General features: G+C 66.1%; 51 protein-coding genes and 1 pseudogene. 28 read left to right on the forward strand and 24 right to left on the reverse strand.

The window, feature by feature from the left end:
• The 3 genes and pseudogenes from WA983_RS14960 to WA983_RS14970 form a co-directional block, all read right to left on the reverse strand.
• Positions 1-360, reverse strand: a pseudogene (locus tag WA983_RS14960) (hypothetical protein); the annotation flags it as partial.
• Between the two features lie 23 nt (positions 361-383).
• On the reverse strand, positions 384-854 hold the full coding sequence (locus tag WA983_RS14965) for a peroxiredoxin (protein ID WP_424250513.1): 471 nt from the start codon (positions 852-854) through the stop codon (positions 384-386).
• Positions 851-1300, reverse strand: a complete 450-nt coding sequence (locus tag WA983_RS14970; RefSeq protein WP_424250515.1) for an Mth938-like domain-containing protein — start codon at positions 1298-1300, stop codon at positions 851-853. The genes WA983_RS14965 and WA983_RS14970 overlap by 4 nt, the downstream gene beginning before the upstream one ends.
• 229 nt (positions 1301-1529) lie before the next feature.
• Here WA983_RS14970 and alaC point away from each other — a divergent pair, with 229 nt between their 5' ends.
• Genes alaC through thrC form a run of 3 tightly spaced genes read left to right on the forward strand, consistent with a single transcriptional unit; the run spans position 1530 to position 5415 of the window.
• Positions 1530-2717 carry an alanine transaminase gene (gene alaC, locus WA983_RS14975; protein ID WP_424250517.1) on the forward strand — a complete coding sequence of 396 codons (1188 nt, stop codon included), beginning with the start codon at positions 1530-1532 and terminating at the stop codon, positions 2715-2717.
• The gene (locus tag WA983_RS14980; protein WP_424250519.1) at positions 2714-4018 is read left to right on the forward strand and encodes a homoserine dehydrogenase; all 1305 of its coding nucleotides are present in this window, start codon (positions 2714-2716) and stop codon (positions 4016-4018) included. The genes alaC and WA983_RS14980 overlap by 4 nt, the downstream gene beginning before the upstream one ends.
• On the forward strand, positions 4015-5415 hold the full coding sequence (gene thrC, locus WA983_RS14985) for a threonine synthase (RefSeq protein ID WP_424250521.1): 1401 nt from the start codon (positions 4015-4017) through the stop codon (positions 5413-5415). Before WA983_RS14980 ends, thrC begins: the two co-directional genes overlap by 4 nt.
• A gap of 3 nt (positions 5416-5418) precedes the next feature.
• Here the strand turns inward: thrC and WA983_RS14990 are convergent, their stop codons facing one another.
• The gene (locus WA983_RS14990; RefSeq protein ID WP_424250530.1) at positions 5419-5844 is read right to left on the reverse strand and encodes an Lrp/AsnC family transcriptional regulator; all 426 of its coding nucleotides are present in this window, start codon (positions 5842-5844) and stop codon (positions 5419-5421) included.
• Positions 5845-5982: 138 nt separating this feature from the next.
• Between WA983_RS14990 and WA983_RS14995 the strand changes: the two genes are divergently transcribed.
• Both WA983_RS14995 and rocF read left to right on the forward strand, forming a co-directional pair.
• Entirely contained in the window at positions 5983-7068 is a 1086-nt protein-coding gene (locus WA983_RS14995) for an ornithine cyclodeaminase (protein ID WP_424250523.1), read from the forward strand.
• 52 nt (positions 7069-7120) lie between these two features.
• Positions 7121-8041 carry an arginase gene (rocF, locus tag WA983_RS15000; RefSeq protein ID WP_424250525.1) on the forward strand — a complete coding sequence of 307 codons (921 nt, stop codon included), beginning with the start codon at positions 7121-7123 and terminating at the stop codon, positions 8039-8041.
• Positions 8042-8047: 6 nt separating this feature from the next.
• On the opposite strand, the gene hpnE is transcribed toward rocF, so the two are convergent.
• From hpnE to hpnC, 3 genes are read right to left on the reverse strand one after another with little or no spacing between them, the layout of a single operon-like run.
• Entirely contained in the window at positions 8048-9355 is a 1308-nt protein-coding gene (gene hpnE, locus WA983_RS15005) for a hydroxysqualene dehydroxylase HpnE (protein WP_424250527.1), read from the reverse strand.
• Positions 9356-9359: 4 nt separating this feature from the next.
• Entirely contained in the window at positions 9360-10223 is an 864-nt protein-coding gene (hpnD, locus tag WA983_RS15010; protein ID WP_424250529.1) for a presqualene diphosphate synthase HpnD, read from the reverse strand.
• Positions 10213-11106 (reverse strand): squalene synthase HpnC, encoded by an 894-nt coding sequence (hpnC, locus tag WA983_RS15015; protein WP_424312265.1) that lies wholly within the window; start codon positions 11104-11106, stop codon positions 10213-10215. Before hpnC ends, hpnD begins: the two co-directional genes overlap by 11 nt.
• A gap of 142 nt (positions 11107-11248) precedes the next feature.
• On the opposite strand from hpnC, the gene alr reads away from it, so the two are divergent.
• From alr to WA983_RS15060, 9 genes are read left to right on the forward strand one after another with little or no spacing between them, the layout of a single operon-like run.
• On the forward strand, positions 11249-12445 hold the full coding sequence (gene alr, locus WA983_RS15020; RefSeq protein WP_424312266.1) for an alanine racemase: 1197 nt from the start codon (positions 11249-11251) through the stop codon (positions 12443-12445).
• Positions 12446-12470: 25 nt separating this feature from the next.
• Positions 12471-13187: an SDR family oxidoreductase gene (locus tag WA983_RS15025; protein ID WP_424249720.1), complete on the forward strand. Its 717-nt coding sequence runs from the start codon at positions 12471-12473 to the stop codon at positions 13185-13187.
• Positions 13187-14545, forward strand: a complete 1359-nt coding sequence (gene radA / locus WA983_RS15030) for a DNA repair protein RadA (protein WP_424249719.1) — start codon at positions 13187-13189, stop codon at positions 14543-14545. The genes WA983_RS15025 and radA overlap by 1 nt, the downstream gene beginning before the upstream one ends.
• A gap of 10 nt (positions 14546-14555) precedes the next feature.
• Complete coding sequence (locus WA983_RS15035; RefSeq protein WP_424249717.1) at positions 14556-15338, forward strand: sulfite exporter TauE/SafE family protein; 783 nt, start codon at positions 14556-14558, stop codon at positions 15336-15338.
• The gene (locus tag WA983_RS15040) at positions 15335-16042 is read left to right on the forward strand and encodes a 3-deoxy-D-manno-octulosonic acid kinase (RefSeq protein ID WP_424249716.1); all 708 of its coding nucleotides are present in this window, start codon (positions 15335-15337) and stop codon (positions 16040-16042) included. Before WA983_RS15035 ends, WA983_RS15040 begins: the two co-directional genes overlap by 4 nt.
• A 14-nt stretch (positions 16043-16056) precedes the next feature.
• Positions 16057-17154, forward strand: a complete 1098-nt coding sequence (locus tag WA983_RS15045; RefSeq protein ID WP_424249714.1) for a polyamine ABC transporter substrate-binding protein — start codon at positions 16057-16059, stop codon at positions 17152-17154.
• 13 nt (positions 17155-17167) lie between these two features.
• Positions 17168-18292: an ABC transporter ATP-binding protein gene (locus WA983_RS15050; RefSeq protein WP_424249724.1), complete on the forward strand. Its 1125-nt coding sequence runs from the start codon at positions 17168-17170 to the stop codon at positions 18290-18292.
• A 41-nt stretch (positions 18293-18333) separates the two neighbouring features.
• Positions 18334-19239 (forward strand): ABC transporter permease subunit, encoded by a 906-nt coding sequence (locus WA983_RS15055; RefSeq protein WP_424249713.1) that lies wholly within the window; start codon positions 18334-18336, stop codon positions 19237-19239.
• The gene (locus WA983_RS15060; protein WP_424249711.1) at positions 19236-20045 is read left to right on the forward strand and encodes an ABC transporter permease subunit; all 810 of its coding nucleotides are present in this window, start codon (positions 19236-19238) and stop codon (positions 20043-20045) included. Before WA983_RS15055 ends, WA983_RS15060 begins: the two co-directional genes overlap by 4 nt.
• 21 nt (positions 20046-20066) lie before the next feature.
• On the opposite strand, the gene WA983_RS15065 is transcribed toward WA983_RS15060, so the two are convergent.
• The 4 genes from WA983_RS15065 to WA983_RS15080 form a co-directional block, all read right to left on the reverse strand.
• Positions 20067-21539, reverse strand: coding sequence for an inorganic phosphate transporter (locus WA983_RS15065; RefSeq protein ID WP_424249709.1), 1473 nt, complete (start codon positions 21537-21539; stop codon positions 20067-20069).
• Between the two features lie 114 nt (positions 21540-21653).
• Positions 21654-22463, reverse strand: a complete 810-nt coding sequence (locus WA983_RS15070) for an EcsC family protein (protein ID WP_424312267.1) — start codon at positions 22461-22463, stop codon at positions 21654-21656.
• Positions 22463-23437: a helix-turn-helix transcriptional regulator gene (locus WA983_RS15075; protein WP_424251250.1), complete on the reverse strand. Its 975-nt coding sequence runs from the start codon at positions 23435-23437 to the stop codon at positions 22463-22465. Before WA983_RS15075 ends, WA983_RS15070 begins: the two co-directional genes overlap by 1 nt.
• A gap of 36 nt (positions 23438-23473) precedes the next feature.
• Positions 23474-24298, reverse strand: coding sequence for an SIR2 family NAD-dependent protein deacylase (locus WA983_RS15080; protein WP_424251253.1), 825 nt, complete (start codon positions 24296-24298; stop codon positions 23474-23476).
• Positions 24299-24463: 165 nt separating this feature from the next.
• Between WA983_RS15080 and rpiA the strand changes: the two genes are divergently transcribed.
• Entirely contained in the window at positions 24464-25144 is a 681-nt protein-coding gene (gene rpiA, locus WA983_RS15085; protein ID WP_424251255.1) for a ribose-5-phosphate isomerase RpiA, read from the forward strand.
• A gap of 124 nt (positions 25145-25268) precedes the next feature.
• Positions 25269-26018: a phosphate signaling complex protein PhoU gene (phoU, locus tag WA983_RS15090; protein WP_424251257.1), complete on the forward strand. Its 750-nt coding sequence runs from the start codon at positions 25269-25271 to the stop codon at positions 26016-26018.
• A 102-nt stretch (positions 26019-26120) separates the two neighbouring features.
• On the opposite strand, the gene WA983_RS15095 is transcribed toward phoU, so the two are convergent.
• From WA983_RS15095 to argA, 4 genes are all read right to left on the reverse strand, one after another.
• Entirely contained in the window at positions 26121-26393 is a 273-nt protein-coding gene (locus WA983_RS15095; RefSeq protein ID WP_424251259.1) for an oxidative damage protection protein, read from the reverse strand.
• Between the two features lie 69 nt (positions 26394-26462).
• Entirely contained in the window at positions 26463-27371 is a 909-nt protein-coding gene (gene rfbD, locus WA983_RS15100; RefSeq protein WP_424312268.1) for a dTDP-4-dehydrorhamnose reductase, read from the reverse strand.
• Complete coding sequence (rfbB, locus tag WA983_RS15105; protein ID WP_424249220.1) at positions 27358-28431, reverse strand: dTDP-glucose 4,6-dehydratase; 1074 nt, start codon at positions 28429-28431, stop codon at positions 27358-27360. The genes rfbD and rfbB overlap by 14 nt, the downstream gene beginning before the upstream one ends.
• Complete coding sequence (argA, locus tag WA983_RS15110; protein WP_424249222.1) at positions 28428-29783, reverse strand: amino-acid N-acetyltransferase; 1356 nt, start codon at positions 29781-29783, stop codon at positions 28428-28430. Before argA ends, rfbB begins: the two co-directional genes overlap by 4 nt.
• Positions 29784-29896: 113 nt before the next feature.
• On the opposite strand from argA, the gene hrpA reads away from it, so the two are divergent.
• The 10 genes from hrpA to WA983_RS15160 all read left to right on the forward strand — a co-directional run bounded on the left by hrpA (position 29897) and on the right by WA983_RS15160 (position 45025).
• The gene (gene hrpA / locus WA983_RS15115) at positions 29897-33772 is read left to right on the forward strand and encodes an ATP-dependent RNA helicase HrpA (RefSeq protein WP_424312270.1); all 3876 of its coding nucleotides are present in this window, start codon (positions 29897-29899) and stop codon (positions 33770-33772) included.
• A 13-nt stretch (positions 33773-33785) separates the two neighbouring features.
• A complete protein-coding gene (gene dnaE / locus WA983_RS15120) occupies positions 33786-37265 on the forward strand; it encodes a DNA polymerase III subunit alpha (RefSeq protein WP_424249224.1) in 3480 nt (1159 codons plus the stop codon).
• Entirely contained in the window at positions 37262-38032 is a 771-nt protein-coding gene (locus WA983_RS15125) for a glycosyltransferase family 25 protein (protein ID WP_424249226.1), read from the forward strand. Before dnaE ends, WA983_RS15125 begins: the two co-directional genes overlap by 4 nt.
• A complete protein-coding gene (locus tag WA983_RS15130; RefSeq protein ID WP_424312271.1) occupies positions 38032-39129 on the forward strand; it encodes a glycosyltransferase family 4 protein in 1098 nt (365 codons plus the stop codon). Before WA983_RS15125 ends, WA983_RS15130 begins: the two co-directional genes overlap by 1 nt.
• The gene (locus tag WA983_RS15135; RefSeq protein WP_424249227.1) at positions 39129-39968 is read left to right on the forward strand and encodes a polysaccharide deacetylase family protein; all 840 of its coding nucleotides are present in this window, start codon (positions 39129-39131) and stop codon (positions 39966-39968) included. The genes WA983_RS15130 and WA983_RS15135 overlap by 1 nt, the downstream gene beginning before the upstream one ends.
• Before the next feature lie 71 nt (positions 39969-40039).
• The gene (locus tag WA983_RS15140; protein WP_424249230.1) at positions 40040-41143 is read left to right on the forward strand and encodes a glycosyltransferase family 4 protein; all 1104 of its coding nucleotides are present in this window, start codon (positions 40040-40042) and stop codon (positions 41141-41143) included.
• Positions 41140-41907, forward strand: a complete 768-nt coding sequence (locus tag WA983_RS15145) for a glycosyltransferase family 2 protein (protein ID WP_424249232.1) — start codon at positions 41140-41142, stop codon at positions 41905-41907. Before WA983_RS15140 ends, WA983_RS15145 begins: the two co-directional genes overlap by 4 nt.
• Complete coding sequence (locus WA983_RS15150) at positions 41904-42677, forward strand: polysaccharide deacetylase family protein (protein ID WP_424249240.1); 774 nt, start codon at positions 41904-41906, stop codon at positions 42675-42677. The genes WA983_RS15145 and WA983_RS15150 overlap by 4 nt, the downstream gene beginning before the upstream one ends.
• Before the next feature lie 39 nt (positions 42678-42716).
• Entirely contained in the window at positions 42717-43823 is a 1107-nt protein-coding gene (locus WA983_RS15155; protein WP_424249234.1) for a glycosyltransferase, read from the forward strand.
• A 26-nt stretch (positions 43824-43849) separates the two neighbouring features.
• Positions 43850-45025 (forward strand): glycosyltransferase family 4 protein, encoded by a 1176-nt coding sequence (locus WA983_RS15160; RefSeq protein ID WP_424312269.1) that lies wholly within the window; start codon positions 43850-43852, stop codon positions 45023-45025.
• A gap of 52 nt (positions 45026-45077) precedes the next feature.
• Here WA983_RS15160 and WA983_RS15165 read toward each other — a convergent pair whose 3' ends face one another.
• Positions 45078-45842 carry a YdcF family protein gene (locus WA983_RS15165; protein ID WP_424249096.1) on the reverse strand — a complete coding sequence of 255 codons (765 nt, stop codon included), beginning with the start codon at positions 45840-45842 and terminating at the stop codon, positions 45078-45080.
• The gene (locus tag WA983_RS15170; protein ID WP_424312272.1) at positions 45839-46753 is read right to left on the reverse strand and encodes a glycosyltransferase family 9 protein; all 915 of its coding nucleotides are present in this window, start codon (positions 46751-46753) and stop codon (positions 45839-45841) included. The genes WA983_RS15165 and WA983_RS15170 overlap by 4 nt, the downstream gene beginning before the upstream one ends.
• 149 nt (positions 46754-46902) lie before the next feature.
• On the opposite strand from WA983_RS15170, the gene msbA reads away from it, so the two are divergent.
• On the forward strand, positions 46903-48693 hold the full coding sequence (gene msbA / locus WA983_RS15175) for a lipid A export permease/ATP-binding protein MsbA (RefSeq protein WP_424249097.1): 1791 nt from the start codon (positions 46903-46905) through the stop codon (positions 48691-48693).
• A 2-nt stretch (positions 48694-48695) separates the two neighbouring features.
• Entirely contained in the window at positions 48696-49136 is a 441-nt protein-coding gene (locus tag WA983_RS15180) for a hypothetical protein (RefSeq protein ID WP_424249099.1), read from the forward strand.
• A 23-nt stretch (positions 49137-49159) separates the two neighbouring features.
• Here WA983_RS15180 and WA983_RS15185 read toward each other — a convergent pair whose 3' ends face one another.
• The 7 genes from WA983_RS15185 to rng all read right to left on the reverse strand — a co-directional run bounded on the left by WA983_RS15185 (position 49160) and on the right by rng (position 56949).
• Positions 49160-50641, reverse strand: coding sequence for an aldehyde dehydrogenase (locus WA983_RS15185; protein WP_424249101.1), 1482 nt, complete (start codon positions 50639-50641; stop codon positions 49160-49162).
• A 27-nt stretch (positions 50642-50668) separates the two neighbouring features.
• Positions 50669-51541 carry a dihydrodipicolinate synthase family protein gene (locus WA983_RS15190; protein WP_424249103.1) on the reverse strand — a complete coding sequence of 291 codons (873 nt, stop codon included), beginning with the start codon at positions 51539-51541 and terminating at the stop codon, positions 50669-50671.
• A gap of 66 nt (positions 51542-51607) precedes the next feature.
• Positions 51608-52585, reverse strand: a complete 978-nt coding sequence (locus WA983_RS15195) for a TRAP transporter substrate-binding protein (RefSeq protein WP_424249105.1) — start codon at positions 52583-52585, stop codon at positions 51608-51610.
• Between the two features lie 39 nt (positions 52586-52624).
• Positions 52625-53893, reverse strand: a complete 1269-nt coding sequence (locus tag WA983_RS15200) for a TRAP transporter large permease (protein WP_424249107.1) — start codon at positions 53891-53893, stop codon at positions 52625-52627.
• Between the two features lie 43 nt (positions 53894-53936).
• Positions 53937-54443, reverse strand: a complete 507-nt coding sequence (locus WA983_RS15205) for a TRAP transporter small permease (protein WP_424249108.1) — start codon at positions 54441-54443, stop codon at positions 53937-53939.
• A 220-nt stretch (positions 54444-54663) separates the two neighbouring features.
• Complete coding sequence (locus tag WA983_RS15210; RefSeq protein WP_424249110.1) at positions 54664-55347, reverse strand: GntR family transcriptional regulator; 684 nt, start codon at positions 55345-55347, stop codon at positions 54664-54666.
• Between the two features lie 123 nt (positions 55348-55470).
• Entirely contained in the window at positions 55471-56949 is a 1479-nt protein-coding gene (gene rng / locus WA983_RS15215; RefSeq protein ID WP_424249112.1) for a ribonuclease G, read from the reverse strand.
• Between the last annotated feature and the right edge of the window lie 401 nt (positions 56950-57350).

Raw genomic sequence — 57350 nt, forward strand, 5'->3', positions numbered from 1 at the left:
TGCCTGGGCCACTGCGGGCGCCGGGGCCGCCGGGGACGGGGTTGCGGCCGGCGTCCTGGCAGCCCGGGCGGGTGCGGGCTGATCTGCGACCGGAGCCTGGGTGGCCGGAGCAGGCGATGCCTTCGCAGCAGGGGCCGAGACGGGGGCGGCAGCAGGCGCTTGAGCCGCGCGGCCGGCGGGTGGCTTGGTCAGAATGGCGGCGACCGGACGGGTTTTCGCCCCGCGCGCACGGGGCGCGTCGAGGGACGGATCGAGTGCCGGGCCGGGCACGGCGAGGACCGGAGCCGGTTCGGGCGTTGCGGTCCGGGCGGCGGTTTCGACGGTGTCGCCCGGGCGGATCGGCGGTTTCGGAAGGGGCATTCAGGCTCCTGGGGAGGCCGCGCTCAGGCGGCCAGGTTTTGTGCAGCTTGCAGGACTTCGTCGACGTGGCCGGGGACGCGTACACCGCGCCATTCCTGAACCAGGATGCCCTGGCGGTCGATCAGAAAGGTGCTGCGCTCGATGCCGCGCACCTGTTTGCCGTACATGTTCTTCTCCTTCATGACACCGAACAGGGCGCACAGGGCCTCGTCGGGATCGGCGATCAGAGGGAAGGACAGGGACTGCTTGTCGATGAAGCCCTGATGGGACTTCAGCGAGTCGCGGGAAATGCCGTAGATGGCGCAGTCCAGCGCTTCGAATCGGTCGTGGCGGTCGCGGAAATCCTGGGCTTCGACGGTGCAGCCCGGGGTGTTGTCCTTGGGGTAGAAGTACAGGACGAAGGGCTTGCCCCGCAGCGCGGCGGAATCGAAGGGTCCGTGGGTGGTCTCGGCGGTCAGGGGGGGCAGCGGGTGGCCTATGGCGACGGTGGTCATGAGGGATCTCCGGGTAGCAAGAGGGCCAGGACGCGCCGTTCCTCCGACATGAGGATGTTGTAGGTCCGGGCGGCGGCCTGGGTGGTCATGGTTTCGACGCCGATACCCAGTGCCAGCAAGGGGCGCAGGATGTCGGGACGCAGGAATACCTGGCGCGGGCCGGTGCCGATCAGCAGGACCTCCGGGGCGTCGGCGGGTCGTTCGAGCGCAGGGGCGTCGTCGTCGAGAAAGGCCAGGGGGTCGCGGGCGGCCGGCTTCAGGCCGACCAGGTCCTGGAGCAGGGCGGCGTCCAGTTCGGCGGCGGTGTGCACGGCGAGGCCGCGTACCGGACCTTCGGGGGCGAAGCAGATGGCGCTGTCGTAACGGACCCGATTGATTTCCAGGAAGCCGTCACCGTAGGCGGTGACGGTGTTGAGTGCGGGATTCAGGTCTTTTTGCAATAGCACGGGCAAGCTCCAGTGTTCCCGTGATGATAGCGCAATCGATCGTACGAACATGCAGGGGCGTTTTGCGTCCTGGGCCCGGTTCGCGCGCCGCCATTTTGCACGTGTCCGATCGTCGGCGCGCGCATGGGCAAGGGATCCATTTGCGAGTCGCGGGCGCATGCGATAGATTATCGAGTTTGCTGCACCGCATCCATCCGCACGATTCCAGCTTATTCCGCCGAGGACCATCATGACGAGCTTTCCGCGCATCGAGCGCCTGCCCCCCTATGTGTTCAACATCACAGGGGAACTCAAGATGGCCGCACGCCGGCGCGGTGAGGACATCATCGACATGTCCATGGGCAATCCGGACGGCCCCACGCCGCAGCACATCGTCGACAAGCTGGTCGAGGTCGCCCAGCGTCCCGATACCCACGGCTATTCGGTGTCCAAGGGCATTCCGCGCCTGCGCCGGGCGATTTCGACCTGGTACGAGCGTCGCTACGGGGTGGACATCGATCCCGATTCCGAAGCCATCGTGTCGATCGGCTCCAAGGAAGGCCTGGCGCACCTGATGCTGGCCACGCTGGACCGGGGCGACACGGTGCTGGTGCCCAATCCCAGCTACCCGATCCATATCTACGGCGCGGTGATCGCCGGGGCGAATATCCGCTCGGTACCGATGACGCCCGGCCTGGACTTCTTCGAGGAAATCGAGCGTGCGGTGCGCGAGACCATTCCCAAGCCCAAGATGATGATTCTGGGTTTTCCCAGCAATCCCACGGCGCAATGTGTGGAGCTGTCCTTCTTCGAGCGCATCGTGGCGCTGGCCAAGGAACACAACATCCTGGTGGTGCACGATCTGGCCTACGCCGACATCACCTTCGATGGCTACGTGGCGCCATCGATCATGCAGGTGCCCGGCGCGCGCGATGTGGCGGTGGAATTCTTCACCATGAGCAAGAGCTACAACATGGCCGGCTGGCGCATCGGCTTCATGGTGGGCAACCGCGAGCTGGTCAACGCCCTGGCGCGCATCAAGAGCTACCACGACTACGGCACCTTCACGCCCATCCAGGTGGCGGCCATTGCTGCCCTGGAGGGCCCGCAGGACTGCGTCTCCGAGGTCGTCGAGCAATACCGCAACCGCCGCGACGTGCTGGCGCGCGGCTTGCACGAGGCCGGCTGGATGGTGGACATCCCCAAGGCGTCCATGTACATCTGGGCGCGCATCCCCGAACCTTACCGCGCCCAGGGTTCGCTGGAGTTCTCCAAGCGCCTGCTGGCCGACGCCAAGGTTGCCGTGTCTCCCGGGATCGGCTTCGGTGAGTACGGTGACGAATACGTGCGCTTCGCGCTGATTGAAAACGAGCAGCGCACCCGTCAGGCGGTGCGTGGCATCAAGGACATGTTTCGCAAGGATGGGCTGTTGAAATGAAACCGATCCGTGTAGGTTTGCTCGGCCTGGGCGTCGTCGGCGGCGGGGTCTGGACGGTTCTGGCCCAGAACGGCGGGGAAATCGCCCGGCGTGCCGGACGGCGCATCGAAGTCGCTGCCGTGGCGGTGCGCGACGTGGCCAAGGCGCGCGCGCTGGTGGGGCCGGATGTGACCGTCACCACCGACGGCATGGCCCTGGCGCGCGACCCGGACCTCGACATCATCGTCGAACTGATGGGCGGCGACACGCTGGCCCGTGAATGCATCCTGGAAGCCATCGCTCAGGGCAAGCACGTGGTCACGGCCAACAAGGCCCTGCTGGCCGTGCATGGCAACGAGATCTTCGCCGCTGCCCAGGCGCGCGGCGTGATGGTCGCCTTCGAGGCGGCGGTGGCCGGCGGCATCCCCATCATCAAGGCGATCCGCGAAGGTCTGACGGCCAACCGCATCCAGTGGCTGGCCGGGATCATCAACGGCACCACCAATTTCATTCTGTCGGAAATGCGCCAGCGCGGTCTGCCGTTCGAGACGGTGCTCGCCGAAGCCCAGCGCCTGGGCTACGCCGAGGCCGATCCCACCTTCGACATCGAGGGTGTGGATGCAGCCCACAAGCTGACGCTGCTGGCCTCGCTGGCCTTCGGCATCCCGGTGCAGTTCGACAAGGCCTACATCGAAGGCATTTCCGGCCTGTCCTCCGAGGACATCGTGCATGCGGAACGCCTGGGCTACCGCATCAAGCTGCTGGGCATCACCCGTCACCGGCCGGAAGGCATCGAGCTGCGGGTCCATCCCGCACTGGTGCCCGATCACTGCCTGCTGGCCAACGTCGAAGGTGCCATGAACGCCGTGCTGGTGCGCGGCGACGCGGTCGGCCCCTCGCTGTACTACGGCCAGGGCGCGGGCGCCTTGCCCACGGCCTCGGCCGTGGTGGCCGACCTGGTCGACGTGACCCGCTTGCAGATGGCCGATCCGGAACACCGGGTGCCGCACCTGGCCTTCCAGCCCGACGCCATGGCCGACATCCCCGTGCTGCCCATGGCGGACGTGCGCACCAGCTTCTACCTGCGCCTGCGGGTCGATGACCGGCCCGGCGTGCTGGCCGACCTGGCGCGCGTGCTGTCGGACGCCGGTATTTCGGTGGGCTCGATGTTCCAGCAGCCCCATGGCGAGCATCAGGCCGACATCATCTTCCTGACCCACGAAGCGCGTGAGGGCGATGTGAATCAGGCCCTGCACACGATCCAGAGCCTGCCCTTCGTCCGCTCGGACGTGACCCGTTTGCGCGTGGAGAACATCACTTGAAATACCTGTCCACCCGGGGCGGCATGGCCCCCCAGCCCTTTTGCGACATCCTGCTCGAAGGCCTGGCGCCCGATGGCGGCCTGACGCTGCCTGAAACCCTGCCGAAGCTGGACGCGGCTACCCTGGAATCCTGGCGCGCGCTGGACTACGCCGATCTGGCGGCCCGGGTGCTGGGTCTGTTCATCGACGACATCGAGCCCGCTGAACTGTCCCGCATGACGCGCGCGGCCTATGCGCCCACCGTGTTCCCGCGCATCGCGCCGGTCAAGCCGCTGCGTCCGGGCCTGTCGCTGCTGGGGCTGTCCGAGGGCCCGACGCTGGCTTTCAAAGACATGGCCATGCAGTTCCTGGGTCAGGTCTTTGAATATGTGCTGGCGCAGCGCGGCCAGACGTTGAACATTCTGGGCGCCACGTCCGGCGACACCGGCTCGGCGGCGGAATACGCGCTGCGCGGCAAGCGCGGCGTGGCGGTGTTCATGCTGTCCCCGTACGGGCGCATGAGCGCCTTCCAGCGTGCCCAGATGTATTCGTTGCAGGACGCCAATATTCACAACCTGTCGGTGCACGGCGTGTTCGACGAATGTCAGGACATCGTCAAGGCTCTGGCCGGCGATCTGGACTTCAAGAGCACCCATCATCTGGGGGCCGTCAATTCCATCAACTGGGCGCGCATCGCCGCCCAGGTGGTGTATTACGTCTGGGGCTGGCTGCGCGCCACCGACGGGCCGGGCCAGCCGGTGTCGTTCACCGTGCCCTCGGGCAATTTCGGCAATATCCTGGCTGGGCACATTGCGCGCGAAATGGGTGTGCCGATCCGCCGCCTGGTGCTGGCCACCAACGAAAACAACGTGCTGGAAGAATTCTTCCGCACCGGCGTCTACCGGCCGCGCGCGGCCAGCCAGACGCATGCGACTTCCAGCCCGTCGATGGACATCTCGCGTGCCTCGAATTTCGAGCGCTTCGTCTTCGATCTGGTGGGCCGCGATCCGGCGCGCGTCCGGGCCTTGATGGAAACGTTGCGGACCACGGGGCAATTCGATCTGTCCGATCTGCGGGCATCGTTTACGGAACGCTATGGTTTCGTGGCGGGCGCCAGCACTCACGCCGACCGTCTGCGCACCATCCGCGACATCCGCCGCGAGACCGGGGTGCTGATCGATCCTCATACGGCCGACGGGGTCAAGGTCGCCCTGGAGCACCTGGAAGAAGGCGTGCCCATGCTGGTGCTGGAAACAGCCTTGCCGGCCAAGTTCGCCGAGACGATCGTCGAGGCGACCGGCGAAGCGCCGGAAGTCCCGGCGGCGTTGCGGGATCTGGATCAACTGCCCCAGCGGGTCGAGGTCATGGACTGCGACGTCGGGCTGGTGGCGGACTACGTGCGGCGGCACGCGCTGTAAAACTCAGGCCGCCCGATACGTCTGCAGGTGAATACTGGTCTCCGACTGGCTGATGCCCCGGATCAGGCGGATGCGTTCCAGCACCTGGGACAGTTCCTGCAGGTCGGCGGCTCGCAATTCGGCCAGCAGATCCCAGCGGCCGTTGGTGTCGTGCAGCGTGGCCACGCCCGGCTCCCCCAGCAGGCTGGCGATCACGGCGCGGGCTTCGTTGCCTTCGACGGCGATCCCCATCCAGGCGCGGATGGTCTGCGGTTCGACGTCCGGGCGCAGGCGCACGGTGTAGCCCACGATCAGTCCGGCGTCTTCCAGCCGGTGCATGCGCTGGGTGACGGTGCCGCGCGCCACATCCAGTTTGCGCGCCAGGGTGGCCACACTGGCGCGGGCGTTCTTGCGCAGCAGACCGATCAGGGCCAGGTCGGTGGAATCCATGGTGGTATCTTCCATTCTGTTCAGTCGTGCCTGTCATTTTGACAGTTTTGTGACGATATGGCGGCAGAATTGACGATATACATTGGCGCAGCCTTGGACCACACTGGATGCAGAAGATCGCATTCCAAGGAGACTGTCATGCAAGCCCATGTTTCGATGCAACCCCGCACGCTGTTCCTGGATACGCACGATGTGGCCCGCCTGATCGGTATCCTGGGCCTGCCCGCCTGCCTGCGGGGTCTGGTGGACACGCTGCGGGCCGACTACCTGCGCTGGCCGGAATTCGACAAGGAAGCCCGCATTGCGGCCTATACGGCGCAGGGCACGATCGAACTGATGCCCATCACCGATGGCACGCACTACAGTTTCAAGTGCGTCAACGGCCATCCGGGCAATGGGCGCTACGGTTTGCCCACTGTGATGGCGATGGGGGCACTGCTGGATTGCGACACCGGCATGATCCGCCTGCTGAGCGAACTGACCTTGAGCACGGCGCTGCGTACGGCGGCCATGTCGGCCCTGGCCGCCCAGGCCCTGGCGCGGCGCGACAGCCATTCGATGGCGCTGATCGGCAACGGAGCGCAAAGCGATTTCCAGGCGCTGGCCTTTGCCTGCCTGCTGGGGGTGCGCGATCTGCGCCTGTATGACGTGGATCGCAGCGCTTCGGAACGTCTGGCGCATAATTTGGCGGCGACCGAGCTGCCGGGGCGCGCGCTGTCGGTGCGGATCTGCGATTCGACGGCCCAGGCTGTGCGGGGGGCGGACATCGTCACCACGGTGACGGCTTTTCAGGGACAGAGGCGGGTGCTGGACGCCAGCCTGATCGAGCCGGGCATGCATCTGAATGCGGTGGGGGGCGACTGCCCCGGCAAGACTGAACTGGATCCGGACATCCTGCAGCGGTCGGACGTCTTCGTCGAGTTTCCGCCTCAGACCCGCAAGGAAGGCGAGATCCAGCAGATGCCGGCCGATTTTCCCGTGACCGAGCTGTGGCGCGTCCTGACGGGCGATGTTCCGGGGCGGACGCGGACGGATCAGGTGACGCTGTTCGATTCAGTCGGTTTCGCACTGGAGGACTATTCCGCGCTGCGCTTTCTGCAGGCCCAGGCGCAGGTTCGCCAGGTCGGGACCTGGGTGGATGTAACGCCGGGGCAGGCGGATCCGCGCGACCTGTACGGCTGGCTGCAGAGCGAGCTTCAGGGCCTGTCGGCGCTGGCCTCGTGATCGCGGACGGCACCTTGTCCCTTGCAAAGATGAACCGGCGAAGGATCGGACCATGAGCCTCGAAATTGCCCTGGTGGGTGCACCCACCGACATCGGTGCCGGCACGCGCGGCGCATCGATGGGGCCTCAGGCCCTGCGAGTGGCTGGCCTGGCGGCAGCCCTGGAACGCCAGGGCTGCCGGGTGCTGGACACGGGCGACCTGGCCGGGCCGGGCAACCCCTGGCAGCCGCCGGTGGAGGGCTACCGCCATCTGGAGCAGGTCGTGGCCTGGAATGTGTTGGTCTTCGAGGCGGTGACGGCCCAGTTGCAGGCAGGGCGCCTGCCCTTGATGCTGGGTGGCGACCATTGTCTGGGCGTTGGGTCGGTAGGGGCCGTGGCGCGACATTGCCGGCGCGAGGGCCGGCCGCTGCGGGTGTTCTGGCTGGATGCCCATACGGATTTCAACACGGCCTGGCTGACGCCCAGCGGCAATCTGCATGGCATGCCGGTGGCCTGCCTGTGTGGTTTCGGCCCGCCCGGGCTGGTGGATCTGGGCGGACAGGAACCGGCCCTGCAGCCCGGCGCATTGCGGATGATCGGCATTCGCAGCGTCGACGCGGGCGAACGCGAATTCGTCCACGAGCAGGGGCTGGACGTCTACGATATGCGCACGGTCGACGAACGTGGCATGCGCTCGGTCATGGAAGCCGCCCTGGACGGATTGCCTGGGGACGCCCACATCCACGTGAGCTTCGACGTGGATTTTCTGGACCCGGACTATGCGCCGGGCGTCGGCACCACGGTCCGAGGGGGGCCGACCTGGCGAGAGGCCCAGTTGTGCATGGAGATGCTGGCCGATACAGGACAGGTCGGTTCGGTGGACGTCGTGGAACTGAATCCGGCCCTGGACGTGCGCAATGGCACGGCCGAGGTCGCCGTCGAACTGGTCGAGAGCCTGTTCGGTAAAAGCACTCTGGTTCGCCGACCGCGATAAGGTGTTTCAGCGCTGAATCGCGTCTGCCGCCTTCAGTCCGCTGCGCACTGCGCCTTCCAGCACGGCCGGGTAGCCGGTGTCGGTCCAGTCGCCAGCCAGCAGCAGACCGGGCCAGGGTGTGGTCTCGCCGGGACGTCTCAGGCCCGGGACTGCGTCAAAGGTCGCCCGTCGTTCCGTGACCAGGGCGTGCGCTTCGATGGCCGGCAAGGGGGGATGCGATCCCGCAGCCGCCTGGGCACGAATCTGTTCGATGACACCGGCCGCAAGGCGCGCCGGATCGCGACCTGCGTAGTGGTCCGCCGTGCCGATGACGACATGGACCAGCCGGCGGTCGGCGTCCGTGCAGGCGCTGGCGCTGCGGTCGAACAACCATTGGCCCCAGGCGTCGCTTGCGGGCTCGTCGTTGAGCAGCAGCATGGGGTGACCCGAGTTCCAGGGGACGGCCAACCGCAGCGTCAGCGTGCCGATGGCCGAATGCGCGAGGTCCGTCCAGCCGTCCAGAAAATCCGCTGCATCCGGCAAGGGTGCCAGCAGGCGTCGGGCCTCGGCGGCGGGCACGGCCAGGATCACCTGGTCATGCGCTTCGTCGTCCACCCGCCAGCCGCCCGCCGGGTCGGGGACGATCGCGCGCACTCGTTGGCGGACCAGGTTTTTGCCCAGCAAGGCACAGGCCTGGGCGGGCCAGAGCGCGTGCAGGCTGTCGCGGGGAATCAACAGGCGACTGGCGGCCAGCCCCGCGCCCAGGCTGTCGGCCAGTACCCGGGCGAACAGGCGGGCCTGCGCGGTCTGCGCCGGAGTGTTCATGGCCGCCAGGCACAGCGGCTCCCACAGATGCGTCATCAGGCCGGGAGGGCAATCCAGGCCGTTCAACCAGTCCGCGACCGTCATCGAGGGGGCGACGCGGTCGGGAACCAGGGCGCTGAACACCCGGGCCAGGTGGCGGCGGCCCTGCCAGCCGTCCAGTCCGCGGCTGCCCAGCAGAATGCCCAGGCGGTGCAGAGGCGGAGGCAGGGGCCAGAAGCGCAGGTTCAGGCCGCCATCGGCCGAGCGCAGTGTCAGATCCCGGCTCAGCAGGGCCTGTGCGGGATCGATGCCCAGGTCCTGCATCAGGGCCAGGGTCGCGGTGTAGGCGCCCAGCAGAATGTGCTGGCCGTTGTCGATGCTCAGGCCCAGGCCGGGGTGATCGACCCGCCGCGCCCGGCCGCCCGGCGCAGCGGCGGCCTCGTAGACCCGGACGCTGTGGCCCGCCTGCCGCAAGCGCGTGGCAGCGGCCAGCCCCGCCCAGCCGGCGCCGACGACGGCGATGCGGGTCATGGCGCTATTTCGCCAGGCGGTGCATCAGCCCCTGGCCGCCGCCGACCCAGGTCTTCCAGGCGAGCCAGAATTTGCGGATCGGCGTCAGGGCAATGCGCTGGTCCAGCACGTGCCAGCCGTCGCGTTCGATTTCGTCGAGCAGGGCGGCATAGATGGCGGCCATCATCAGGCCGGGCCGCTGTGCGCGGCGGTCGACCTCCGGCAGGGCGCGCAAGGCGTCGCGGTACAAGCCGCGTGCGCGCTCGGTCTGCTGGCGCATCAGGGCCTGGAAGTTCTCGGTATGGCGGCCGTCGAGGATGTCGTCCACGGTCACCCCGTGATGCGCCATGTCGTCGGCCGGCAGGTAGATGCGCCCGCGCCGGGCGTCGTCGCCCACGTCACGGATGATGTTGGTCATCTGGAAGGCCAGGCCCAGGGTCTCTGCGTATTCCAGCGTGCGTGGGTCCGTGTGGCCGAAGATGCGGGCCGACAGATCGCCCACCACGCCCGCAGCCCGCCAGCAGTATTCTTTCAGGGTGGGCCAGTCGGCATAGCGGAACTGGTCCAGGTCCATTTCCATGCCTTCGATGATGGCGTAGAAAGGCTCGGGGCGCAGTCCGAAGGTGTGGACGTGGCCGGCCAGGGCGATGGCCACCGGGTGATCGGGTGTGCCGTCGAACATCAGACCGACCTGATCGCGCCACCAGGCGAGCTTCATCCGTGCGACCGAGGCCTCGCCGACCTCGTCCACGATGTCGTCCACCTCGCGGCAGAAGGCGTACAGCGCCGTGATGGCGCGGCGCCGCTCCGGAGGCAGGAACAGAAAGGCGTAGTAGAAGCTTGAGCCGCTGCGGGCGGCTTTCTGCTGGCAGTATTCGTCAGGCGTCATGATGGCTGGGCAGGGCGGTGTCCGGGCGTGGGCGCGGCGTACAGAATGCGCGCCAGCATAGCAGGAAGGCGTCGGCGCGGCCCAGGATGGGCCGGTTGTGCCAAGGGTCGTAGCCGCCCGCCGCCAGTTTTTCCAGAATCCGCAGGCCGCCATGCACGACCAGGCGCAGTTCCAGGCCGGCACGGCCGGGCAGGCGCCAGGCCAGCGGAGCACCCGCCAGCAGGGCGCGGCGGGCCTGGCCGGCCTGTTCGCGCACGACGGCCCGCCAGGCGTCGGAGGGCACCGCAGCAGGATCGGCGCACAGCGTATCCTGGCTGGCAGGGACCAGGCCGTGGCGTTCCAGACAGTCCAGGGGGATGTAGCAGCGGCCCTTGGTGTGGTCCAGGGCCACGTCCTGGCAGAAGTTCACCCGTTGCAGGCCCGTGCAGATGGCGTCGGACTGGGCCAGATCCACCGTGTCGGTGTGGCCGAACAGGTGCAGCATCAGGCGCCCGACCGGGTTGGCCGAGCGGCGGCAGTAGTCCAGCAGGGCGGGTTCGTCGGCGTAATGGAGGACGTCCAGATCCTGGGTGAAGGCGGACAGCAGATCCAGCAGGGGTTGAACGGGCAGCCGGTGGCGCACCAGGGTGTCGCCCAGGCGGGCGAAGATCGCCCGGTCGTCGACAGACAGCGGAGCCTGGATCGGCCGTCCGGCCCCCAGGTCGCGGACTGCGCCGCGCCAGGCGTCCAGCCGTTCCCGGCGCTCCTGGGCCGGGGCGTCGCCTTCGTCGGCGATGTCGTCCGCGCCGCGCGCGAAGGCGTACAGATCGCGCACCGCCGGGCGCAGCCGGGCGGGCAGCAGCAGGGACGCGACAGGGAAGTTTTCGTAGTGATCGACAGCCATGATGAGGCAGTATACTTAGCCCGGCAGCCTGTCCGGCCCTGGTTTCTTTCTTTAGGTAACCACGGCCCGACAGGCTGATTCTCAAGTGTTCGCGCGTGGCCCAGTCCCGAGGCCGCCGCTTTCCTGCCTTCCGGGGGATTTCATGCCGCGTCCGATTCTGGCGACGATCGACACCGAAGCTTTGTCCCATAATCTGCGTACGGTGGCTGATCGCCTGCGGCAGGACGTCCCTCAAGGAAACGCCGGGGCGCCCCAAGTTTCCTTGACCCCCGCGCAAGGCGGGCTGGGCATCGCCCAGCCCTGGGTGCGCCCTGAAGCCGCGCCCTTCATCTGGGCCGTGATCAAGGCGCGCGGCTACGGGCACGGCATCGAGGCTGCCCTGGCGGGGTTTGGCGAGGCCGATGGTCTGGCGATGCTGGATCTGGAAGAGGCCGTGCGTTGCCGCGAGCTGGGCTGGACCGGTCCGCTGCTGCTGCTTGAAGGCTTCTTCGAACCGGACGATCTCGACGCGCTGGTCCATTATCGGATCGGTACCGCGTTGCACTGCGCCGAGCAACTGGCCATGCTGGAGTCCAGTTCCGCCGCGCGGCAGATCGATGCCTTCGTCAAGTTGAATACCGGCATGCACCGGCTGGGTTTCCAGCCGCACGAATTCCGCGCGGCCCACGAACGCGCCCTGGCTCTGCAGGCCGATGGGGTGTTGGGTCAGGTTGGCGCGATGACCCACTTCGCCCGCGCGGATGACGATGCCGCTGTCACGAAGGCCCAGATCGACTGTTTTCTGCAGGCAACCGAGGGTCTGTCCGGTCCGGTCAGCCTGTGCAACTCCGCCGCCACCCTGACGCCGGGTCTGGCGGCGGGACTGGCCGCAGGCCCCCAGTGGGTACGCCCCGGCATCTGCCTGTATGGCGCTTCGCCCTTCGCCGACCAGCCGGCGGATTCTTTCGGCCTGCGTCCGGCCATGACTCTGTCCGCCCAGTTGATCAGCGTGCACCGTGTACCGGCGGGCGAATCGGTCGGCTATGGCCATACGTTTCGCGCCCCCCAGGACATGCGGGTCGGCATCGTGGCCTGTGGTTATGCCGACGGCTATCCGCGCCACGCGGCCACCGGGACGCCGATCACGGTGGGCGGAGTGGCCACCCGCCTGGTCGGCCGCGTGTCCATGGACATGCTGGCCGTGGACCTGGGCCCGGTGCCCGGCGCGGTGGTGGGCACTCCGGTCGTGCTGTGGGGGCAGGGCGGGCCGTCGGTGGACGAGGTTGCCGCCGCCTGCGGCACCATCGGCTATGAACTGCTGACCGCCGTGACGCCTCGCGTGCCGCGCCGCGTCCTGTGAACCCTGGTCCTCAGAGGAGCCATCCATGAAGAACAGTTGTGTGCTCGTCACCGGTGCGACCAAAGGCATCGGCTGGGCCGTCAGCCAGCGTCTGGCCGACCAGGGCTGCCACGTCGTCGGCCTGGCCCGGAATGTGGCCGATATCGATTTCCCCGGCTACCTGTACGCCTGCGATCTCGCCAACGCGGGCGAAACCGAAGAACTGCTGCGCGTCATTCGCGAAAAATATCCGGTCGACGCAGTGGTGAATTGCGTTGGGCCCGCGATGCCCGAACCCCTGGGCGAGGTCGATCTGGCCTCGCTCTACCTGGCCTTCGACCTGAACGTGCGCGTGGCGGTCCAGGCGGTGCAGGCTTTCGCACCGAGCATGAAGGCGCGCAAGTCCGGCCGCATCGTCAATCTGTGCGGCCGCGCGGTGCATGGTCAGACCGGGCACACCAGCTATTCTGCGGCCAAGAGCGCGCTGCTGGGCTGTACCCGCACCTGGGCTCTGGAACTGGCGCCTTACGGCGTCACGGTCAACGCGGTGTCGCCCGGCCCGGTGGAAACCGGCCTGTTCCGCGCCGAATGCCCGGTCGGCAGCGATGCCGAAAAAGCCGTGCTGGCGACCATCCCCATGGGGCGTCTGGCTCAGGCCGACGAAGTTGCGGCCGCCGTGGTGTTCCTGCTGGGCGACGGGGCGGCCTTCATTACCGGTCAGGAAATCGGCGTGGATGGCGGCGGCAGCCTGGCGGGCCGCTGATGGCCAAGGCCCGGACCCTGTTTCTCTGCTCGGATTGCGGCGGCACCACCGCCAAATGGGAAGGCCGCTGCCCGCATTGCGGCGCCTGGAACACGCTCCAGGAAACCCGTGAATCCTCGGCGGCGGCCACCGGCCACCGCTATGCGCCGCTGGCCGCATCCACCCCGGTGCGCCGTCTGGCTGACATCGAAGCCCGCGAACAGGCCCGCAACCCGACCGGGATCGAAGAGTTCGACCGCGTTCTGGGCGGTGGTCTGGTGGCCGGCGCCGTGGTGCTGATCGGCGGTGATCCGGGGATCGGGAAATCCACCCTGTTGTTGCAGGCGCTGGCCAGCCTCTCTGAACGCGGCCCGGTGCTGTACGTCACAGGCGAGGAATCTGCCGAACAGGTCGCACTGCGCGCCCAGCGCCTGGGGGTATCGGGCGACGGCGTGGATCTGCTGGCCGAGATTCGCCTGGAACAGATTACCCAGACCCTGGTCGAGCGCCAGCCCGGTGTGGCCGTCATCGATTCGATTCAGACCTTGTATTCCGGCGAGCTGACCGCTGCGCCCGGCTCGGTGTCCCAGGTGCGCGAGTGTGCTGCCCAATTGACCCGCATTGCCAAGCAGACCGGCGTCACCCTGATCCTGATCGGCCACGTCACCAAGGATGGTGCGCTGGCCGGTCCGCGCGTGCTGGAACACATCGTCGATACCGTCCTGTACTTCGAGGGCGACACCCACTCCTCGTTCCGTCTGGTGCGAGCCATCAAGAACCGCTTCGGTGCCGTCAACGAGCTGGGCGTGTTCGCCATGACCGACCGGGGCCTGCGCGGGGTGAGCAACCCGTCCGCGCTGTTCCTGGCAGGGCATTCCCGGGATGTCGCGGGCTCCTGCGTCATGGCGACTCAGGAAGGCACTCGACCGTTGCTGGTCGAGGTCCAGGCCCTGGTGGATACGGCCCACGTGCCCAATCCGCGCCGCCTGTCCGTGGGCCTGGAAAGCAGCCGCCTGGCCATGCTGCTGGCGGTGCTGCACCGTCACGCGGGGGTCGCCACCTACGATCAGGACGTCTTCGTCAACGCCGTCGGCGGTGTGCGCATCATGGAGCCGGCTGCCGATCTGGCGGTGGCCCTGGCGATCCTGTCGTCCATGCGTGACCGTCCCTTGCCGGCCGGCCTGCTGGCTTTTGGCGAGATCGGCCTGGCCGGCGAGATCCGTCCGGCGCCGCGCGGCCAGGAACGCCTGCGCGAGGCCGCCAAGCTGGGTTTCGAGCGGGCCGTCGTGCCGCGCGCCAATCTGCCGCGCCAGCCCATCGAAGGCTTGCACGTCCAGGCCGTCGATCGCGTCGAGGACGTGCTCGGCGTGCTGTCCTGAGGGGCCGGCAGTGGACGGTTTCTGGCTGATTCCCGCCTGCCTTGCGGCCGGTGGCCTGATCGGATTCTCGGGCGGGGTGCTGGGTATCGGTGGCGGCCTGTTTGCGATTCCTCTGCTGGGCTTGCTGCTGGGCTACGAGCAGCAGGCCGCGCAAGGGACGGCGCTGATCATGGTGCTGCCGGCGGTCCTGCTGACCCTGCGCAAATACCACCAGCGCGCGCCGATCGACTGGCGTTCGGCGGCGGCCGGGGCCTGCAGTTCCATCGTCTGCACCTGGATCGGCGCCCGGATCGCGCTGGGGCTGGACCCCTGGCTGCTGCGCCGCATCTATGCCGGCTTCGTGTTCCTGGTCGCGGTGTTCTATTTCCGCGAAAGCCTGGGGCGCCGCGCCAGGCCCCGACCGGCCGGGTACTACCGCGAGGTCGGCCAGGTGCGCAAACTCTGGTATTTCTGCGTCGGCGTGGGCGCAGGCCTGGCCGGCGGGGTCTTCGGCGTAGGTGGCTCCGTGCTGGCGGTGCCATTCCTGACCTCGTTTTTTCGTCTGCGCCAGACGGCGGCCCAGGCGGTGGCGCTGGCGATGATCGTGCCGGGCACCGGCGTGGCCCTGGCGACCTACGCCTGGCACGGTCAGGTGCATGGCCTGGTGGGCATCCCCCTGGCCGTCGGCAGCCTGCTGTGCGTGCCCTACGGGGTGCGTCTGGCTTATGCGCTGCCCGAGGCGCGCTTGAAGTTGATCTTTGCCTGCATGCTGCTGGTCATCATGGGACTGCTGTTGATGCGAGGCGGCGCATGAGGACGGCCACGACCATTCCCGTGGACTGGACCACGCATCGTTTTCCAGGCGGTGCCTTGTGCGTACCTGCGCGTTTCACCGATCAGGCGCAGGCCGCGTGGTTCGACGCCCATCGACCCGGCGCCGTCCCGGTAGGCGAAGGCGGCCGTCAGGCCGCCTGGTTCGTCGACGGCGAACACGGCCCTGCCGTCCTGCGCCATTATCGGCGTGGCGGCCTGCGCGCCAGACTGGGCCGCGAATCCTATCTCTGGCTGGGCGAATCCCGCGTACGGGCCTGGGCCGAAGTCCGGGCGCTGGATCACCTGCTCAGGGCCGGACTGCGCGTGCCCGAACCGCTGGGCGCGATTTATTGGCGGAAAGCCCCGTCTTCGCCGTTCTACCGCAACGCCATCCTGATTGCCCGGATTCCCGGCGCGCAGGCCCTGGCGGGCCGCCTGGACCGGGCTGATCCCTCCGCCGTCGCGCAGGCCATCGCCGCAATGCACGCAGCCGGCGTCTGGCATGCAGACCTGAATGCCTACAACATCCTGTTCGACGCCGAGGACCGGGTCTGGCTGATCGATTTCGATCGCGCGCGCCTGGGTGTGGTGTCCCCGAAACAAGCTGAAAAAAACTGGTTGCGCCTGAGACGGTCTTTGGTTAAGGTAGCCGGCGCGCGCGGAGCGCAGTGGTGGGATGCTTTATCCCGTTGTTTACCTCCATGATGGGGACTCATGCCATGAAAATCGGCACCGTACATACCCTGTTGGCCGCCGCCGCGCTGATCGCTGCGGCCTCGGCGAGCGCCCAGGATCGCGTCGTCAACGTCTACAACTGGGCCGAATACACCGCGCCCGATACCTTGTCCGGTTTCGAGAAGGCCACCGGCATCAAGATCCGCTACGACGTCTACGACACCAATGACACCTTGCAGGCCAAGCTGCTGACGGGAAAGTCGGGTTACGACGTGGTCGTGCCGTCCACCCACTACGCCGCCCGGCAGGTCCAGGGCGGCCTGTTCCAGAAGCTGGACCGCTCCAAGATCCCCAACTGGCAATACCTGGACCCGGACCTGATGGCCCTGGTCGCCACGGTCGATCCCGGCAACCAGTATCTGGTCCCCTGGGGCTACGGCACCAACGGCCTGGGCTACAACGTCACCAAGGTGCAGGAAATCATGGGCAAGGACGCGCCCCTGAATTCCTGGGACATGCTGTTCAAGCCGGAAAACGCGGCCAAGCTGCAGTCCTGCGGCATCTCCATTCTGGACGAGGCCGCGCAGGTCTTCCCGGCCGTGCTGCACTACCTGGGCAAGGACCCCAACAGCAGCGATCCCAAGGATTACGAGGCCGCGCTGGCCCTGTTGAAAACCATCCGGCCCTACGTGCGCCAGTTCAGCTCCTCGGGCTACATCGACGAGCTGGCCTCGGGCGGCCTGTGCATGGTCTATGGCTTTTCGGGCGATGTGATGATCGCCTCGTCGCGCGCGAAGGAGGCCAAGAAATCCTACGCCATCGACTATTACATTCCCGACGGCGGGGCGCCGGCCTGGTTCGACACCATGGCCATTCCCAAGAGCGCCGAGCATGTGGATGAGGCGCATGCCTTCATCAACTACATCGAGACGCCCCAGGTGCACGCGGCCATCACCAACGAGATGTACTACCCCAACGCCAACAAAGAGGCGCGCAAGTACGTGGTCGATGAGGTCGCCAGCAACCCCATGATCTACCCCTCGGCGGAAGTCACCCGCACGCTGTTCGTCATCCAGCCGCAGCCCCTGAACATCCTGCGCCTGCAGACGCAGATGTGGGGGCAGCTCAAGACCGGACGCTGAGGGCGCGGCCATGATGCAGGACCCGCGCGGCATGCCTCGCCAGGGCGAGGCGGACGACTTCGTGCGCATGGAGGACGTCGTCAAGATCTTTGGCGACACGGTGGCGGTGCAGTCCGTCTCCCTGTCGGTGCGGCGGCACGAGATCTTTGCCCTGCTGGGCAGTTCGGGCTGCGGCAAATCGACCCTGCTGCGCATGCTGGCGGGCTTCGAGGAGCCCACGTCCGGGCGCATCATCCTGGATGACGAGGACATCACGGCCCTGCCGCCGCACCGGCGGCCGGTCAACATGATGTTCCAGTCCTATGCGCTGTTCCCGCACATGTCGGTCGAGGCCAACGTCGCCTTCGGTCTCAAGCAGGAAGGCGTACCGCGCCACGAGATCCACGAACGCGTGTTCGAAGCCCTGGATCTGGTGCAGATGGCAGGCTACGCGCGCCGCCGTCCGCATCAGTTGTCCGGCGGCCAGCAGCAGCGCGTGGCCCTGGCGCGCAGCCTGGTGAAGCGGCCCAAGCTGCTGCTGCTCGACGAGCCGATGTCGGCGCTGGACAAGCAGATCCGCCAGGCCACCCAGATCGAACTGGTGAAGATCCTGGCTCAGGTCGGCGTGACCTGCATCATGGTCACCCACGACCAGGAAGAAGCCATGACCATGGCCAGCCGGCTGGCCGTCATGACCGAAGGCCAGATCGTCCAGTGCGGCACGCCGCACGACGTCTACACCTTTCCCAGCACCCGTTTCGTCGCCGGCTTCATCGGATCGACCAATCTTTTCACCGGCACCATCGTGGTGGACGAACCCGACCACGTGCTGATCGAGACCGACGCGCTGTCGCGCCCGCTGTACGTCAGCCATGGCATCAGCGAACCGCTGGGCATGGAGGTCCACGTGTCCGTCCGGCCCGAGCAGATCCGCGTCGGCCGTCAGGCCCCCGAGGCCGAGTCCAACTGGGGTCATGGCATGGTGTCGCACGTCGCCTGGATGGGTAGCTATGCCCGCTACCAGATCCGCCTGGACGCCGGCCAGACCATCGAAGCCAGCGTGCCCAGCCTGGACTGGAGCCAGTCCGACGCGCCCGGCGTGGACGAGGAAGTCTTCGTCACCTGGTCCCACGACGCCGGGACCGTGCTGGCGTCCTGAGGACGTCCCGCCTTCTCTGACCCTCGCGTCCGGAGCCGCCGATGCATCTGAAAATTCCCGGCCATCGCCCCAGCGCCCGCCAGTTCGCCATCGGCGTACCCTACGTCTGGCTGGCGCTGTTCCTGCTGCTGCCGTTCCTGCTGGTGCTGAAGATCAGCTTTTCCGACCTGCAGTTCGGCATCCCGCCCTACCTGCCGATCGCCACCCTGCAGGACGAGACCCTGTCGCTGGCCCTGCACCTGCGCGGCTACGTCCTGCTGTTCACCGACAGCCTGTACGCGGCGGTCTACCTGAATTCGGTCAAGATGGCCCTGGTCACCACCGTCTGCTGCGCGCTGATCGGCTACCCCATGGCCTATCACATCGCCCGCGCGCGGCCGGACATCCGCAACCTGCTGCTGCTGGGGGTGATCCTGCCGTTCTGGACCTCGCTGCTGCTGCGCGTCTATGCCTGGGTCGGCATTCTGCGCAACGACGGGCTGTTGAACAACTTGCTGATGGGGCTGGGGCTGATCGATGCGCCGCTGGAAATCTACCGCACCGACCTGGCCGTCTACATCGGTCTGATCTACGCTTATCTGCCGTTCTTCATCCTGCCGCTGTACGCCAATCTGGTGAAGCTGGACTACCGCCTGCTGGAGGCCGCCTATGACCTGGGCGCGCGGCCCTGGCGCGCCTTCCTGCGGATCACGCTGCCCCTGTCCATGCCTGGCGTGGTGGCGGGTGCCATGCTGGTGTTCATCCCCTCGGTGGGCGAATACGTCATCCCTGAAATGCTGGGCGGGGCCAACACCCTGATGATGGGCCGCGTGATGTGGAACGAGTTCTTCAACAACGCCGACTGGCCGATGGCGGCAGCCGTCACCTGCGTGATGGTTTTGCTGCTGCTGGTGCCCCTGACCATCTTCCAGTACAACCAGGCCCGCCAATTGGGAGGCCGGTCATGATGCGCAACGGCGGCTGGTTCCGCTTGCTGACGCTGGTGATCGGCTACGGCTTTCTGTACGTGCCCATCGCCTGCCTGATGGTGTTCTCCTTCAACGACTCCACGCTGATGACCTCCTGGTCGGGCTTTTCGCTGCGTTGGTATGCGGAGCTGTTTCAGGATCAGGCGCTGCTGTCGGCGGCGAAACTGTCGCTGCTGATCGCCACCCTGACCGCCACTGCGGCGGTCGCCATCGGCACCTGGGCCGGCTACGTGCTGGCGCGCATGGGGCGGTTCCGGGGCTTTGGCCTGTACATCGGCATGCTCAGCGCCCCGCTGGTCATGCCCGAAGTCGTGCTGGGCATCTCGCTGCTGCTGATGTTCGTGGAAATGTCCAAGGTGTTCGGCTGGCCCGACGGCAACGGTCTGTTCACCATCTGGGTGGGCCACGTGACCCTGTGCACGGCCTACGTCGCCGTCATCATCCAGTCGCGCGTGCGCGACCTGGACCGTTCGCTGGAAGAGGCCGCCCTGGACCTGGGCGCTTCGCCGCTGAAGGTGTTCTTCCTGATCACGCTGCCCCTGATCGCCCCGGCCCTGCTGGCCGCGTGGCTGCTGGCCTTCACCCTGTCGCTGGACGACGTGGTGGTGGCGTCCTTCCTGTCCGGCCCGGGCTACACGACCCTGCCGCTGGAGGTCTTTTCCCGCGTGCGTTTGGGCCTGAAGCCCGAAATCAATGCCCTGGCGACCCTGTTCATGGTCGCCGTGGGCGTGGTCGTGGTGGCGGTGAACCGGATGCAGATTCAGGCGGCGAAGCGGGTGGGGTAGAGGGCTGCTCCAGCCCCAGCCTCAAACCCCCAGCATCACCGCCAGGCTGAACAGCCCCGCCGACAGCAGCATGCTGGCCGGGAAGGTCAGCAGCCAGGCCAGCAGGATGGTGCGCACGGTGCCGTTGTGCAGGCCGCTGCGGTTGGCGACCATGGTGCCGGCCACGCCGGAGGACAGCACCTGGGTGGTCGAGACCGGCAGGCTGAAGACGTTGGCCACGCCGATGGCGGCGACGGCGGTGATCTGGGCGGCCATGCCCTGGGCGTAGGTCATGCCCCGCTTGCCGATTTTTTCCCCGATGGTCAGCACCACGCGGCGCCAGCCCACCATGGTGCCGATGCCCAGGGCCATTGCGACCGCGATGATCACCCAGAGCGGCGCATATTCCGTCGTCACGGTCAAATCGGCGCGCAAGCGCCGCAGATCGGCTTTCTCGCCGAGGGAGAGCACCCCCAGGTTGCTGACCTTGCGGGCGGTGTCGTCCAGGCAGAGCAGATAGCGGCGCATGCGTCCGCGCATGTCGGGCGGCAGATCGTTGTAGGTGCGCACGCCCTCCAGCTTGCTGCGTACCGCCTGGATGGTGGTCAAGGTGTCTTTCGGATCGCAGTGGAACTTCGGGGGAAGGTCGGCGAGAGGCGGCTGCTTGAGCGCCAGAAAGTCGCCCAGCGTGTCCGCGTTGCGTTGATAGAAGTCGCCCAGGTGAGCGGCAGCGTCGTAGGTGCGCTGGACCTGGTAGGGCGTGCTGGACGAGTCCAGGACGAATTTGCCCGGGACGATGCCGATCAGCACCAGCATGATCAGGCCGATGCCTTTCTGGCCGTCGTTGGATCCGTGCACGAAGCTCACGCTCATGGCCGACAGCACCAGCACCAGCCGGTTCCAGAAGGGCGGATGCTTCTTGTTGTCGATGGCGCGGCGCTCTTCGGGCGTCTTGTGCATCTTCGAGTTGAGGAACAGCTTCTTCAGGCCCAGCAGCAGCAAGGCCGCGATGAGGAAGCCCGCCAGGGGCGAGATGATCAGCGACAGACCGATCTCGATGGCTTTGCTCCAGTTGACCCCGGCGCTGATGGACAGATCGGTCAGCAGGGCATTGGCCACGCCCACGCCCAGGATCGCGCCGATCAGGGTGTGCGAACTGGAGGCAGGGATGCCGAAATACCAGGTGCCCAGGTTCCAGACGATGGCGGCGACCAGCATGGAAAACACCATGGCCAGGCTGCGGCCGCTGTCCAGATCGAGCAGCAGGTCGATGGGCAGCAGGTGGACGATGGCGTAGGCCACCCCCACGCCGCCCAGCAGCACGCCCAAGAAGTTGCAGATGCCTGAAAAGAACACTGCCAGATGCGGCGGCATGGCCTTGGTGTAGATGACCGTGGCGACGGCGTTGGCGGTGTCGTGGAAACCGTTGATGAATTCAAAAGCCAGGACGAGGGCCAGCGCCAGGACGAGGCCGAGTCCAACCGACAGGGGAAGACCGGAGAATAGGTCGAACATGATGAGGATGAGTTCGGGAGACCCGGCATTATTGCAAATTTGTGAAGGAACGTTTGAATACCCCTTCCGCAGGCCGGGCCAGTGCCGACCGGAATGCCGGTGTTCTCCCGAAAATCAGCCTTCCCGCTGCTGGCTCAGGCCTTCGTACGCCGCCCGCACGATTTCTTCCCCGTACTGCCGGTCCAGCCTGCGGATGATGAAATGTCCCCGGGCCATGTCCTGGAAGTGATTGATGAACAGGGTGTTGATCAGCGCGCCGCCGGCCGCGCCGAGGGCGGGCACGGCCTGGGCGGCGGCTTTTTCGGTGATCTGGATGCCGAAACGTTCCGCCACCATCGTGATCAGGCGCATCAGGGCGGGCGGGGCGGCCTTTTCGACGGCGACGCTGCCGACGGCGTATTCGGCGGCCTGGCTGACGGCGTGCGCCAGTGCCGCGCGGACGACGTAATAGCCGCTTTCCGTGCCATCGTCGGCCGCGCTCTTGCCGCCCAGGGCGAAGACCTCCAGGCAGGCGAGCCGGGTGTCAGGGGCGGTCAGCGATTCTCCTTCGCTGCGGGCAATGTCTGCAATCGAGCGCATCATGATCGTGGTGGACACCGGCAGTTCCACCGCCAGGCCGGCCAGCCCGAAGAATCCGCCCACGCCGCCGGAGGCGGCAGCGCCGACTTTGTGCCACCAGTTCGAGCTTTGACCGCCTGGCTTGTCGCCCAGCGTGAACAGGGCGGCGTCGGCGGCCTTGCTCAGGGCCAGCCGGGTCACCTGGCCGAGCTGGGCGTTCCAGCCTGCCGGCAGGCGGTTCAGGAATTTTTCGACGGGCGCGCCGATCAGGTTCGTCATCCGTGCGGCCAGGCCCGGATTTTCGAGCAGGGCATGGGCCTGACGCAGGGCGTCGAGATCGGCAGCGGTGAAGGCAGTGTCGTGCATCAGGAGGCTTCGGGGTCGAGTTTTTCCACCCCGTCCACGGCGTCGCCGAAGCCGCGCAGCCACTGATACAGCATGGCGCTGTCGACCACGGTGGCGGTGACTTCCAGTCGGTCGCCATCTGCTTCGATAATCGTCTGGTCCCTGGACAAGGGCGTTTCCAGCAGATGATGCCCGATTTTGCGTTTGATGCGAAAGCGCAAGCGGATGCGATCACCCTCGCCGAAGCGGAAGCGCCCGTCGGCATCGTATTGGGCCAGGTCGAAGTCCCGGGGGCGCTCGAAGGGGATGGTGGAGGCCTGTTCGGCGCTCAGGATGCGGTGCAGGGCCAGGCTGCGCTCGTTCTCGAACCCCTGGAAGCGGCACACCAGATATAGGCGTGGGCCTTGCTGGGCCAGGCCCAGGGGCATGACCTCGATGGTCTGGCGCCGGCCGTCGGCGTTCTTGTAGTCCAGCCGCAGCCGATGGTTGTGATACAGGGCTTCGCTGACCGTGTCCAGCACCCCGGGCGCGATGGTCGGGGGCAGCAGCGGCTGGGTGGTGGCGACCACTCGGATCTTGGACGGCCATTCGCGTTCCAGCCCTGCATTGCGGTCCGGCTCCAGGTTGCGGTGCGCCTGGGCGAAGAAACCCTGCAGGGATTTCATCAGGTGGGTGGGCAGCAGATGGCGCAGGTGTTCCTCGGCCAAGGTCAGCAGCAGGGATTCCTGCGCGTTCAGGTGTGGAATGGCCAGCGGCTTGGCGTGGGGCAGCCACTGGTAGCGGTAGGGCACGGCATCGTCGTTGCGCTCGATGTCCAAAGCGGCGCTGAGCATGTCCAACTGCCGCTGAATGGTGCGCAGGTCGCGCTGGAAACCACTGGCGACCAGTTGTTCGTGCAATTCGCCGGCGGTGATCGAGCGGGGCGCGCGCGGGATCCGGCGCAGTATTTCCAGCGCCAGCAAGGTGGTTTCCAGGGTCGAGGATCGTTTGGCCACGCCGGGATCACAGAGTCGGGAAGCTGTCAGTATGAATCAAATATGGGTATCGAGCCATTGCAGTGTCCGCAGCGCCGAACCTTCCAGGCCGACGCCCCAGCGCGGAGAAATGGCGCTGTCGCGGGCATTGATGCGCAGCACCGGATGGCCGCTGCGCAGGCTGAAATGACGCACCGAGGGGATCGCCTGACCCGCGCCCAGTTCGATCACGGTTAGGGGGTCGCCGCCCACGGATTCCAGCCAGGCGTTCAGTTGGCCGCGCTGCGCCGTCATGCGTTCCGTTTCCCAGTCCAGGTCGTTGAACATCAGCACGTTGGGGCGGGCCAGGGCGCCGCAGTCGGGGCAGGTCGGCAGGGGCGAGCGCAAGCGGCAGGTCGCGGCGTCCACGTCCGGCTCGAAATTGTCGGCCGGCCAGATCCGGTGCCGGCAACGGGCGTGGCATTGCATCCAATGCAGCGAGCCGTGGCATTCCAGGATGCGGTCCGGATCGAAGCCCGCCCGCTGGAACTGGCCGTCGACGTTGCTGGTGAAGACGAAGGCGCCATGCGGCAGGCGTTCGGCCCAGCGCTGCAGGATGCCGAAGCCTGCATGCGGCTCGGTCCGACGGTACAGGGACAGGCGGTGGCCGTAAAACCCCCAGGCCAGCGTGGGCCAACGGTCAAAGGCCTCGGGTTGGGCAATGTGCTGGAAATCCAGGTGCGCCTGGCGCAGGGCGGGGTAGGCACGCCACAGGCCCTCTTTGCCACGAAAATCCGGCAGTCCCGAATCCACGCCCATGCCGGCGCCGGCGGTGATCAGCAGACCACGGGCCGCGCGCAGGTAATCCAGAGCGCGATTCCATTGGGCGTCGGTGGGAGGCATGGCATCGATTCCTTGGTGAGCGTGAAACACAGGCTCAGTCTAGGGAGGCCCCGCGACAGAATATGTCGCCACCGTTCATCGTGCGCAGGCCATGGCGGATCGAGGCCATGGCGGGGCAGGACCATTACAATACAGGCCTTCCAGACCTCCAATCGGAATACCCCTATGCTCACCCAGGATGAACTCAAGCAACAGGCGGCCCAGGCCGCCCTCGACGATGTACTGCCCCAGTTGCAGCCCGACAGCATCCTGGGGGTGGGGACGGGATCGACCGTGGATCGATTCATCGATCTGCTCGCGCCTCATCGTGGGGACTTCCGCGCGGCGGTGTCCAGTTCGGAGCGCAGCACGCGCCGCCTTCAGGCGGCCGGTATCCAGGTGCTGGACTTGAACGAGGTGACTTCACTGGCGTTGTACGTGGATGGCGCTGACGAGATCGACCATCAGTTGAACATGATCAAGGGTGGCGGCGGGGCGCTGACGCGCGAGAAGATCGTGGCCTCGGTGGCGGACCGTTTCGTCTGCATCGTCGACGAATCCAAGCTGGTCGAGCGCCTGGGCGGCTTTCCGCTGCCGGTCGAGGTCATCCCCCTGGCGCGCGAGGCCGTCGCCCGCGAGGTCCGCCAACTGGGCGGGCAGCCGCGCCTGCGCGAAGGCTTCACCACCGACAACGGCAACCAGATACTGGACGTCGCCGGTCTGCGCTATGGTGATCCCGCCGAGTTCGAGGCGATGCTGAACAACATTCCGGGGGTGGTCTGCTGCGGCCTGTTCGCGATCGCTGGCGCCCAGGTGGCGCTGGTGGCGGGGCAAGGGGGGGTGTCGCGACTGGAACTGCGCGACTGATACACCGCCATTCGTCATGTTTCTGTCACATGGCACTGCTATGCTGGGTATTATTTCCACGTGGCGGGCGTGATGCTAGGTTTTGCGCTCGTCGAATGCGCCTGAAGGCAGGCAGAGGTCCCGGATGCTGGAACACACCAACAAGCAATTTCACAGCGAACTCGAAACGACGCGGTCCATGTTTCTGCAGATGGGCGGACTGGTCGAATCCATGGTGCTGGACGGCATCCACGCCCTGACTCGGGGCGAGCTGCAACTGGTGGATCGGGTCCGCGAGCATGAACGGCAAGTCAACCAGTTCGAGGTCGACATCGACGAGCGCATCAGCCAGTTGATTGCGCGTCATCAGCCGACGGCCGGCGATCTGCGCCTGCTGCTGTCGGTGTCCAAGATGCTGACCGACATGGAACGCTGCGGCGACGAGGCTGAAAAGATCGCCAAGGTCGCCCGTCGCCTGCACGAATCCAATACGTCCTACGAGCCGGTGGTGGAATTGCGCCACATGGGCGATGCGGTGGCCAGCATGATCCGGGCGGCGCTGGACGCCTTCGCCCGCGAGGATCCCGTCGCTGCCGCCCAGGTGGTGCGCAATGACAAGGACGTGGACAAGGAATGGAAGGCCTCCCTGCGCCACATCATCACCTACATGATCGAAGACCCGCGCACGATCTCGCACTCCATCGACCTGATCTTCATTGCCCGCGCGCTGGAGCGCATCGGCGACCATGCGAAGAACATGGCCGAACGCGTGATCTACATGGTGCGCGGCGACGACGTGCGCCACACGGGCGTCACCAACACCGAACGCATGGCGCGTGGCGAACCGCCGCAGCCGCGCGGTGACGCGTCTGATGATGAGGCCGGCGGACACTGAGCAGTCCTTGATGACTGCTCAGTGCCTGTCGAATCGGAGCCGCTTGCAAGCGGCGAGGCGGATCGCCGAAGGTAGGGACTGGGTTCGGATGCTTCCCAGGCGTCAGCCCGCAGGCGGCACGTAGCCCTGGGCCTCGACGTCCTGATCGTCGAACAGGAACGCCTGCATGCGTTCGGCCAGGAATTTCCGCGACTCCGGATCGGCCAGGCTCAGGTGGTTCTCATTGACCAGTCGCGTCTGGATGTCCAGCCACTGGGTCCAGGCATCCTTGGAAATTTCGCGCCAGATACGCACGCCCAGATCGCCCGGGTACGGGGGATAGTCCAGGCCTTGGGCCTCGCGCTTGAGTTTGTGGCATTGGATCATGCGTGCCATGTCGGGCGCCTCTCGTGTCGTGCAATGGGAAAGCAGGCATTGTATCCCTGCGGGGTCACGCCGGCCGCTTCAAGCGCTTGCCGTCTGCCAGGACTCCAGCACCCGATCCAGACCGATGCGCCAGTCGCATGCCAGCGGCCCGATCAAGGCTTCCAGCCGCGTGCAATCCAGGCGGCCATTGGCTGGCCGGGGTTCGGGCGCAGGCCAGTCGGCCGAGGAGATCGCCTCGATGTGGGGCAGACGGGCGAGCAGGCCCCGTGCCTGGGCGCGGTTCAGGATTTCCAGTGCGAAGCCGTGCCAGCTCGTCCAGGGCTGACCGCCAAAGTGATAGAGGCCCCCTGGCGCTTCGCCTTCAGGCCGCAGGGCCAGCGTGTGCAGGATCTGGGCCAGGTGGCCGGCCCAGGTGGGGCCGCCGATCTGGTCGTCGATCACGCGCAGCGTGTCGCGTTCCGTGCCCAGGCGCACCATCGTGCGGACGAAATTGCCGCCCCAGGCGCTGAAGACCCAGCCGGTGCGCACGACCAACGCTCGCGGATCGGCATTCAGCACGGCCTGCTCGCCTGCCAATTTGCCGCGCCCGTAGGTGTTCAGGGGCGCGGTCGGGTCGCTTTCCCGATAAGGGCGGTCCAGCCGCCCGTCGAAGACGTAGTCGGTGGACACGTGCAGCAGCCGGATGCCGCGCGCCGCGCAGGCGCGCGCCAGCAGGCCGGGGGCGTCCGCGTTGATCGCGCGGGACAGTGCCGGCTCGGTGGCCGCGCGGTCCACGGCCGTGTAGGCGGCGGCATTGATCAGGCAGTCGGCGGGGTGTGCGTCCAGCCAGGCGTGCACGGCATCGGCTTGCGTGATGTCCAGTTGCGATCGCGTCAGGAATGCATAGCGCGCCGCATCGGGATGCTGCATCGCCAGCATGCGCAGCGACCGCCCCAGTTGGCCGTCGGCGCCGGTGACGAGGAGGCGGGGCGCCTCAGCGCGCCGCATCGACCAGACCCAGCCGCTGGCGCTGGTAGCTGCCGTCCTGCACGCGGCGGCACCAGTCGCGGTTGTCCAGATACCACCGTACCGTCTTGCGCAGGCCGCTGGCGAAGGTTTCCTGCGGCGTCCAGCCCAGTTCGCGGGCGATCTTGCCGGCGTCGATGGCGTAGCGCAGGTCGTGCCCCGGTCGGTCGGCCACGTGGGTGATCAGGTCGGCGTAGCGCGCCACGCCGGCGGGGTGCGCGGGGGCGAGTTCTTCCAGCAGGGCGCAGATGGCGTGCACCACGTCGATGTTGCGCTGTTCGTTATGGCCGCCGATGTTGTAGGTCTGCCCGGGCACGCCCGCTTCGACGACGCACAGCAGGGCGCGGGCGTGGTCTTCGACGTAGAGCCAGTCACGGACCTGCAGGCCCTGGCCATAGACGGGCAGGGGTTTGCCTTCCAGGGCGTTCAGGATGATCAGCGGGATCAGCTTTTCCGGGAAGTGGCAGGGGCCGTAGTTGTTGGAGCAGTTCGTCACCAGCACCGGCAGGCCGTAGGTGCGCTGCCAGGCCCGCGCCAGGTGGTCCGATCCCGCCTTGCTGGCGGAATAGGGCGAACTGGGAGCGTAGGGTGTGGCCTCCGTGAACAGGGCCCCGGTGTCGGCCAGGTCGCCGTAGACCTCGTCGGTGGAAATGTGATGGAAACGGAAGGCGGCGCGCGCGGCGGCGTCCAGTCCGTTCCAGTGGGCGCGGGCAGCTTCCAGCAGCGTGTAGGTGCCGACCATATTGGTGCGTACGAAGTCGGCCGGGCCGTCGATGGAACGGTCCACGTGGGATTCCGCCGCCAGATGCATCACGGCGTCCGGCCGGTGGCGCGCGAAGGCGTCCGCCAGGCCCGGTGCGTCGCAGATGTCCAGATGCTCGAAGGCATAGCGCGGATCGTCCGCGACGCACGCCAGGGATTCCAGGTTGCCGGCGTAGGTCAGCTTGTCGACGTTGACGACCGCATGGCCGGTGTGGTCGATCAGGTGCCGGATCAGGGCCGAGCCGATGAAGCCGGCACCGCCGGTGACGAGGATTTTCATAGTCGCTTGATGAACACCAGGCTGTTGCGCGAATGGTTGTAGTGGGCGCGCTTTTCGTGGGGCAGGTCGGAGACGCCGCCCTGGACGAAGCCGCGCTTCAGGAACCAGTGCGAGGTGCGCGTGGTCAGTACGAACAGGCGCCGGGCGCCCTGGGCGCGGGCGCTGGTCTCGGCGTGGCGCAGCAGTTTCTCGCCGTCGCCGGTGCCCTGCCATTCGGGGTGCACGATCAGGCAGGCCATTTCGGCCATGCCGTCGTCCAGATAGGGGATCAGGGCCACGCAGCCGTAGATCACGCCGTCGTGCTCCAGCACCGTGAATTTCTCCACGTCGCGCTCGATCGTGGCACGCCCGCGCGGCACCAGGGTGCCGTCGGCCTCCAGGGGCTCGATCAGTTGGACGATGGCGCCCACGTCGTCGGCGCCGGCCGGGCGCAGGTCTTCGAGGGTGTCCTCGACCACCATGGTGCCCACCCCGTCGTGGGTGAAGATTTCCAGCAGGATGCTGCCGTCCATGGTGTAGGGCACCAGATGCGCGCGCGCCACTCCGCGCTTGACTGCCAGGGACGCGTGGCGCAGAAAGGCGGACGTGTCCTCGTCCAGGATGTCCTGGGCGAGCAGGTCGTCTGCGTCCTTGCGCGCCAGTTCGGTGTCCACCGAGCCATCGGTTTCGGTGACGGTGCGGTTCTGGGTCAGGAAGATCAGTTTTTCGGCGCGCAGCGCCACGGCGGCGTTGGTGGCCAGGTCTTCCATGGCCAGATTGAAGGCCTCGCCGGTGGGGGAAAAGCCCAGCGGGGAAAGCAGCACGATGGCCCCCTGGCTGATGACGTTGCGCATCGCTTCGATGTCCAGCTTGCGCACCGTGCCGGCGCGCCGGAAGTCCACGCCGTCGATCACGCCGACCGGGCGCGCCGTGACGAAATTGCCGGAGATCACGCGGATCTTGGCGTGTGACATCGGCGTGTTGGGCAGTCCCTGGCTGAAGGCGGCCTCGATGTCCAGGCGGATTTCCCCGGCGGCCTCTTTGGCGCATTCCAGGGCCTCGGGGCTGGTGGGTTCCGTCCCCCGGCCGAACTGGGTGGTGTGCCCCTTCAGGCGCAGTTGTTCGTTGACCTGAGGGCGCGATCCGTGCACCAGGACCAGCTTGATCCCCAGCGCCGACAGCAGCGACAGGTCGGCCACCAGATCCTCCAGGCCGCCGTCCTCGATCAACTCGCCGCCAAAAGCCACGACGAACGTCTTGCCGCGGAAGTCATGCACGTAGGGCGCAACCTCGCGGAACCATCGCACGAACTGCGCGGGGGCGAATTCGGGTGCGTCCTGGGCGGAATAGGTGTCGGTTTCGGCAGCGCTCATGGTGGGTGGCGGGTCTCGGGTCTCGAAGGTTGGGGTGGGCGTCGGATTCTCGCGATAGCGAAATTATAATGTTCGGTTCATCCTGAGGCTTCTCCTCCGTGGAATCCGACGTTTTGCCAGAAAATCCCTCGCAGCCGCCCCGCCGGGCGCGGGCCCGGCCCGCAGCGGCGTCTCCGTCTTCAGACTCAGACCGCGCGCGTGCCGCCCGCCCGCCTGCCGGTGCCGGCGACCGGCCCCTGCCGCCCATCCACTATCCGGAAGACCTGCCCGTCAGCGCCTGCCGCCAGGATATCGCGCGCGCCATCACCGAGCATCCGGTGGTCATCGTCTGCGGCGAGACCGGTTCGGGCAAGACCACCCAGCTCCCCAAGATTTGCCTGGAGCTGGGGCGCGGCCGCACGGGCATGATCGGTCACACTCAGCCGCGCCGTCTGGCCGCGACCTCGGTCGCCCAGCGCGTGGCCGAGGAACTGCGCACCGAGATCGGCGATTGGGTGGGCTACCAGATCCGTTTTTCCGAGCGCGCCGGCCCGGCGACGGCCATCAAGCTGATGACCGACGGCATCCTGCTGGCCGAGACCCAGCGCGATCCCCTGCTGCGCCGCTACGACACCCTGATCATCGACGAGGCGCACGAACGCAGTCTGAACATCGATTTTCTGCTGGGGTTCCTGAAGCGCCTGCTGGCGCGCCGCAAGGATCTGAAGCTGATCATCACCTCGGCCACCATCGATGCCGACCGCTTTGCCCGTCATTTCGGCACCGAGGACCGGCCGGCCCCGGTGATCCAGGTTTCGGGCCGCCTGTTTCCGGTGGAACTGCGCTACCGCCCCGTGCGGCAGGATGAAGACGACGGCTCCGCTGGCCGCAAGCCGGGACAGGGTGACGAGGAGCGTGATCTGGTCGACGCCGTGGTGGATGGCGTGGATGAATGCGCCCGTCACGGGACGGGCGACGTGCTGGTCTTTCTGCCTGGCGAGCGCGAAATCCGCGAATGTGCCGAGGCCCTGCGCAAGCGCCATCCCGTCGGCGCCCTGGTGCTGCCGCTGTATGCCCGGCTGTCGCGCGTGGAGCAGGAGCAGATCTTTCATCCGCGCGGCAATGCCCGGCGCATCGTGCTGGCCACCAACGTGGCCGAGACCTCGCTGACGGTGCCGGGCATCCGCTACGTCGTGGACAGCGGTCTGGCGCGCATCAAGCGCTATTCCTGGCGCAGCAAGGTCGAACAGCTGCGCATCGAACCCATCAGCCAGGCTTCCGCGAACCAGCGCGCCGGCCGCTGCGGCCGTCTGGGGCCGGGCGTGTGCGTGCGCCTGTACGCCGAGGACGACTTCAAGCAGCGCCCGGCCTTCACGGATCCCGAAATCCTGCGTTCGTCCCTGGCCTCGGTCATCCTGCGGATGAAATCCCTGCGGCTGGATGACATCGAAGCCTTTCCCTTCGTCGAACCGCCCACCGGCCGGGCCATTGCCGACGGCTATCAACTCCTGCAGGAACTGGGCGCGCTGGACGAGCGCAACCATCTGACTTCGGTGGGCCGCGCCCTGGCGAAGCTGCCCGTCGATCCACGCATTGCGCGCATGGTCTTTGCCGCGCACGAGCAGCAGTGTCTGGCGGAAATCCTCGTCATCGCCTCGGCGCTGTCCGTGCAGGATCCGCGCGACCGCCCCATGCAGGCGCGCGAGGCGGCCGACAACGCCCATGCCCAGTTCAACGACAAGCAGTCGGAATTCCTCGCCTGGCTCAAGCTCTGGCAGTGGTACGGCGAGCAGGTCGCGCACAAGGCCTCTCAGCGCAAGCTGGTGGACCAGATCCGCGCCAAATTCCTGTCGCCCATCCGCCTGCGCGAATGGCACGACACGCACACGCAATTGCTGACCCTGGCGCGTGAGCAGGGTTGGCGGCTGAATCAGACCCCGGCCACGCGCGAGCAGATCCATCTGGCGCTGTTGGCCGGCTTGCTGGGCAATATCGGCATGAAGTCCGAGGACGGCGGGCTGTATCAGGGCGCGCACGACATCCGCTTTGCCATCCACCCGGGTTCGCCCCTGCAGAAAAAAGCCGGCCGCTGGGTGCTGGCGGCCGAGCTGGTGGAGACCACCCGTCTGTATGCCCGTTGCGTGGCGCAGATCGAGCCGACCTGGGTCGAGCGCGCCGGGGCGCATCTGCTCAAGCGCGCCTGGTCCGATCCGCGTTGGGAAAAGAAGGTCGGCCAGGTCGTCGCCAATGAGCGCGGCACCGTGCACGGCCTGCCGGTGTATACCGGACGCCGCGTGCACTATGGCCGCATCGATCCCGAGGCCGCGCGGGAAATCTTCATCCGCGACGCGCTGGTGCCGGGCGACATCGACAGCAAACTGCCCTTCATCGCCCACAACCGCCGGCTGATCGCATCCATCGAGCGGCTGGAGCACCAGAGCCGCCGTCCGGACATCCTGGTGGATGACGCGTTGATTTACGCCTTTTATGACGGTCAGATTCCTGCCGACGTGTCCCAGACGGCCACGCTGGAGGCCTGGTTCAAGGGGCTGGACACCGGGACTGCCGCACGGCTGAATCTGAGTCGCGACGAACTGATGCGTCACGACGCGGCCGGCGTCACCACCGAGGTCTTTCCGCGTCGCCTGGCCTGGGCGGGGACAGAGCTGGCGGTGGACTACCATTTCGAGCCGGGCTCGCCGCGCGACGGCATGACGCTGACCGTGCCGCTGTTCACGCTCAACCAGATCGACGCCGCCCGTTGCGAATGGCTGGTGCCAGGCATGCTGAAGGAAAAAGCCCATCTGCTGCTGAAATCCCTGCCACAGAAGCTGCGCCGCCATTGTGTGCCGCTGCCCGACTATGCGGCCGGCTTCCACGAGCGCTGGTTCGAGCGCGCCGCCGATCCCGGCATGGGGTTGCTGGACGCGCTGGAACAGGACATCTGGGAACAATGCCGGGTACGCGTCCAGGCCACCGACTTCAAGCTGGAGACCCTGCCGCCGCACCTGTTCATGAATTTCAAGGTGATCGACGAGCACGGTCGCATGCTGTCCGGTGGTCGCAGCCTGGACCAGTTGCGGGCCGAGCATGGCCGCCAGGCCCAGGCTTCTTTCCAGCAAGTGGCGGCGCGCGACCAGCAGGCGTCCCGGGTCCTGGACCACGAGGGCCTGACGGCCTGGACCTTTGGCGCCTTGCCGGAATTGCTGGAGATCCAGCGCGGCGGCCAGTCCCTGATCGGCTATCCGGCGCTGCGTGACCGGGGCGAATCCTGCGACCTGGACGTCTTCGACGACCCCCAGGAGGCGCGCCGCGTGCACGCGGTCGGTCTGCGCCGGCTGTTCCGCCTGGCCCTGCGGGAGCAGGTCCGCTATCTGGAAAAAAACCTGCCGGACCTGACCCGCCTGGGCATGCTGTACCTGGATCTGGGCACCCAGCAGGAACTGCGCGATCAGTTGATCGATGCGGCGCTGGACCAGGCCTGCCTGATGGACCCCTGGCCCGCCGACGCGGCGGCTTTCGAGCAGCGTTGTACTGAGGGCCGTGCGCGCCTGGGTCTGCTGACCCAGGAACGGGCCCGCCTGGCCGGCGTCATCCTGGCCGAGCGCGCCGCCCTGGTGAAGAAACTGCTCCAGGCCCGTCCCTGGCCGCAGGCGCAGCAGGATATCCGCCAGCAGCTCGACGCGCTCGTCGGTCCGGCTTTCGTGCGCGACACGCCTTCGGAGCAGCTCGGGCACTTGCCGCGCTATCTGAAGGCGGCACAACTGCGCATCGAAAAACTGCGCGCCGACCCTGCGCGCGATGCCGCCCTGATGGCCGATATCGTCCGCTTGACCACGCCCTGGCAGCGTGCGCGAGCGGCACTCAAGGGTGCGCCCGACGCCCATCTGGACGCCTTCCGCTGGCAACTGGAGGAACTGCGCGTGGCGCTCTATGCCCAGACGCTGCGCACACCTTTCCCCGTCTCGGTCAAGCGCCTGGAAAAGGCCTGGGCCGCCATGCCGCGCTAGGTACAATCCCTCCATGAGCACATCCCCCGACACCCCTTTGTTCGTCCACCTGCGCAGCCACTCCGAGTTTTCCGTGGTGGACGGCATCGCGCGCATCCCCGACCTGATCGGCCGGGCGCGGGAATTCGGCCAGCCGGCCATGGCGATCAGCGACCTGGCCAATCTGTTCGGCTGGATCAAGTTCTACAAGACGGCCCGCAAGGCCGGCATCAAGCCCATCGCCGGTTGCGACGTCTGGCTGCACAATCCGGCCGACGAGGACAAGCCTTTTCGCGTGCTGCTGCTGGCCACCGGTCATGCCGCCTATCTGGATCTGTGCGAACTGCTGGCGCGCGCCTGGACGGAAAACAGCCAGCGCGGCCGGGCCGAACTGCGCCGCGAATGGTTGTCGGGCAGGAACGGCCTGATCGTCCTGTCGGGCGCGCGCGCGGGCGATGTGGGTCAGGCGCTGGAAGCCGGCCGTGAAGACGAGGCTCGCCGGCTGGCGCGGCAGTGGGCCGCCGATTTCCCGGACGCGTATTTCGTCGAACTGCAGCGCGCCGGCTTCGATGGCGACGAGGCCTATGTCCAGTCGGCGCTGCGTCTGGCGGCGGATTGCGGTCTGCCGGTGGTGGCCACGCACCCGATCCAGTTCATCGCGCCGTCCGACTTTCGCGCGCACGAGGCCCGCGTCTGCATCGCCGAAGGCGAATTGCTGGGCAATCCGCGCCGCGTCCGGCGTTTTACGGCCGAACAATACATGCCCGACAGCGCCGACATGGCGCGCCGTTTCGCGGACGTGCCCTCGGCCCTGAGCAATGCGGTGCAGATCGCCCGCCGCTGCAACCTGACCCTGACGCTGGATCAGCCGCAACTGCCGCAGTTCCCCACGCCCGATGGCGTGTCGCTGGATGACTATCTGGTGCACCTGTCCAACGAGGGGCTGGCGCGCCGCATGGTCCAGCTCTATCCCGATGCCGACGAGCGCGCCCGCCAGATGCCCGACTATCAGGCCCGTCTGGATCTGGAATGCCACACCATCATCAGCATGGGCTTTCCCGGCTACTTCCTGATCGTGCAGGACTTCATCAACTGGGGCAAGGGCCACGGCGTGCCGGTGGGACCGGGCCGGGGCTCGGGTGCGGGCTCGCTGGTAGCCTATAGCCTGGGGATCACCGACCTGGACCCGTTGCGCTATGACTTGCTGTTCGAGCGATTCCTCAACCCCGAGCGCGTGTCCATGCCCGACTTCGACGTGGACTTCTGCCAGGACAACCGCGAACGGGTCATCGAGTACGTCAAGGAAAAGTACGGCCGCGACGCCGTCAGCCAGATCGCGACCTTCGGCACCCTGGGTGCCAAGGCCGTGGTGCGCGACGTGGGCCGCGTGCTGGAGATGCCCTACAGCGTCTGCGATCGCCTGTCGAAGATGATCCCCTTCAATCCGGCCGATCCCTGGTCGCTGGACCGCACGCTGGAACACGAGCCCGCCTTCAAGGAACTGTACGACACCGATGAGGAAATCCACGCCCTCATCGACCTGGCCCGCCCGCTGGAGGGCCTGACGCGCAATATCGGCATGCACGCCGGCGGGGTGCTGATCGCTCCGGGCAAACTGACCGATTTCTGCCCCCTGTATTGTCAGCCGGGCAGCGAATCCAGCGTCGTGTCCCAGTTCGACAAGGACGACGTCGAGGCCGCCGGCCTGGTCAAGTTCGACTTCCTGGGCCTGCGCAACCTGACCATTCTGGATTGGGCTGTGCGCTACGTGCGCGAATTCAATCCGGACAAGCGCGATTTCGACATCATGGCCTTGCCGCTGGACGACCAGGCCACCTACGATCTGCTGTCGGCCGCTAATACCACGGCGGTGTTCCAGCTCGAATCGCGCGGCATGAAAGAACTGCTGAAAAGCATGCGGCCCAACACCTTCGAAGACGTGGTCGCCTTGCTGGCGCTGTTCCGTCCCGGGCCGCTGGAATCCGGCATGGTGGTCGATTTCGTCAACCGCAAGCACGGCCGCGCAGAAGTCGATTATTTCCACCCGGATCTGGAATCGGTGCTCAAGAGCACCTACGGCGTCATCGTCTACCAGGAACAGGTGATGCTGATTTCGCAGATCATCGGCGGCTATTCCCTGGGCGGCGCCGACCTGCTGCGCCGCGCCATGGGCAAGAAAAAGCCCGAGGAAATGGCCAAGCACCGGGTGATCTTCCAGGAAGGCGCCGCCAAAAAGGGCTACGACCCGGATCTGGCCGCCCACCTGTTCGACCTGATGGAAAAATTCGCGGGCTACGGCTTCAACAAGAGTCACTCGGCCGCCTATGCCCTGATTTCCTACCAGACTGCCTGGCTCAAGGTCTACCACCCGGCGGAATTCCTGGCCGCGACCATGTTGTCGGACATGGACGATACGGACAAGATCCAGATCTTCTGGCGCGACGCCCTGGAAAACAAGGTCGCCGTCCTGCCGCCCGACGTCAATGAATCCGGCTATCGCTTCGCGCCGGTGCCTGACGAGCACACCGCGCAGGGCCGTCCGCCGCGCACCATCCGCTATGGCCTGGGTGGCGTCAAGGGGACCGGCCAGTCCGCTGTCGAAGCCATCATTGCCGCCCGCACGGCCGGCGGCCCCTTCAACGGGCTGTTCGATTTCTGCGCCCGGGTGGACCGCCACGCCGTCAACCGGCGCACCATCGAGGCCCTGATCCGCGCCGGGGCCTTCGACGTCCTGGAATCCAACCGCGCGGCCTTGCTGGAAGCCCTGAGCAGCGCTATCGAGGCCGCCGAGCAGGCCGAACGCAATGCCAATCAGGTCTCTCTGTTCGACGACAATACCGACGAACTGGTGGCCGACGAGGTTGCGCGCGTCACCCCCTGGGACCTGGAAACTTTTCTGAGGGAAGAAAAGACCGCGCTGGGCTTCTATTTCAGCGGCCACCTGTTCGACGCCTGGCGCGACGAGATCCGCCGCGTGGCGCCCACGCCGCTGGCGCGGCTGGCTCCTTCGCGCGGTCCGCAATGGCTGGCGGGCGTGCTGGCCGAGGTGCGCGTGCGCATGACCCGGCGCGGCAAGATGCTGTATGCCCTGCTGGATGACGGCACGGCCCAGATCGAGGTCGCGATCTTCAACGAGATGTACGAGCAATACCGCGACAGCTTGAAAGAAGACCGCCCCCTGGTGATCCAGGGCCGCGTCAGCCACGACGAGTATTCCGGCGGTCTGCGCGTCTCGGCCGACGAACTGTATGACCTGCAGCGCGTGCGCGAAAGTCGCGCCCGCAGCCTGCGCCTGTCCGTGCCCGACAGCCTGGACGCCGGCCGCCTGCAGGAGCTGCTGTCACCCTGGCGTTCGGACGAATCCAGTGTGCCGGTGGAATTGCGTCTGCACGGGTCGCGCTTCTCCTGCCTGCTGCGCCTGGGCGAGGACTGGCGCGTGCGCATGGACGAAACCCTGATTGCCGATGCGCGCCAGTGGCTGTCCTACGATGATGTGGAGATCAATTACGGATGAGCACGATTTCGATCCGAATCATCAGCCTGGCCTCCCGGCCGGATCGGCGACGGCAGATCGCCGCCCAGTTCGACCGGCTGGGGATCTCCGGCTACAGCTTCCTGGATGCTGTCAACGGCAAGCAGCAGCCCGATCATCCGCTGTTTGCGCATTACGATCCCGTCGCCCGTGCCCGGGTCAAGGGTCGCGGCCGCGATCTGAAGCCCTCCCAATTGGGCTGCTTCGCCAGCCATTACCTGCTCTGGCAGGAGTGCGCCGAATCCGGCCGGCCCTTGATCGTGGTCGAGGATGACGCCATTCTGAAGGACAATTTCCCGGACATGCTGGCGCATGCGTCAGAGCTGCTCCAGGCCTGGCCCTTCATCTGGCTGCACGAATATGACCGGCCAGGCCGTGACGCGTTCATGTATGTCGGGCGGGTAGGGCCTTTTGCATTGACGCGCAAGCTCAAGCGCCATTCCTGTTCAGTGGCGTACTTGCTGGCCCCAGCGGGGGCCCGGGCTTTGCTGGATGGCAGCCGGACCTGGATTTACCCTCTGGATGATGCCGTCTTCCGGTTCTACGAGCATGGCGTGGAAAACATCGTGATTCAGCCGGCGTGTGTGGCCCAGGATCATGACTCGCCTTCGGATATCACGGGCGCGGCGGTGGAACCCTCCCTGCCGCTGGTCGATAAGATACGCCGTGAGGCCTACAAGGCCCGCGATACGGTGTGGCGCATCTGGCATAACCTGCGTTTTCGTCTTTGTCACAAGCGGCCCGTATGATGAAACCCTTGCGGATCGTGCATGCGGAAGCCGCCACGGGCTTTGCCGGCCAGGAACGCTATATTTTCCGCTTGCTGTGCGCGTTGCGTGACCGGGGGCATCATGTGCAGGCCATCTGCCAGCCGCATGCCCAGTTGGCGCGCGAGCTTCGGCAGGCGGGGTTCCATGTGGACACCCTGGAAATGGACGGGCCGTGGAATCATGTCAAGGGCCTGCCACGCCTGGTGCGCCTGTTGCGGCAAGGCCGCTTCGATGTCGTCAACACGCATAGCCGGCGCGAAACCTTGCTGGTCGGCGCTGCTGCGCGGCTGGCGGGCGTGCCCCTGGTCGTCCGCACCCGCCACCTGGCCAAACCCGTGGGGTCCTTGCTGGCCTATACCGGCGTGCCCAAGCGGGTGATCACCCCCAGCGAGTTCGTGCGTCGGCACCTGATCGACCGGGGCATTGCACCGGCGCAGGTGGCCGTCGTGCCGCCCGCCGTCGACTTCCCCGACCCCATGCCTGCGCCGGTCCTTCGATCCGAACTGGGGCTGGATGCCCAGGCCGTGATCGTGGGCAGCGTGGGCGTGCTGCGCCGGGAAAAAGGGCATGAACAGTTGATCGAAGCCATGCTGCCCCTGCTCGAACGCGATCCGGACCTGCATCTGGTGATCGTCGGCGGCGGGGATGCGGCGTTGGCTGCGTTGCAGGCGCAGATCACCGTTGCCGGTCTGGCGGGCCGTGTCCATTTGCTGGGCACGCGGTCCGATGTGCCTGCGCTGCTGCCGGATTTCGATATTTTTGCCCTGGCGACGCATATCGAAGCCTCGGGTACGGCCTTTGTCGAGGCGGGTGCCGCCGGCCTGCCCGTGATCGGCACGCGCGTGGGGGGGGTGCCGGAAATGATGCAAGAAAATGAAAGCGGCCTGTTGGTGCCGCTGTTCGATATTCCGGCCCTGACCGAGGCGCTGGATCGCCTGATTTCGGACCCCGACTTGCGGCGGCGCATGGGCCGCGCCGGCCGGCGCTATTGCCTGGAAGACGGCCGTTTCACCCGGGAGGCGCTAGGCGAGCGGACCGAACGCTGTTACCGTCAGTGGTTGGAGGAACTTGTTTGATGGTCAACCCCATTGTGCCGGTCTTGATGTATCACCACGTCCGCCCGCAGGGCGGCATGATCGCAGCAACGCCCGAACACTTCGAGGACCAGTTGCGCTGGCTGGCGCACCACGGTTATCAGACCCTGAGCACGGCGGAATTCATCCGCCACCTGCGGCAGGGCGGGGCGCCTCGCCGCTCGGTGCTGATCACGTTCGACGACGGCTATCTGGACAACTGGGTCTATGCGGAACCTTTGCTGCGCCGCTACGGCATGCGCGCGACGGTGTTCGTCGTGACCGGCTGGGTGGGCGAAGGCCCGGTCCGGCCGCAGTTGGGTGGCCGGGAACCGTTGCCCGACACGCCGGAGCATCGGGACTGTGAGCGGCGCATCGAATCGGGTCGCGCCGACGAGGCCATTGTGCGCTGGTCCGAAATTCTGGCCATGCAGGACAATGGCGTGATGGAGTTTCATAGCCATACCCATACGCATACCCGCTGGGATCGACTGGACGCTGCGACGAAGAATACGCACATGCGGGATGAACTGGCTCAATCGCGGGATTGCCTGCGTCGGCATTTGGGCGAAGTATCCGACCAGCTCTGCTGGCCGCAGGGCTATTTTGACGATGATTACGTCCGTATTGCCCAGGAGGCCGGTTTTCGTCATCTGTACACGACACGCGCCTTCGGCCGTAACCGGCAGGGCACAGACCCGGCCTCGATCTTTCGTTTCGCCGTCCGCGATACCAGCGGCGCATCGCTTGGACGCCGGATCCGGGTGGCGGCGAATCCGGTGCTGGCGCCTGTGTTCAATGGCTGGAAGCGCTGGAAGCGGGGGCAGCATTATGGCGATTGAAATGTTCAGGCCCGTGCGCGGGCGGGTGAGGGCGATCCGCGCATGATGCGGCTCGCCTTCCATGGCTCCCGATGAGATCCCTGCATGTCCTTCACTCAGAGGCGGCGACCGGATGGGGCGGCCAGGAAAACCGTATTTTCAAGGAAATGTGCGCCATGCGGACGGCGGGCCATCACATGGAGGCGCTGTGTCAGCCGCATGCCCGCCTGGCGCAATGCCTGCGCGATGAAGGCTTCGAGGTTCATACCTTGTTGATGGACGGCCCCCGCAATTATGTGCGTGGCGTGTTTCGAGTCCGCAGTCTCCTGAGGACGGGGCACTTTGACGTCCTCAATACCCATAGCCGGCGGGATACCCTGCTGGCCGGGGTGGCGGGACGCCTGGCCGGGACGCCCTTGATCGTCCGTACCCGTCACCTGGCGGTCAAGCCGGGTTCCCTGGTGTCGTATACGGGTGTCCCGCATCGCGTGATTGCGATCAGCGAGTATGTGCGTCGCCTGTTGCTGGAGCGGCGTGTCGATCCTGCACGCGTGGCGACGATCTACACCCCGATTCCTTTATCCTCCGTGGTGGAGCGCTCCAGCCTGCGGCATGAGTTGGGCGTGCCCGCCGATGCGGTCGTCGTGGGGTGCGTGGCTGTGATGCGCGACAAGAAAGGACATCGCGCGCTGATCGATGCCATGGCTGCGTTATTGCGGCGACCGGATGTCTTTCTGGTGCTGGTGGGGGATGGGGCGCCCCTGCTGGAGGAATTGCAGGCCTATGTGCGTGCGCAAGGATTGCAAGACAAAGTCCTGTTTACAGGCAGGCGTTCCGATATCCCCAATGTGCTGGCCGGCTTCGACATCTTTGCCCTGGCGACGGAGCAGGAGGCGCTGGGGACTTCCTTCATCGAAGCGGGCGCGGCGGGTCTGCCCGTGGTCGGGACGGATGTGGGCGGCGTCCCTGAGGTCGTAGAAGATGGCGTGACCGGCTTGCTGGTGCCTGTGCATGATCAGGGCGCCTTGGAAAACGCGATCCGGATGCTGATCGAGAACCCCGCTCGGTGTCGTTCCATGGGGCGGGCGGGGATGCGGGCCGTGCGCTGTTCCGACCGATTCACATCGGAGAACATGGTCCGCCGGACCGAGCAGTGCTATAGCCGCTGGCTCAAGGAGAGGGCAAGGTACTCATGAAGCTGTCCGTCATCGTCATCACCAAAAACGAGGCCGCGCACATCGGCGATTGCCTCGATTCCGTGGCTTTCGCCGATGAAATCGTCGTGCTGGACTCCGGCAGCACGGATGCGACCTGCGAGATCGCCCGGGCGCGCGGTGCGCGGGTCGAGGTCTCGCCGGACTGGCCGGGTTTCGGCCCGCAAAAAAACCGGGTGCTGGACCTGGCCACGGGCGACTGGGTGCTGTCCATCGACGCTGACGAGCGCGTGACACCCGAACTGGCCGGGGCGATTCAGCAGGCCATCCAGGCGCCTGACGCCGAGGGTTATCGGATGGCCCGGCTGTCCAATTTCTGTGGCCGATGGATCCGCCACAGCGGCTGGTGGCCGGATTACGTCGTGCGCCTGTTCCGCCGCGATGCGGGGCGCTTCACTGACGCAGCCGTGCATGAACACGTCCAGATTCGTGGGCGCACGGGCACCCTGTCCGGGCATTTTCTGCACTATCCCTACGCCAGTCTGGAAGTCTTCATCGACAAGATCAACCGCTATTCCACCGAGGCCGCGCGCAGCGCCTTCGAGCGGGGACGGCGGACGACGGTGCTGGGGCCGTTCGGCCACGGCGCCTGGACGTTCATTCGCCATTATGTGCTGCGGCGAGGCTTCCTGGACGGCTGGCAGGGTCTGGTGCTGGCCGGCATGGCAGGCACGGGCAGCTTCTACCGTTATGTGAAGCTGTATTGGCTGGGCCGCCGGGCCCGGCGGCCCGATATAATCCGCTGATGATCCCTATCCTCATGTACCACCAGATCGGGGAGCCCGGCCCGCGCGGCACGCCCTATCGAGGCCTGACCGTGCATCCCCGGGATTTCCGGCGGCAGATGCTGTGGCTGCGGCGCCTGGGCTACCGGGGGCTGTCGATGGCCCGGCTGGGCCCTTATCTGCGTGGAGAAAAACAGGGCAAGGTCGTCGGCATCACTTTTGACGACGGCTACGCCAATGTGCTGGAAAACGCGGTGCCGGTGCTTGAAGAATGCGCTTTCCTGGCGACCAACTACTTCGTCGTCCGCCAACTGGGCGGCAGCAACGTCTGGGACGCCGACGAGGGCGTGCCGCCTTCGCCGCTCATGGATGCCGCCGGCTTGCGCGCCTGGGCGGCCGCCGGCCACGAGGTCGGCTCGCATACCCTGAATCATCCTGATTTGTCGCGTATTTCGCCGGAACTGGCCGTCAACGAGATCCGCGACTCACGCGAGGCCTTGGAGCAGATCGCGGGTGCCCCGGTGCGGGCGTTCTGTTATCCCTACGGCCATTTCACTTCTGCGCTGGCGAATGTCACGCGTGAGGCCGGTTACGACAGCGCCACGACGACTGCGCGTGGGTTGGCGCGGCTGGGCGATGATCCCTACGCATTGCCGCGTGTGGCCGTTGTCCGTTCGACGCATCTGCTGCGTTTCTTGCAGAAATGCCTGACGCGGCTCGAAGACAACAAACGTATCCGGAACGAACGAGAGTCTCGTCCGTTTGTTTCGGATGGCATCCATCCTCCCTGAGACTCCCGCTGACCTGGTCGGTGCTCTTTCCGTGAACCCATGAGAATTCTGTATACCAATTTTCACCCCCGCGGCAGTGGCGGACACGCTCCTTATATCCTCAATCTGATTCGTTCCTTCAAGGGTGAACATGAAGTCGTTCTGGCTACGCCCGGTACAAGCCGATTATTCGCGCTGGCGGAACAGATTCCGGGAGTGCGTTGTGTGGATGTGGCCTACAGTACGCGACTGTGGCCCATGCTGGCAGAAACGCGACAGTTGCGGCGCCTGCTGCGCGAAGGCGGTTTCGACATCGTGCACGTCAACGGCTCGGCTGATCATCGACAGGTCATGCTGGCTCGGCTCGGCCTGGACAACCCGCCGCGTATCGTCTGGACCAAGCACAACACCAAGCCGGTCTCAAGTTTTGGAAACCTGATCCGTGCCGGCTGCGGCACAGAGGGGACCATTGGCGTCTGCGATTTCGTCAGCCGCCAATTGCAGGCTTCGCCCTACGGACGTCTGCCGGTCCATACGATCCGCCTGGGTGTCGATACCAATCACTTCTTGCCGCCTACGCCTCAAGCCGTCGACGAGGCGCGTCGTGCGCTGTTGGGCGCGCTGCCGCAGGATGTGCTGGTGCTTGGCAGCGTGGGTGGGACGGACTTGGCGAAAGGGTGGATCTTTCTCGTGCGGGCCGCCGCCCGTTTGCCGCAGGCTCAACGCCTGCGTGTCCGCCTGCTGATTGCGGGGGACCCTCCGCCACCGGCCTTGAGGCGGGAAGTCGAGGATCTGGGCATGGGAGATGTGGTGGTCTTTCCAGGTCAGGTGGACGATCCGCGCCGGGTGCTGGCGGCCTGTCACATGAGTTTTGTGCTTTCGCTGCACGAGGCAGGATCCTATGCGGTGTGCGAGTCGCTGGCCATGGGGCTGCCGACCCTGGTTTCCAATGCGGGCGGTTTGCCGGAACTGGTTCGTCACGGAGTGGACGGTTGGGTGCTCCCGGCTGGCGACGTCGATGCCGTTCACGCATGGCTGCTGGAACGCCTGGCTGCGTCGGCGCTTCCTGAAATGCGTGAGTCCGCCCGGTCGCGTGCACTGGCACGCTTCACCATGCCGATGTCTGCAGGACAGACGATGGCGCTTTACCGCGAGATCTGCGCCTGAGGTCTGCTGACCCCTATAATCGGCCCATGTCTGATCCAGCCTCTTCCGATGCCGCCCGGTCCCTGAGCATTGCCTTCGTCGTCGATCGCTTCGGCAATCGCTACGGCGGGGCCGAAGCCTATGGCGTGGAACTGATGCGGGAACTGGCCGCCGCCGGTCATCGGGTCACGGTCTTCGCTCGGGCCTATGATCCCGCCTGTGATCTGCAACTGCCGTTCCGGCCGATCGCCGTCGGCCGGCGCTGGCCCAGTTGGCTCCGGGTCTGGCTGTTCGCCCGGCGCGCGGCGCGCGCCACGCGTGGCGGTTACGACATCGTCCACTCCCACATGAACGGCTGGTGCGGTGACGTGGAAGTCGTGCACGTCACGCCGGTGCGCTATCGTTGGCGCGTGCAATCCATGTCCGGCCTGCGGCGCTGGCTGTCATGCATCAGTCCCCGGGTGCGGACTTATCTGGGCCTGGAGGCCCGGCGCGTGGCACCACGTCCCGGCCATCGGGTCGTTGCCGTGTCGCAGTTGATCGCGCATCAGTTGGCGCAGGCTTACGGCCCGTCCCTGGTGGTGCCCGTGATCGCCCCGGGCGTGGCGCAGGCCGAGCCGGTCACGCCTGAACAGCGCCGCCGGATGCGGGCCGATCTGGGTCTGCCGGCCGCCGGCACGCTCTGCCTGCTGGTGGCGCGCAATCCGATGCGCAAGGGTCTGCCGACCGTGCTTCAGGCGCTGGCCGAACTGCCCGGTGACGTGCTGCTGGTGGTGGTGGGCGCCAATGCGGCCGCGCGCGAATGCGTGGCCCGCGCTCCGGAGTCCGTGCGCGACCGGGTCCATCTGGTGGCGGAAACCTCGCAGGTGGCCCCGTATTACCAGGCGGCCGATCTGTACGTGCATCCCACCCTGAACGACAGCTTCGGCATGGCGCCCCTGGAGGCCATGTCCTTTGGCCTGCCGGTGATCCTCAGCCCCGCGCCCTGGTGCGGTTTTGCCCAGTATGTCCAGCCGGAGGCAGAGGCCCTGGTCCTCAGTCACCCCGAACGTGCGGACGAACTGGCACAGGCCATCGAGCGGCTGCGTTCCGATGTGGATCTGCGCGCGCGGCTGGATGCCGGCGCACGGGATGTCCTGGCCCGCCATGCCTGGCCGGAAGTCGCCCGTCAGTATCTGGACGTCTACGCGGACGTTCTGCGCGAACGCGGTACTGCATCCTGACACCCGCTGCTGAGGCACAGCAGCGGGTGTCGGCCCGCGGGCGCGTTGGCCTTCAGGCCCAGCCGCGCGCCCAATAGACCAGCAGCCCCAGGTATTCCTTGATGATCGAGCGGCTGGCGTTCAGCGCGCGCATGTTCGGCAGCCAGAAGGCGAAGTCGGGGTCGTCGGGGACGACGATCTGAGGCGGTGAGGGTGCCGCGATCGGGTTCAGGCCTTGCTTCTGGAAACTGGCCATGGACCGAGGCATGTGCAGGGCGGAGGTCACCAGCAGGAAGCGTTCGATGCCTTGGTCGCGCAGCAGCCGGGCCGTGTAGACCGCATTTTCGCGCGTGGTGTCGCTCTGGTTTTCCTTGATGATCGCTTGCGCGGGCACGCCGTCGCGTTCCAGGGCCGCCGCCATCATGACGGCTTCGCTCTGGCCGCCGTCCAAGGCCGCCCCGGACACGATCACCAGAGGCGCGCGGTCCGCCGCGTAGAGTTGGGCGGCCGTATCGGTACGGACGATCGCCGTGTCGCGGTCATAGGGCTCGAACCAGTTGCGACGGCCGTTGGCCGAATTGCCGCCCAGGACCACGATGGCCTGGGCCGTCGGCATGGATGCCGCCGGTCTGTGGGAATAGCGCTGCTCCAGCAGACCGCCGGCCCACAGCGATGAGGTCGGCAAGGACCAGAACAGCACCCAGGCCAGTGCGCCGGCCGTCAGAATCCCGGCCGTCTTGCGCCAGCGCAGGATGAACAGGAGCAGGGCCAGCACCAGCAGGGTGACCGACAGGTTCAGGGGAATCAGCAGGTTGCCCAGGAAAGCGGTGATCGTCATGCGGAGGGAGGCGTGTCGAGGAGGTCCAGCGCGGTGGACAGGACCTCGGGGGCGGCGGGCCAGGCATCCATGCGGCCCATGCGGACGGCCCGGTTGGACCAGGGGCCGGTGCGAGCGGGATCAGTGACGCCGAACAGGGTGATCTGCCGGGCGCCGGCGGCGGCACCCAAGTGGGAGACCCCGGAGTCGTTGCAGATCACCAGGGCCGCGCGCCGGGTCAGCGCCGCGAAGGCGCCCAGCCCCAGGGGGGGCAGCAGCAGGGCGGTGGGTGCGTTGTCCTGCGCGGCCCGGCGTTCGGACTCGGGAGGCGACATGGCGACCGCCAGGCCGCGCGCCTGCAGGGACCGGGTCAGGCTGTCAAAGCCCGGCCAGACCTTGACGCGCCCCTTGTGCAGCCCGGTCGCCGTCGGTGCGATCAGGACGAAATCGCCGTTGGCGAGACCGGCCTGGGCCAGCGCCCGGGACGCCTCATCCTCGTGGGTGGCGGCGGCCTGCCAGCGCAGTTCTTCGGCAGGCTGGGAGGGAGGCTCCGGCAGCCGCCACCGCGCCAGCACCTGTCGGGTCAGGTGATACCAGGATTGCACCGCGTGCAGCGGCCCGACCGGCTTGGCACAGGGCCAGCGCAGGATCAGGCTGCGGCCGTCGTCGCGATAGCCGGCGCAGGGGATGCCCGCGAAACGGAACACCAGGGCGCTGGACAGCGAATCAGGCAGCAGCAGGCCCAGAGATCGTCCGTACGGCGCCTGTCGTCGCGCATTGCGCACAGCCGCCCGGTCGGCGCGCCAGACGCCTTGCATGGGCACGAAGCCGGCCAGGGGGTAGGCCGACAGCAGATCTCGTGCCCAGGGGCGGGCGCAGGCCACGACGGGCAGGCCTGTGGCGATCAGGGCTTCCAGGCTCGGCAGGCTCATGCAGACGTCGCCGACCCAGTTGGGCAGGCGGACGTACAGGGCGGGACTGGGTGAAGGTGTCAACGCGGCAGCTCCAGCACCCGTCGCGGTCCGAAGGCGCGAACGGGCTAAAATGCGTGATTCCCAAAGTATATAAGAGAGTGTGCCGGGTGAAGACCTCCACCGATCATCCTGTGGACAACCGTCCTGTGCGACTGGAACTGTGGCGACAGATCTACGTCCGCCTGGGCCGGGACTGGAAGGTCGGCCTGCTGGCCCTGATCCTGCTCAGCATCGCCTCGGCGACCCAGCCGTTGCTGGCGGTCATCATGAAGCCCCTGCTCGACGAGGGCTTCACCGGTGCGCAGCCCTCTTACATCTGGTCCATTCCCTTGGCCGTGGTCGGCCTGATGCTGCTGCGCGGCCTGTGCACCTTCGGCGGTACCTATCTGATGTCCTGGGTCGCCAACAACATGCTGCTGTCCTTGCGCCGCGACATGTTCGACCGCCTGCTGGGCATGTCCGACGAAACCTTCCGGGCCCGCGATCACGGGCGCCTGCTCAACCGCTTCACCATCGACGCCGGCAACGTCAGCGGCCTGTCCACCGAGGTCATCCGCGTGATCGTGCGGGAGTCCCTGACGGTCGTGGCCCTGCTGGCGGTGCTGCTGTACATGTCCTGGCAATTGACGCTGATCGTGCTGGTGATGCTGCCGCTGTCCGTCGTGACGGGTCGCTATTTCATCAAGCGCCTGCGGCACATCAATCGCGACACGATCAACATGAATGCGGAGCTCACCCATGTGGTCTCCGAAGGCATCGCGGGCCAGCGCGTCATCAAGCTGTTCGACGGCTATGCGCGTGAACGTGACCGTTTCGCCTACGTCAACGCCCGTCTGCGCCGCTTCTCCATGCGCGCGGCCAGCGCGGATTCGGCCATGTCGCCGATCTCCCAGTTCTTCGTCGCCCTGTCCGTGGCCATCGTCGTTGCCGTGGCTCTGTATCAGGCCAATCATGAAGGCCTGACGGTGGGCAGCTTCGCCGCCTTCATGGCGGCGCTGGGCCAGATTTTCGATCCGCTGAAGCGGCTTACCAACATCGCCGGGGCGGCTCAGCGCATGCTGATTTCCGCCGAAAGCGTCTTTGCCCTGATCGACGAGCCCGTCGAGCCGGACACGGGCACCCGTGAAATCCGGGACCGTCCTCGCGGCGAGGTCGTCTTCCAGGCCGTCACCCATCGTTTTCCCGACGCGGCCCGTGACACCCTGGATCAGGTGACGCTCACGGTCCAGGCCGGCCAGACGGTGGCGTTGGTGGGGCGATCGGGCAGCGGCAAGACCACGCTGGTCAATATGCTGCCGCGTTTCATCGAACCCACCGCGGGCCAGGTGCTGATCGATGGCATCGATGTGTGTGAACTGCGGCTCGGCGCCCTGCGCTCACAGCTTTCACTGGTCAGCCAGGACGTCGTCCTGTTCGACGGCACGATCGCCGAAAACGTGGCCTACGGCATGCAGGGCGAGGTGCCGGAAGACCGCATCCGCGCGGCCCTGGAAGCGGCCAGCCTGCTGGAATTCGTCGACAGCCTGCCCGAAGGCATCCAGACCCGGGTCGGCAGCAACGCCAATGCGCTGTCCGGTGGTCAGCGCCAGCGTCTGGCCATTGCACGCGCCCTCATCAAGAACGCCCCGATCCTGATCCTGGATGAGGCCACCTCCGCCCTGGACAACGAGTCCGAACGCCAGGTCCAGCTCTCGCTGGAACGCCTGATGGCGGGCCGCACGACCCTGGTGATCGCTCACCGGCTCAGTACCGTGCAAAAGGCCGACTGCATCGTCGTCCTGGATCAGGGCCGTATCGTCGAACAAGGCAGCCACGCCGAATTGCTGGCGGCCGGCGGCCTGTACGCCAACCTGTACCGCTTGCAGTTTCAGGATGACGTCGAACCTTTCCGGAGTTGATCATGAAAACCGTATTCGCCCTCGCGACCCTGGCCACACTGGCCGCCTGCGCTGCTCCCGGCACCGTCGGATTGACCGCCGATCAACTGGAGACCGATCGCTATTACGTGACCGAGCGCCGCCGCCTGCCCATCGATTTTCCTCAGGTACAGCAGAATCTGTTCCGGCACGCGGCGGTCTGTCACGTGACCTATACCTTCGAGATGGTGCCCAACGAGTCGGCCTTCGGGCGCGTCGTCTACCGCACGACGCCTGGCGCGGGCTGGGAGGACAGCGTCGTGCTCAGCCTGACGCTGCTGCACAATCGCACCATCAACGTCAAGGCCTACAGCTATCGCTCCGGACAGATGGAGCGGGTGCATCAGATGCTGACCGCCATGATGAAGCCGGATGCCTGCACAGTGGACAATAGCTGGGAAAACAAGCTGGACGTCGGCGACTGAATCGAGACGTCCAGCTCGTGCACTCAGGCGTTCATGTACCAGATGACCTTGGTCTGGGTGTACTGGTCGAACGCTTCCATCCCCTTGTCGCGGCCGCCGAAGCCTGACAGCTTGTAGCCCCCGAAGGGTGCCGTGATGTCGCCTTCGGAAAAGCCGTTGATCGACACCGTGCCGGCCTTGATGCGCCGGGACACGCGCTGCGCCCGGCCGACGTCCCGGGTGTAGAGCGAGGCGGCGAGCCCGTACTGGGTGTCGTTGGCCAGCGCCACGGCTTCGTCCTCGGTCTCGAAGGTCGTGACCGCGAGGACCGGGCCGAAGACCTCTTCCTGAAACAGGCGCATTGAGGGCGTCACGCCATCGAAGATCGTCGGTTCGACGTACCAGCCGCTGCCCAGCTCGGCATGGATGCGTCCGCCGTGCGCGAGACGCGCCCCTGCGGCCGGCGCTTCTTCCAGGAAGGCCCGCACCTTCTGGAAGTGCGGCTCTTCGACCATGGGGCCGATGCGCGTGGCCGGATCGGTGGGCAGGCCGACCTTCCAGTCGGCCAAACCGTGCTTCAGGCGTTCGATGACGGCGTCCTTGATGCTCGCCTGCACGATCATGCGTGAACCGCAACTGCAGTTCTCGCTCATGTTCCAGAAGGCGGCCGAGAGCATCTGGCCGACCGCCGCATCCAGATCGGCGTCCTCGAACACGACTTGCGGGCTCTTGCCGCCGCATTCCAGCACGATCTCCTTGAGATTGCTTTCGGCGGAATATTTCAGGAACAGGCGGCCGACTTCAGTGGAACCGGTGAAGGACACCATGTCCACGTCAGGGTGGCGGCCCAGCGGCTCGCCGGTGTCCTCGCCCGTGCCGGTGACCAGGGTCAGGGCACCGGCGGGCACGCCGGCCTGGTGGGCGAGCTGGGTCAGGCGGTAGGCGCTGAGCGAGGTCAGCTCGGCCGGCTTGACGATCACCGAGTTGCCGGCCGCCAGGGCGGGCGCGACTTTCCAGGCGAACATCAGGGCCGGGAAGTTCCAGGGCAGCACCGCGCCGACCACACCGATGGGCTCCTTGACGATCAGGCCCAGGGCGTCACCGCCGGTGGGCGAGATGCGGCCGAAGCACTTGTCGACGGCCTCGGCGTACCAGGCGAAGGTGTCCAGCGTCGCCGGCATGTCGGTGTGCAGGCATTCCGTGATGGGCTTGCCTGCGTCCACGCAGTCCAGCGCGGCGATTTCCTCTGAGTGCTCGCGGATCAGCGCCACCCAGTCGAGCAGCACCCGCTTGCGCTCGGCGGGCGCCATGCCCGACCATTCGCCCGACTCGAAGCTGGCGCGGGCTGCGATGACGGCGGCGTTCACGTCGGCTGCGGTGCCCGCGACCAGAATGCCGATCAGCGTGTTGTCGATGGGGCTGACGACGGGCATGCGGGCGGCCGAGGCCTGGAATCCCGGGATCACCGGACCGGCGTACAGCGCGCCGGCCCGGGCCTGGTCGTAGACTCGTTCAATGGCAGACATGGGGTCTCCTTTTCGACGTGCGCCGGGTCAGCGCAGGGGCTGCAGGACGGCTTCCAGTTCGCGCAGATCCGCGTCGGACAGGGACTGGACGGGTTGCCGGCAGGGGCCCACCTTGTTCACCAGAAGGTTTGTGGCGGCCTTCACGGCGGGGTTGTACGGGTGGTTCCAGAAGAACAGGTTGGCGGGCAGCATGCGTTTCCAGAGTTCGGCGGCCTTGCTGAGCTGGCCGGCCTGGACCAGGTCGTAGAGCTCGACGGCCTGACGCGGCATGGCATTGACGGCACCCCAGAAGCAGCCCTGAGCACCGGCCACCAGTGCGTGGAAGGCGAAGGGGTCGGCGCCGTTGAAGACCGGCAGGCCGGCAACGATCAGTTCCTGCAGGCGCACGAAGTTGCCGCTGGTGTCCTTGAGGTACTTGACGCTGTCGATCTGCTGCAGCCGCTTGAAGAATTCCGGCGTGATGTCGAAGCCCGAGTGCACGGGGATGTTGTAGGCCATGATCGGCGTCTTGACCGCCTGGGCGATTCGCTCGTAGTGGCTGTAGACGCCGTCGGGGGTGGGGCCTTCAAAGTAGGGCGGCAGCACCAGCAGGGCGTCGGCGCCCAGACCTTCGGCATGGCGCGAGGCTTCGATGGCGTCCTCGGTGCGGATGGCCGAGGACTGGACGATGAGCTTGGTGCGTCCGTTGATATGGCGCGCGGCGACTTCGGCGATCCGGCGCTTTTCCTCGGTGGACAGGAACGGAAATTCACCCGTGCCGCCGCACACGGCGATGATGTGGACGCCGGCCTCGACCAGGGTGTCCAGATGGGTCTTGAGGCGGTCGTAATCCACCGACGAACCATCGTCGCTCATGGGGGTGCAGGCGGCGGCGCAGATGCCTTTCAATTCTTGGGACATGACGATCTCCTGGCCCGGGGAGCGCCCGGGCCGTATCTCTGGGTTGAACGGGGGTTGGAAAAAGGATTATTCGATGGCGGCGCGGGCGGCCTTCACGTTGGCCTCGCCGTCGGGAATGTCGGTCAGCAGGGACGGATACAGGGAGGCGGTCTTCTCGCGGAATTTGGTGATGTCCGGCGTCACGATCTGCACGCCCATCGCCTTGATCTGCTCCATGCTCTTGGCATAGCCGTCGGTGTAGTACTGGATGCCGTGCTTGACCGCCTCGTCGGCCGCCTCGCGCATGATCTTCTGGTGTTCCGGCGAGAGCTTGTCCATGCGCGCCTTGCTCATCAGCAGGATGGCGGGCATGTAGTGGATCTTGACCAGGTTGTAGTATTTGCTGACCTCGGCGAACTTGTCCTGGATCATGGTGTCGGGCGAAGCCTCACCGGCGTCGATCACCCCGGTCTGCAAGGCGAGATAGACTTCGGAATACGCCATGGGCGTGGGTTGCGCGCCCAGCGCCTCGTAGGCTTTGACATAGCCCGGCGACTGGATAACCCGGATTTTCATCGCCTTCATGTCATCGGGATTCTCGACCTTGCGCACGCCGTAGATATTGCGCTCCAGCGACGAAATCCAGCCCAGACCGACCAGGCCATGCTTGTCGAGGTAGCCCAGCATGTGCTTGCCGAACGGGCTCTGCATGGCGTGGTTGGCCTTCTGCAGATCGGGGAACAGGTACGGCAGCGAAAAGACGCCGAATTCCTTGACGGTGTTTTCGACTGGCGGTTCGCCGGTCACGACCAGCGGCACCGCGCCGGTGCGCGCCGACTGGATCAGCTTGACCTCGCCGCCCAGTTGGCCGCTGGGGAAGACGTTGATTTTCAGCGTGCCGTTGGATTTCGCCGCGGCGACTTCCGCGAGTTTCTCGGCCACGATGTGATAGTGACTGTCGGTGGCCAGCACGTGGCCCAGATTCAGTTCTACGACGTCGGCGGCCTGAACGGCACCCAGGGGCAGGGCGGCGGCGAGGCATGTTGCAAGAAGGGTTTTTTTCATGGTGTGTCTCCGTTGGTGGTGTAGGGGGGGAGTGGGAGGCTAGAGGAATGCCATGGAAAGCCAGGGGATGTAACTGATCAGCAGGACGTCGAGGATCAGCACAGCCAGGAAGATGCCCAGCGGGCGAAGCAGTTTTTCGATCGGCAGGTTGGCGATCTGGCAGGCGATGAACAGGTTCACGCCGACCGGCGGGGTCACCATCCCGATGCAGATGTTGACGATCATGATCATGCCGAAGTGGATCGGGTCGATGCCGAACTGGACGGCGATCGGCGCGAGAATGGGCACCAGGATGATGATGAGGGCGAAAGCTTCCATGAACATGCCGGCCACGAACAGCAGCAGGTTGGCCAGCAGCAGGAAGCCGATGGGGCCGCCCGCGATCTCGGCGATGAAGCGGCCGAAGGTCTGCGGCACCTGGTTCAGGGTCAGCATGTAGGCGAACAAAGCGGCGCAGCCCACGATCAGCATGATGACGCCGGTCATGATGGCCGAGTCGACGAAGGTCTTGGCCAGATCGCGCAGCGTCAGTTCGCGATAGATCAGGCCGCCCACCAGCAGGCCGTAGAGCACGGCGACGACCGAGGCCTCGGTGGCGGTGAAGATGCCTGAATAGATGCCGCCCAGGATGATGACCGGCATCAGCAGCGCGAGGATCGATTCCTTGAGCGCGACATAGATGTTGCATAGCCAGACGCGGGGGCTGACCCGGGTGACGTTGTCGAAGCCGCGCACCGTGGCCACCAGCACGATGGTCAGCATCAGCGAGAAGCCCACCAGCAGGCCGGGCAGAATGCCGGCGATGAACATGCTGCCGATCGACACATTGGCCACCAGGCCGTAAATGATCATGGTCAGCGAGGGCGGGATGATGGCGCCCAGTTCGCCGCCCACGGCCACGCAGGCGGCGGCGAAGTTCTTGGGATAGCCCTTCTTTTCCATGGCGGGGATCATGCTCGATCCGATCGCGGCCGTGGTGGCCGAGGACGAGCCCGACATGGTGGCGAAGAACATGCAGGTCAGGATCGAGGAGGCGCCCAGGCCGCCGCGCAACCAGCCCACGATCGAATTGGCCAGATGGATCAGGCGTCGCGAGATGCCGCCGGTCTGCATCAGGTTGCCCGCCAGGATGTAGAAGGGGACGGCCATCAGGGTGAAGGAGTCGAGCGATTCGAAGATGGTCTGGGGAGCGCTGAGCAGGTCCAGGCCGAATTGCAGCATGGCCAGACCGGCGGCGATGCCCAGGCAGGCGAAGACGGGAACGCCGATCGCCAGGCAGAACAGCAGGGTGCCGAACATGAGGAGCATGGTGATTTGTCTCTGTTTTATTGTGCGTGTGAGGGTGCGCGCCTCAGGCGGTCAGCGCTTCCTGCGCCGCGCCGTTCTGGCACATCAGCACCAGCGTGTTCACTGCGGCCAGCGTGCAGCCCACGGGCATGGCCAGATAGAGCCAGAACTTGGACAGTGTCAGGGCGGGAGAGATTTCATCGGCCCCGAACTGAGTCCATTGCCAGCCGTACCAGGCCATGGCAAGGAAGATCCCCGCCAGCAGGGCCAGGGCTGCGCGTCGCAGCAGCCGCGAGGGCACCGTCGGCAGCGCCTCGGTGAGCGCGGTGACGGCGATCAGCAGGCCGTGACGCGCGGCGATGGCGCCGCCCAGAAAGATCACCCAGACCATCAGGTAGCGCGCGGCCTCTTCAGTCCAGGGCAGGCCCGCAGGCATGCCCAGTTTGGGCAGAATGAAACGCACCGCCACCTGCAGCGAGATCAGTACGACCATGCACAGCAGGCCGAAGCCGACCAGGATGCGGACGAGGAAGTTGAGCCGGTCGATCAGAGGCACCAAGAATGTATTCATAGGATCCTGCCGAAAGTATCCTGTATCCAAAATGAAAGTCTATGGTAGTGGCCGGGAATTGGCGTGTCAACGCGATTTGGATCAGGGGAAACCCTGGCATGAGCCGGGCATGTGCCGGAGGCCGTGCCCGCTCCGGGCCCGCGCGGGCCCGGAATTCGGCAGTGGGGGATGTGCGCGCGTCGGGCTCGGATCCCGGGTGCGCGCCGTGATGCCGGTGGACTTAGTCGCCGTGGCGGGCGGAGAGAATACTGATCAACTGGGCTTTGGTGCGGCGGATATGGGTGGCGAGCAGTTCCAGCGCCTCGGTGGTCTTGCCCTGGCCGCACAGGTCCAGCATGGCCTTGTGCTCGACGGAACCGTCGATCATGGCGTCGGTCCTCGAGATCTGCAGGCGCAGGTAGCGGTCGACCTGCAGGCTGATGCGGTTGACCAGCGAGAGCGAGATCGAGCGCCCGGAGGGCTCATACAGGCTCATGTGGAATTTCCCGTTGAGCGCGCCCCACTGGGCGATGTCCCGGGTGGTGTAGGCCTCGTCCAGTTCGTCGAGTATCCGGCGGGATTTGTCGATCGACGCCCGGGTCATGTTCGGAATGGCGCGTTTGAGCAGATCCAGCTCCAGGACCGCGCGCAAGTCGAAGATCTCGTCGATTTCGGCCATCGAAAGCTCCGATACCGTGGCGCCGCGGTTGGCCTGCATGATGACCAGGCCTTCCGAATCCAGCTGGCGCAGGGCTTCGCGAACGGGCATTCGCGATACCCCGTACTCCTGGGCGAGCTGTTCCTGACGCAGCAGGGTGCCGCCGCTGAATTCGCCGCTGAGCAGGCGCTTGCGCAGGTCGTCGACCAGCATGGCGGCCAGATTCTGGCGCTTGAGGGGTTTGCGTTGACTCGATGCCTGTTCCACGCCAGAGATCCTTTCTGATGCGATCAAGAAGGCAGTATTGTAAACCAGTCAACTGGATACAATAACCAGAAATTGCGCGACATAGTCTGCGTGGTCACTGGATCGGGGCGGGACGCTCCTGTTTCACAGCAGCACGATGTCGTAGTGCTCCTGGCTGTAGCCGGCCTCGACCTCCAGCGAAATCGGCTTGCCGATGAAGTCGCCCAGCATCGCCATGTGCTGGCTTTCTTCTTCCAGGAACAGGTCGATCACGGGCTGTGCGGCGACGATGCGAAATTCCTTGGGGTTGAACTGGCGCGCTTCCCGCAGGATTTCCCGCAGGATTTCATAGCACAGCGTGCGTGGCGTGCGCACCGTGCCGCGCGATTCGCAAGTGGGGCAGGGTTCACACAACTGATGCGCCAGCGAGTCCCGGGTGCGCTTGCGGGTCATCTCCACCAGCCCCAATTGGCTGAACCCGCTTACCGTCGTGCGGGTGCGGTCGCGCGACAGGGCCTTGTTCAACTCGGACAAGACCGAGGCCTGATGCCCGGCGTCATCCATGTCGATGAAGTCCAGCACGATGATGCCGCCCAGATTGCGCAGCCGCAACTGGCGGGCGATGGCGACCGCCGCCTCCAGATTGGTCTTGAAGATCGTGTCGTCGAAATTGCGTCCGCCCACAAAACCGCCTGTGTTCACGTCCACCGTCGTCAGCGCTTCGGTCTGATCGATGATCAGGTAGCCGCCGGACTTCAGATCCACGCGGCGAGACAGGGCGCGAGCGATTTCCTCGTCCACGTTCGCCGTGTCGAACAAGGGCCGGTTGCCGCTGTAATGATGAATGCGGTCTGCCACGGACGGCGTGTAGCGCTGTGCCCATTCCACCAGTTCCTGGGTCACCGTGCGCGAATCGACCGTGATCGAGGCTGTTTCGGGTGTCACCATGTCTCGCAGCACACGCTGTGTCAGAGTCGGCTCGATATAGACGGGAGAGGGCACCGGCACCTGGCGGACACGGGTCTGGATATTGGCCCACAAGGTTCGCAGGTAGGTGATGTCGGCCGTCAGGTCTTCGTCGCTGGCATCCTCGGCCTGAGTGCGGACAATGAAACCGCCGGGTTCGTCCTGAGGTTTGAGCCCCACCAGCCGCTCGCGCAGGGCATTGCGCTCTGCCTCGTTGCCGATGCGCTGAGAAATGCCGATATGCGGTTCGTGCGGCAGATAGACCAGCATTCGTCCCGCAATACTGATATGGGTGGACAGGCGAGCACCTTTGGTCCCCAACGGGTCCTTGATCACCTGGACCAGCAGGGGCTGGCCTTCGAACAGCAGCTTTTCGATCGGGGTTTGCGGCGCATGGTCGCCGTTGCCGATGCGGGCATGACGGTTTTGCCGCAGGTCGGCCACGTGGATGAAGGCCGCCCGCTCCTGGCCGATGTCCACGAAAGCGCTTTGCATGCCGGGCAGTACCCGGGCGACGCGGCCCAGATACAGATTGCCGACGTGGCCGCGCTGGATGCTGCGCTCGATGTGCAGTTCCTGCACGACGCCCTGGGTGGTCAGGGCCACGCGGGTTTCAAAAGGCGTGACGTTGATGAGGATATCTTCGCTGCTGGACATGGTGTGTTGTTCTTCTTTCTATATAAAGACCAGTGCAAGACCGGCGCATCAATCAATAGGGCTGAGCATGAATTTATCATCTTGCACGATGCGCCTCCTAGCAAGCCATCGTCCCTTTTTTTTCGGCGGGACGGCGTGCGCCCCTTGTCGGGACTGTTCGCAGTCTGTTCCGGCAAGGGGGCATGCCGGCCGAGGTCCGAGCACAGGAGGCAACTATAGAGAAAGGATCATTCCCTATAGAGGAAACACCCCCTGGGACTCCCCCTGCGGCCAGGTTTTTTGACGTTTTGAAGACAGGATTTGCATTGCATAAAAAAGCTGTGCTATAGTCTCGTTTCTTCGCCGCCAGGCACTCGGGTTAACCCCTAGATTGAACGGTTTTACCAGAATGGTTGCCGCAT

The organism is Castellaniella sp. (genome assembly GCF_049650445.1).
In the GTDB taxonomy this organism is placed as follows: domain Bacteria; phylum Pseudomonadota; class Gammaproteobacteria; order Burkholderiales; family Burkholderiaceae_B; genus Castellaniella.

What these genes read in the sequence shown, in the direction of transcription:
- WA983_RS14965 (WP_424250513.1), bottom strand. Translation starts at nt 854, where the DNA reads ATGACCACCGTCGCCATAGGCCACCCGCTGCCCCCCCTGACCGCCGAG.
- alaC (WP_424250517.1), top strand. Translation starts at nt 1,530, where the DNA reads ATGACGAGCTTTCCGCGCATCGAGCGCCTGCCCCCCTATGTGTTCAAC.
- WA983_RS14980 (WP_424250519.1), top strand. Translation starts at nt 2,714, where the DNA reads ATGAAACCGATCCGTGTAGGTTTGCTCGGCCTGGGCGTCGTCGGCGGC.
- WA983_RS14990 (WP_424250530.1), bottom strand. Translation starts at nt 5,844, where the DNA reads ATGGATTCCACCGACCTGGCCCTGATCGGTCTGCTGCGCAAGAACGCC.
- WA983_RS14995 (WP_424250523.1), top strand. Translation starts at nt 5,983, where the DNA reads ATGCAAGCCCATGTTTCGATGCAACCCCGCACGCTGTTCCTGGATACG.
- rocF (WP_424250525.1), top strand. Translation starts at nt 7,121, where the DNA reads ATGAGCCTCGAAATTGCCCTGGTGGGTGCACCCACCGACATCGGTGCC.
- hpnE (WP_424250527.1), bottom strand. Translation starts at nt 9,355, where the DNA reads ATGACCCGCATCGCCGTCGTCGGCGCCGGCTGGGCGGGGCTGGCCGCT.
- hpnD (WP_424250529.1), bottom strand. Translation starts at nt 10,223, where the DNA reads ATGACGCCTGACGAATACTGCCAGCAGAAAGCCGCCCGCAGCGGCTCA.
- hpnC (WP_424312265.1), bottom strand. Translation starts at nt 11,106, where the DNA reads ATGGCTGTCGATCACTACGAAAACTTCCCTGTCGCGTCCCTGCTGCTG.
- alr (WP_424312266.1), top strand. Translation starts at nt 11,249, where the DNA reads ATGCCGCGTCCGATTCTGGCGACGATCGACACCGAAGCTTTGTCCCAT.
- WA983_RS15025 (WP_424249720.1), top strand. Translation starts at nt 12,471, where the DNA reads ATGAAGAACAGTTGTGTGCTCGTCACCGGTGCGACCAAAGGCATCGGC.
- radA (WP_424249719.1), top strand. Translation starts at nt 13,187, where the DNA reads ATGGCCAAGGCCCGGACCCTGTTTCTCTGCTCGGATTGCGGCGGCACC.
- WA983_RS15040 (WP_424249716.1), top strand. Translation starts at nt 15,335, where the DNA reads ATGAGGACGGCCACGACCATTCCCGTGGACTGGACCACGCATCGTTTT.
- WA983_RS15045 (WP_424249714.1), top strand. Translation starts at nt 16,057, where the DNA reads ATGAAAATCGGCACCGTACATACCCTGTTGGCCGCCGCCGCGCTGATC.
- WA983_RS15050 (WP_424249724.1), top strand. Translation starts at nt 17,168, where the DNA reads ATGCAGGACCCGCGCGGCATGCCTCGCCAGGGCGAGGCGGACGACTTC.
- WA983_RS15055 (WP_424249713.1), top strand. Translation starts at nt 18,334, where the DNA reads ATGCATCTGAAAATTCCCGGCCATCGCCCCAGCGCCCGCCAGTTCGCC.
- WA983_RS15060 (WP_424249711.1), top strand. Translation starts at nt 19,236, where the DNA reads ATGATGCGCAACGGCGGCTGGTTCCGCTTGCTGACGCTGGTGATCGGC.
- WA983_RS15065 (WP_424249709.1), bottom strand. Translation starts at nt 21,539, where the DNA reads ATGTTCGACCTATTCTCCGGTCTTCCCCTGTCGGTTGGACTCGGCCTC.
- WA983_RS15070 (WP_424312267.1), bottom strand. Translation starts at nt 22,463, where the DNA reads ATGCACGACACTGCCTTCACCGCTGCCGATCTCGACGCCCTGCGTCAG.
- WA983_RS15080 (WP_424251253.1), bottom strand. Translation starts at nt 24,298, where the DNA reads ATGCCTCCCACCGACGCCCAATGGAATCGCGCTCTGGATTACCTGCGC.
- rpiA (WP_424251255.1), top strand. Translation starts at nt 24,464, where the DNA reads ATGCTCACCCAGGATGAACTCAAGCAACAGGCGGCCCAGGCCGCCCTC.
- phoU (WP_424251257.1), top strand. Translation starts at nt 25,269, where the DNA reads ATGCTGGAACACACCAACAAGCAATTTCACAGCGAACTCGAAACGACG.
- WA983_RS15095 (WP_424251259.1), bottom strand. Translation starts at nt 26,393, where the DNA reads ATGGCACGCATGATCCAATGCCACAAACTCAAGCGCGAGGCCCAAGGC.
- rfbD (WP_424312268.1), bottom strand. Translation starts at nt 27,371, where the DNA reads ATGCGGCGCGCTGAGGCGCCCCGCCTCCTCGTCACCGGCGCCGACGGC.
- rfbB (WP_424249220.1), bottom strand. Translation starts at nt 28,431, where the DNA reads ATGAAAATCCTCGTCACCGGCGGTGCCGGCTTCATCGGCTCGGCCCTG.
- argA (WP_424249222.1), bottom strand. Translation starts at nt 29,783, where the DNA reads ATGAGCGCTGCCGAAACCGACACCTATTCCGCCCAGGACGCACCCGAA.
- dnaE (WP_424249224.1), top strand. Translation starts at nt 33,786, where the DNA reads ATGAGCACATCCCCCGACACCCCTTTGTTCGTCCACCTGCGCAGCCAC.
- WA983_RS15125 (WP_424249226.1), top strand. Translation starts at nt 37,262, where the DNA reads ATGAGCACGATTTCGATCCGAATCATCAGCCTGGCCTCCCGGCCGGAT.
- WA983_RS15130 (WP_424312271.1), top strand. Translation starts at nt 38,032, where the DNA reads ATGAAACCCTTGCGGATCGTGCATGCGGAAGCCGCCACGGGCTTTGCC.
- WA983_RS15135 (WP_424249227.1), top strand. Translation starts at nt 39,129, where the DNA reads ATGGTCAACCCCATTGTGCCGGTCTTGATGTATCACCACGTCCGCCCG.
- WA983_RS15140 (WP_424249230.1), top strand. Translation starts at nt 40,040, where the DNA reads ATGAGATCCCTGCATGTCCTTCACTCAGAGGCGGCGACCGGATGGGGC.
- WA983_RS15145 (WP_424249232.1), top strand. Translation starts at nt 41,140, where the DNA reads ATGAAGCTGTCCGTCATCGTCATCACCAAAAACGAGGCCGCGCACATC.
- WA983_RS15155 (WP_424249234.1), top strand. Translation starts at nt 42,717, where the DNA reads ATGAGAATTCTGTATACCAATTTTCACCCCCGCGGCAGTGGCGGACAC.
- WA983_RS15160 (WP_424312269.1), top strand. Translation starts at nt 43,850, where the DNA reads ATGTCTGATCCAGCCTCTTCCGATGCCGCCCGGTCCCTGAGCATTGCC.
- WA983_RS15165 (WP_424249096.1), bottom strand. Translation starts at nt 45,842, where the DNA reads ATGACGATCACCGCTTTCCTGGGCAACCTGCTGATTCCCCTGAACCTG.
- WA983_RS15170 (WP_424312272.1), bottom strand. Translation starts at nt 46,753, where the DNA reads ATGAGCCTGCCGAGCCTGGAAGCCCTGATCGCCACAGGCCTGCCCGTC.
- WA983_RS15180 (WP_424249099.1), top strand. Translation starts at nt 48,696, where the DNA reads ATGAAAACCGTATTCGCCCTCGCGACCCTGGCCACACTGGCCGCCTGC.
- WA983_RS15185 (WP_424249101.1), bottom strand. Translation starts at nt 50,641, where the DNA reads ATGTCTGCCATTGAACGAGTCTACGACCAGGCCCGGGCCGGCGCGCTG.
- WA983_RS15190 (WP_424249103.1), bottom strand. Translation starts at nt 51,541, where the DNA reads ATGTCCCAAGAATTGAAAGGCATCTGCGCCGCCGCCTGCACCCCCATG.
- WA983_RS15195 (WP_424249105.1), bottom strand. Translation starts at nt 52,585, where the DNA reads ATGAAAAAAACCCTTCTTGCAACATGCCTCGCCGCCGCCCTGCCCCTG.
- WA983_RS15200 (WP_424249107.1), bottom strand. Translation starts at nt 53,893, where the DNA reads ATGCTCCTCATGTTCGGCACCCTGCTGTTCTGCCTGGCGATCGGCGTT.
- WA983_RS15205 (WP_424249108.1), bottom strand. Translation starts at nt 54,443, where the DNA reads ATGAATACATTCTTGGTGCCTCTGATCGACCGGCTCAACTTCCTCGTC.
- rng (WP_424249112.1), bottom strand. Translation starts at nt 56,949, where the DNA reads ATGTCCAGCAGCGAAGATATCCTCATCAACGTCACGCCTTTTGAAACC.